Genomic DNA, 57,322 nt, shown 5'->3' with positions numbered 1-57,322 from the left:
TGCTCAAACGCGTGCCTGGCGTGCAGGTGCAGGACTCCAATGGCACCGGCGGCAGTGATATTTCCCTCAACGTCGGCGTACGCGGTCTGACTTCGCGCCTGTCACCACGCTCGACCGTGCTGATCGACGGCGTACCTGCCGCGTTTGCTCCGTACGGCCAGCCGCAACTGTCGATGGCGCCGATTTCCTCGGGCAACCTCGACAGCATCGACGTCGTGCGTGGCGCCGGTTCCGTGCGCTACGGGCCGCAGAACGTCGGCGGCGTGATCAACTTCGTGACACGCGCGATCCCGGAGAAAACCACCGGCGAAATCGGCACCACCCTGGAAACGACGCAGTACGGCGGCTGGAAACACATCGACACCGCATTTATAGGTGGCACCGCCGACAACGGCATGGGCGTCGCGCTGCTGTACTCCGGCGTCAACGGCCACGGCTATCGCGAGCGCAACAACGGCAACGACATCGACGACGTGCTGCTCAAGACGCACTGGGCGCCTACCGATCAGGACGATTTCAGTCTCAATTTCCACTACTACGACGCCAGCGCCGACATGCCCGGCGGTCTGACCCAGCGTCAGTACGACGACAAACCGTACGAATCGGTGCGTGACTACGACCAGTTCACAGGCCGACGCAAGGACGTGTCGTTCAAGTGGATTCGCCAGATCGACGAGCGCACCCAGGCAGAAATTCTCACCTATTACACCGACAGCTTTCGCGGCAGTACCATCGCCGCGCGCGATCAGCGCACCCTCAGCTCATACCCGCGTTCCTACTACACCCTCGGCATCGAGCCGCGCGTGTCGCGGGTGTTCGATGTCGGCCCGACCACCCAGGAAGTCAGCGTCGGTTATCGCTATCTGAAAGAGGCGATGCACGAAGAGTCGAGTCGTCTGGCGCTGGTCAACAATCAGCCGGTGGTCACGCCGACCTCCGACGGCCATGTGTTCCAGGATCGCACCGGTGGCACCGAGGCCAATTCGGTGTATGTCGACAACAAGATCGACGTCGGCAACTGGACCATCACCCCGGGCATTCGCTTCGAACACATCAGCACCGATTGGCATGATCGCGCTGTCCTCGACACCGCTGGCCGCCCGGTACCGGAGAAAAACCGCAGCATCGAAAGCAACGAACCGCTGCCGGCGCTGAGCGTGATGTATCACCTGTCCGATGCCTGGAAGCTGTTCGCCAATTACGAAACCTCGTTCGGCAGCCTGCAATATTTCCAGCTCGGCCAGGGCGGTTCGGGTGACAGCACCGCCAACGGTCTGGAGCCGGAAAAGGCCAAGACCTACGAGATCGGCACGCGCTACAACGATGATGTCTGGGGCGGCGAGGTGACGCTGTTCTACATCGACTTCGATGACGAACTGCAATACATCAGCAACGACGTCGGCTGGACCAATCTCGGCGCGACCAAGCACCAGGGCATCGAAGCCTCGGCGCACTACGACATGGCCGCCCTCGATCCACGCCTCGATGGTTTGACTGCCAACGCCGGTTTCACCTACACCCGCGCCACCTATGAAGGCGAGATCCCCGGCTTCAAGGGCCGCGATCTGCCGTTCTATTCGCGGCAGGTGGCCACGGTCGGTTTGCGGTACGAGATCAACCGCTGGACGTACAACATCGATGGCTTCGCCCAATCGAAACAGCGTTCGCCGGGCACCGGTGTGAATGCGGATGGCAGCTTCAATGGCAACTACATCACTGAAGGCACGGCGGACGGGCAGTACGGCGACATCCCGGGTTACGTGACCTGGAACGTGCGCGGCGGCTACGACTTCGGTCCGCAGGTGTCGAACCTCAAGCTCGGTGCCGGGGTGAAGAACGTCTTCGACAAGCAATACTTCACCCGCTCCAGCGACAACAACTCGGGGATGTATGTCGGCGCACCGCGCACGTTCTTCGTGCAGGCCAGCGTCGGCTTCTAAGGCGCTGTTGTGGCTGAACCGGTTTCACACGGCTCAGCCACAACAGGCCTGAAGCTATTGAGGAATCAGAAAGTCGATGGTCGGTCCGGGATTCCCAGCCAGGTCTGCGCCTTTGAGGCAGACGTTCTGCCGGCCATTGGCAACGGAAACATGGAACACGCCCGTGGAGGGCGGTACGCGCTGGAATCCCTGCCCGTCATTGCAGTTGACGCTCCCGGGCTGCCCGGACTTGTATTGAAATTGAAAGGGATCCAGATCCGGTGAGACCGGAAAAACCCTGACATCGTAGTCATCGTCACCCACCCATTCGATTTTATAGGCCGGCGCCAACGGCGCTGGTGCTTCCAGCAACCACCGCCAATAGATGCTGGGGGTTTTTCCATCCGATTGTTTTGGCACGTCCGTAGGCCGCTGTTGGCCAATCAGGCAGAGAAAATATAGCCCCGCACCTTCTTTGAGTTCATGGCTCAACTGATTCTCGGAACCAGGGCGAGCGGTTTGTACCTGGCTATACCCAGCAAGCGACTGGCATTCGTCCAGCGTGCGCGTATAGCGATAGCGGTAGTAGGGAGCGCTCAATGTGAAGGTTTGCAGCCAATGCCATGGCACGACTTGTCCGTGCTCGTCACGCTCGACTCTGATGTAATCGCTGTTTTGCGATGATGTTGGAAAAGACCATGCCGCTCCCAGCGGGCAGTCACCCGGACGCGGGTCGAAACGTCCCTTGGTGAAGCAAGCATCCAGACCTTCGGTTGTGGAGGCGTAGTTGGTGGCAGTTCGCTTGTTGACCTGCCCGGCAATGACTTCGCAGGGGGCGCCCTTGTCACATCGATTACGGTCACTTCCGCGCGTGGTAGTGCCCAACACACCCACGACTTCATTGGTATAACGCGCAAGCAATGGTGAGCCGGATAATCCACTGACAACATCGAGGCAACGGTTGCTCGATTGTCCTACCCATCGCCAAGGGCCTTCGATGACCGCTGCCGAATGTTCCTGTTTGCATGCCATTCGCTGAATGAAGCCGTTCACGGGCGCGCCGGTGATCAAAATGTTTTCTTCAGCGGGCAAGGGGGCATGCGCCAGTTTCAGAGGCTCGATACCGTCGCTGATCAACTGTTCCAGAGAGGTGGCAAGTTCAACGATAGAGATGTCTTGGCCACGTAGCGTGCTCCAGCCAATCCGGCCTACCGCATATGAGCGACTGTGCGGTTGCGTGTCGAAAAAATAATTGAACGTCACCCGACCCTTTGCAGGCTGATTGACGATGACCTCGTTATTACCTATCTCCGGATGTGTGCAGTGTCCGGAGGTCAGTACATAAGCCGGATTCGACACAGTACCGGGTTCTCGTGTGTCAATGAGTGTACCGGAGCAGGTCATGCCGCCTTCAACTTCGACACGGCCAATGGCTTGCCAATGCGCATAACGTCCGTTGGCATTGGCCAGTCGCTCAGCGGGAGCAAAGTTGGCTGCGCCTTCGCCCCAGTCGTATCGATTGACGGAGGCGCATCCCTGGAGAAGAGCGATAAGTGCAACAGCCGATCCAATTCGAATGTTCATGACAGATTTCCATTTCCGCGGGGCTGGAAATCACCATGATTCAAAGGGTCAAAGCCTGTCTAGTGTCAAACCTGACAGGTGTCGCGCTAATCTTCATACTTTCAATGTCTTACCGCCGATGGCCACCGCGACCAACAGCACCGCCATCAGGCCAAAGGCAAAACTCAGGCTGCTGGCATGGGCGACAAAACCGATCACCGCCGGCCCGGCGAGAATCCCGGCATAACCCAGCGTGGTAATCGCCGGCACCGCGATGCTTTCCGGCATCACCGTCTGCTTGCCCACTGCCGTGTACAGCACCGGCACGATGTTCGAGCAACCGGCGCCGACCAGCGCATACCCGAGCAGTGCCGCTTGCCAGCTCGGCGCGAAGGTGGCGAGAAACAACCCCGCCGCCGCCAACAGCCCGCCGAACAGAATGATCCGCGTGGCACCCAGCTTGCGCACGATGCGGTCACCGAGCAGACGGCCGACGGTCATGGTCAGGGCAAACGCTGCGTAACCCAGGCCTGCGTATGCCGTGTCGATCCCGCGTTCCTGAGCGAGGAACACTGCGCTCCAGTCCAGCGCCGCGCCTTCGGTGAGGAACACGATGAAGCACATGCCGCCGATGAACAGCACGATGCCATGGGGAATGGCGAACGCCGGGCCGGAGCTTTCGCTGCCGTAGGGCAACATGTGCGGCACGCATTTGAGCAAAGCGCCGATCAGCAAAACCACTACCACCAGCATCGCCGCCAGCGGTGTCAGCCCGAGGCCGAGCAGGGCACTGACGCCCGCCGCACCGACAATGCCGCCGAGGCTAAACAGGCCGTGGAAACCCGACATCATGTGCTTGCCGCTGGCGCGCTCGACGATCACTGCTTGCAGGTTCACCGTCGAGTCCACCGTGCCGAGGCCGGCACCGAACATGAACAACGTGGCGATCAGCGCCGGGATCGACGACACCGTCGCCAGCAACGGCAGCGCCGCGCAGATCAGCAAGGTGCCGCCGGTGGCCACGCGTCGGCAACCAAAACGCGTGGCGAGAATCCCCGCCAGCGGCATCGCCAGAATCGAGCCGACACCCAGGCACAGCAGCAGTAATCCCAGCGTGCCCTCATCCAGCCCGGCCCGCGCCTTGGCATAAGGCACCAGCGGCGCCCACGCGGCGATGCCGAGGCCGGCAATGAAAAAGGCAACGCGCGTGGACATCTGTTCCAGGCGTCCGGGGACGAAGGTGTCTTGGGGGTTGAGGCTGGTCATATCGGTCCTTGGCAAAAAAACAACTGCATCCCGAGTGACATTCTGACGGCGTTGAGGTTCGATCTCAGGCCTTTCGGGGCATAACGGTGAACATCCTACCCTGTGGGAGCGAGCCTGCTCGCGAAAGCGGTGGGTCAAATATGGAATTGTCGACTGACGCACCGCCTTCGCGAGCAGGCTCGCTCCCACACTGGTTTGCGGTTTACAGTCGGATTTTCGCCAGCATGGAATACGGGAACAAGGCATGACGAAGTTCTACGACGCACGCGGCAATATCTACGGAGTGGTCTCGCCCCAAGCCTTGCGCGAAGCCGGAATCGCTTTGCCAGCGAGGGCCGCAGAGTGCGCCGTATCCAGGCAGCAATGGAGCGAGGCCGCCATCGCCTTGTTCTGTCACTGGCCCGAAGGCCAACGCCCGGCCAACAGCAAACCCCACCGCAGCGACGGCCTGCTGATCGGCCCGTTCCAGGCAGCTGCGCCGTTCGATGTACTCATCGTCAACACCGACGGCAGCCTAGCCGAGCGCAGCGGTAACGGCCTGACGATTTTTTCTCAGGCATTGACCGAGCAAGGCTTGATAGCGGAGCAGGGCGTCGTGTTGCGCGTTCATCATGACAAGGGCGAAGCGCTGGAAACCTCGGTAAAACCGGCCGAAATCGAAGGCGTGCGCGGTTTCTGGCTCGACCTCGGCCAGCCCACATTTGGCCCGGAGGCTGTGGGTGCGCAGACGGTTGAAAACGTTAAGTTCAACAATCGCGACGTCAGCCATGTCCAGCCCTTGGCGGAACTCGATCCTGACTGGAGCCACAGCCAATTCGTCCGTATCGGCAATCCGCACTGTGTAACGCTGCTCGGCGATGCGGCCGCTTTGCCGAGCAACGAACAGATGGGTGAACCCACCCTGAACCAACGGCTTACAGCGATCGCCTATGCGATGCCCAACGGTGCCGGCAATCCGTGCCCGGCGGGTGTCAATCTGCAATGGGCCGCGCTGGTGTCGCCGCAGCAAGTCCTCGCCCGGGTATTCGAACGTGGCGAAGGACCAACCGCGTCTTCCGGCACCAGCGCCAGTGCGGTCGCGTGTGCCGCGTGGCGGGTGGGTTGGGCCGAGGCGGGTGAAGTGCGGGTGGTCATGCCGGGTGGCACCGCACCGGTTTTGCTTGAGGTTTCGCAAGGGGAATTGCTGCGCGTCAGATTGTTTGGCACGGCGCGGTTGATCGCTTGATTCGGCCGACGCCATCGCTGGCAAGCCAGGCTCCCACAGGTTTTGCATGAGGGCCCAATCATGTGCTCAACACAAAACCTGTGGGAGCCTGGCTTGCCAGCGATGAGGCCATCAGCCCCAGCGCAATCTCAACTGAACTCCACCACCGGCATCTGCCGCTTCATCAACACCTTGCCGCCGCGAATCGAATACAGCGGCAGGCCTTGGCTGCGGATCACTTCGTAATCACTGTCTGCCGAGAGAATCAGCAGGTTCGCCGGGCGGCCCTGTTCCAGTCCGTAGCGCTCGCCCAGGTGCATGGCTTTGGCGCTGTTGTCGGTGACCAGATCCAGCGCACTTTGCAGGTTGCGATAACCGAGCATGTGGCAGATGTGCAGACCGGCTTCGAGCACGCGCAGGATGTTGCCGTTACCCAGCGGATACCACGGGTCGACGATCGAGTCCTGGCCGAAACACACGTTCATGCCGGCTTCGAGCAGTTCATTGACGCGGGTCACGCCCCGGCGTTTGGGGAAGTTGTCGAAGCGCCCTTGCAGATGAATGCTTTCGGTCGGGCAGGAAACAAAACTGATCCCGGAATGGCCGAGCAGGCGGAACAGTTTGGCGCAGTAGGCGTTGTCATAAGAGCCCATCGCCGTGGTGTGGCTGGCGGTGACGCGGGCGCCCATGTCGCGGCTGCGCGCTTCTTCGGCAAGCACTTCAAGGAAGCGTGAATGCGGATCGTCGGTCTCGTCGCAATGCACATCGACCAGGCAGCCGGTGCGCTCGGCCAGGTCCATCAGGAACTTCACCGAGCTGACGCCCTGATCGCGGGTGTATTCGAAATGCGGAATGCCGCCGACCACGTCGGCGCCCATGCGGATTGCTTCTTCCATCAACTCGCGCCCGTTGCGGAACGACTCGATGCCTTCCTGCGGGAACGCGACGATTTGCAGGTCAATCAGGTGACGGCTTTCCTCACGCACTTCGAGCATGGCCTTGAGCGCGGTGAGTTGCGGGTCGGTGACGTCAACGTGGGTGCGCACGTGCTGAATGCCGTGGGCGGCCAAGGCCTGAATGGTCTTCTTGGCGCGGGTCTTGGTGTCTTCTTCGGTGATGGTGACCTTGCGCTCGCCCCAGCATTCGATGCCCTCGAACAGCGTGCCGCTCATGTTCCAGCGCGGCTCGCCCGCAGTGAGGGTGGCGTCGAGGTGGATGTGCGGCTCGACGAAGGGCGGCACCACCAGATTGCCGCCGGCATCGAGGTCATCCGCGCCGAGGGTCGGCGCTTCGGTCTGACGGGCGATGCTGTGGATCAGGCCGTCTTCAAGGTGCAATTCGTGCAGGCCTTCCTGGTTGCGCAGGCGGGCGTTGATGATGTGCATCAAGCGAATCCTTTTTATAGGTCTTGTAGTGGTGCGCTGATGCGACGGGCGCCGAGCACACCGGTGACGATGACATACGTTAGCGCGGCAGCGGCAATGCCTACCAGCGGCGCGACCCAGGGCGAGCTGAACGCAGCGACGGTGCCCACCCCGTAGGCCCCGAGCCCCGGCCAGTTGAACGCCGGCAACCGTGCGTCGGCCAGGCGCGGATAGTGCCCGCGCCAGCGGTAGAAGAAGTCAGCCATGATCACCCCGCCAATCGGCGGAATAACCGTGCCGAGCAGGATCAGATACGGCACCAGCATGTCGTACATGCCCAGCAGGGCGAGCAGAGTGCCGATCACCGCGCCACCGAGGGTCACGGTCTTGCGCCGCCCGGTGCGCAGCAGGTTGCAGCCGGCGACGGCGAAGTTGTAGATGGTGTTGTCCTGAGTGCTCCAGATGTTCAGCAACAGCATGGCCATCGCGGCCATGGCGAAGCCCTGCAACAGCAGCACTTCAACCACATCCGGCTGTTGATAGACGATCGCGCCGTACGCGCCGATCAGCACCATCAGGCCGTTGCCGATGAAAAAACCGATCAGGCTGGCCAGCACTGCCACTTTTGCCGAGCGCGAAAATCGCGTCCAGTTGGTGGCTTGCGTTGCGCCGCTGACGAAGGTGCCGAACACCAGCGTGATCGCCGTCGACCAGTCCAGCGAACCGGTCGGCACCACGCTGAGCAAGCCTTCGAAACCGCCGACTTTCACGGTCGCTGCCCACATCGACAGCATCAGCAGCAACATCATCGCCGGCACCGCGATGTACGAGAGAATCTCCAGTCCGCGATAGCCGATGTACGCCGTAGCGCAGAAGCCCAGACCGAACAGCACCATCAGGACCAGCACGCTGGTTTCATCGAGATTGAAATACTTGCCGATCACCACCGCTGCCGTCGCTGTGCCCCAGGCGTACCAGCCAATCTGGGTGAAGCCGAGGATCAGGTCGCTGAGCTTGCTGCCAACTTCGCCAAAACAGAAGCGACCCATCAGCACTGAATTGAGGCCGCTCTTGAAGGCGATGTAACCCAGACCCGCTGCGTAGAGACCCAGCAACAGGTTGCCGACAATGATCACCGCCATCATCTCGGCAAAACCGAACGCGACCCCGAGCTTGCCGCCGGCAAACATGGTCGCGGTGAAAAACGTGAAGCCCAGTAACACCATCGCCGTCGAGGCCAGGCCTTTGCGCGCGTGCATGGGGACTTCACTGAGCGGGTAATCGTTGCCGGAGGCGTTCTGCGTCATGGGGCAGTCCTTGCTGGAAGGGGAAGACGCAGAAGGGTTGCAGCGGTCGTGCCAAGCGCGGTCGGGCCGGGTATGTATAGACGACACGGCGAAGTCAGGCGCGAAAACGGTGCACCCGAACACACCGAAGCCCAATGTAGGAGCTGCCGAAGGCTGCGATCTGATCGTTCCCACGCAGAGCGTCTGATCGTTCCCACGCTCTGCGTGGGAATGCAGCCCAGGACGCTCCGCGTCCCATTCCAAAGCCGAACGCGGAGCGTCCGTTGAGGCATTCCCACGCAGAGCGTGGGAACGATCGGTGTCAGGGGGAATAATGTTGGGTCAGAAGAAGCGCATGAGGGCAGCGGCGATGGCTTTGGCAGGAGATCTTTGTTGCTATTCGCCGCGATAGATGCAGCCGCTGGTGCACGTCTCATGAATGCGGATCGCGCTGAGTTCCGGCAGCAATGGCTTCATCTCGTTCCAGATGAATTTGGCCAGCACTTCGCTGGTCGGGTTTTCCAGGCCGGGAATGTCGTTCAGGTAGTTGTGGTCAAGACGCTCATACAGCGGCTTGAAAATCGCTTTGATCTCGGAGAAATCGCGAATCCAGCCAGTGTGCGGATCGAGGTCGCCGCTCAGGTGCAGCGCGACCTTGAATGAGTGACCGTGCAGGCGTCCGCACTTGTGGCCGTCCGGGACGTGCGGCAGGCGGTGGGCGGATTCGAAAGTAAACTCTTTGAAGATTTCCACGGTATTTTCGGCTCTGTTCAGATGGCGTTCGCCGCAGCGATTCGGGCAGGCGGCGAGTTTATCAGCTTGTCTTTGGCCGTGCTGACTAAAGGGTCAGCAAGCGCTCGGCGAGGCGACCGTTGGCCGTCAGTTCGAGAAATTCGTCGCCCAGTCGGCGGCTCTCGTCCATCGCCGTGTGCCAGTATTTCTGCCGGCTCGGCGCATCGCCCATAAAGCGTTTGAAGTCGTTACGGTCGGGCAGTTTGCCGTAGGGCAGGCGCGCCAGATATTCCTTCGACGGCGCGACCAGCAGCACATCTTGCAGACGCTGCACCGAAGCGCGGCGCCAGGGCAGGGTCTTGTCGAACCAGCCGGGAATCACTCGATCGGTGAAGTGCGGATAGAGCACGATACCGTCGCCGCTGTAGGGCAGGTCGAGATGGTAGTCGAGCAGGCCGCCGTCACGGAACGTACCCGCGCCGGCGCCGGGCAGGTCGCGCACGCCTTCCATCACCATCGGGATCGATCCGGAAGCGAGCAGGGCCTGGCGCAGGTTGCCGGTGTTGAGGGCAACGAAGCGTGAAGGGAAATCGGTCAAGGCATCAAGCGGCGGGGCCAGGCGCGGATCGTGGATGATCAGCCGCTCAAAGTGTCGCGACAGGCGTGCACGGCCGCGCAGGTTGTCGGCGATCACTGAACCCAGCGCCAGACCGAGGCGCCCGCGATGGTCCTCAGCGAGGCGGCCCTGGCTTTTCACCACCATGATGTTCAAGCGGTAATCGGCGTTCTCAAGGATGTTCGCATCGCGGCCGTCGAGCAGGTCATTGAGCATGCGCTGCGAGCTCTGGCTGATCTCGGCCATGCTCACGCCTTTGTTGAAATGCTGCTCGGCGTAGAGCTGGCCGAGGCGGCGAATGCCTTCGGCGGCGTCTGGCAGGCAAGCGCTGGCGAAGCGCCAGGAACCCACCGAGGCGCCGATCAGCGAACGCTCGCGCGGCGCACTCGGCAGCCACTCGCCGAACAACGCCAGATCGAGCCCCTGAATCCCCAATGCCTTCGGCCCACCGGCCGCACCGGGCAAGGTGCCGACGTCTGCGGCGTGCAATCCCTGCGCACGAATCCGCGCCATGGCCCGTGGGCCGGCCTTGAGGGTGAGGGCGGGAAACTTGATGTGGATGGCGGTCATACCGGTCTCGATCGTTAGCAAGCTGGCGATTATAAGCACACCGCATAACCCTGTGGGAGCGGGCTTGCCCGCGATAGCGTCCTTTCAGACACAGAGATGCAAGCTGTGCCGCCGCCTTCGCGGGCAAGCCCGCTCCCACAGGGTTATCCATCAGTCTGTGGTCCAGCGGAAAGGGCACAATGATGGCCATTCAGTTTCAGTTAAGTTGATCCCGCTATGGTGCCCACCGTAAGCAACATATAAGAATTCGGAGACACCCATGAAAACCCTGACTGCCCTGACCACTGCCTCGATCCTCGGCCTTGGCGCCCACACTGCGCTGGCGCGCGATCTCGGACCCGATGAGGCGCTTCGTTTGCGCGACGCTGGTACTATCGTCTCCTTCGAGAAGCTCAACGCCATCGCCCTGGAAAAACACCCCGGTTCGGAAATCACCGAAACCGAGCTGGAGGAAGAGTACGGCAAGTTCATTTACCAGATCGAACTGCGCGACCCGAAAGGGCTGAAGTGGGATCTGGAGTTGAACGCCGTCGATGGTGAAGTGCTCAGGGATCATCAGGATACGTAATGAAGCTGAATAGTCGCGCCACCCGCCTGACGGCGCTGGCGCTGGTGTTGTTGTGCAGCACGGCCATGGCTCGCGACCTCGATCAGGACGAGGCGCTGGCCCTGCGTCGCGATGGCGTGATCCTGCCGCTGGAGCAAGTCCTGCAGCAGGCCATGGATCGCTACCCCGGCGCCAAACTGCTGGAAGTCGAGCTGGAAGAAAAACACGACGTGTACATTTACGAAGTCGAATTGCTGACGGTCGAAGGCGTGGCGCGCGAGCTGCACCTGAAGGCCGATACCGGCGAGTTAGTCAAAGACAAGGAAGATTGATCAATGCGTTTGCTTCTGGTGGAAGACCACGTACCGCTGGCCGACGAATTGCTCGCCGGCCTGCAACGCCAAGGCTACGCGGTGGATTGGCTGGCCGATGGTCGTGACGCGGTGTATCAGGGCAGCAGCGAGCCCTATGACCTGATCATCCTCGACCTCGGCCTGCCCGGCGTGCCGGGGCTGGACGTGTTGGCGCAGTGGCGCGCCGCCGGCCTGGCGATTCCGGTGCTGATCCTCACCGCGCGTGATTCCTGGGCCGAGCGCATCGAAGGGCTGAAGGCCGGCGCTGACGATTACCTGACCAAACCGTTCCATCCGGAAGAGCTGTACCTGCGCATTCAGTCACTGTTGCGCCGCTCCAAGGGCCAGGCCAACCAGCCGACTTTGCAAGCCGCCGGCCTGCATCTGGACGAAGGTCGCCAGTGCGTGGTTCGCGACGGCGCCGACATTCAGCTGACCGCCGCTGAATTCCGTCTGCTGCGCTATTTCATGCTGCACCCCGAACAGATCCTCTCGAAAAGCCACCTCGCCGAACACCTCTACGACGGTGAGACCGAGCGTGATTCCAATGTCCTCGAAGTCCACGTCAATCACCTGCGGCGCAAGCTCGGCAAAAGCGTGATCGAAACCCGTCGCGGTCAGGGTTACCTGTTCGGCGGGCAAGCTTCATGAGATCAATCCAGCGCCGTTTGAGCCTGGGTTTGATCAGTGTGATGGTGATCGTCGGTCTGGTACTGGCGCAAACCAGCCTGTGGTTGTTCGAAGTCGGTTTGCAGCGCTACCTCGAAGCCGGCCTGCGCAACGACAGCGAAAGCCTGCTGGTGGCGCTGGTGCGCGGCCCGCAAGGTTTGCAATTGGATGAGCGGCATCTCTCGCCGGCCTATCAGCGGCCGTTTTCCGGGCATTACTTTCGCATCGATTTTTCCGACAGCCACTGGCGTTCGCGCTCGCTGTGGGATCAGGAACTGCCGCTGCTGCAACACCCGGGGCTGCACAGCAACCTGCAACTGGGCCCGGGCGGGCAACGCTTGCTGATACTGCGCTCGGACTATCGGCGCCTGGGTCAGTCGATCTCGATCAGCGTCGCCCAGGATTACACGCCGGTCAGCGACAGCTTCCAGCGCATGCGCCAGATCGGCCTCGGCCTGGGGCTGGCGGCGTTGCTGCTGATCCTGTTCCTGCAACGCCTGACCGTGCGCCGCGCGCTGAAACCGCTGGAACGCGCGCGCGAGCAGATCGCTCAGTTGCAACAGGGCCAGCGCTCGCAACTCGACGATCAGGTGCCGGTGGAACTGGAGCCGCTGGTGGCGCAGATCAACCACTTGCTCGCCCACACCGAAGACAGCCTCAAGCGCTCGCGCAATGCCTTGGGCAACCTCGGCCACGCGCTGAAAACCCCGTTGGCGGTGCTGCTCAGCCTGGCCTCCAGCGACAAGCTCGATGACCATCCCGAGCTGCGCAAAATTCTCAAGGAACAACTGGAACAGGTGCAGCAGCGCCTCAATCGCGAACTCAATCGCGCGCGGTTATCCGGGGATGCGCTGCCCGGCGCGTTGTTCGATTGCGATGCCGAGTTGCCGGGGTTGCTGGCGACGCTGAACATGATTCACGGCGAGCATCTGGCCTTGAGTTACGTCGCACCGCCGGGCTTGCAACTGCCGTGGGACCGCGAGGATTTGCTGGAACTGCTCGGCAACCTGCTCGACAACGCCTGCAAATGGGCCGATGCCGAGGTGCGCTTGAGTGTGATCGAAAGGTCTGACGGCTTTGCCCTGAGCGTGGAAGATGACGGCCCGGGGATTCCCGAAGAGCAGCGCACTCAGGTGTTCAGCCGTGGCACGCGGCTGGATGAGCAGACCCACGGGCATGGGCTCGGCCTTGGGATTGTGCGGGATATCGTCGATACGTGGGGTGGCTTGCTGGTGCTGGGCGAAAGCGAGTGGGGCGGGTTGAAAGTGGTGATTGAACTGCCTAAGCGGTGAGCCCTTGAAAAGCCCCTCACCCTAACCCTCTCCCAGAGGGAGAGGGGACTGATTGTGTTGTTCTTGAGAGATGCACCCACTTGAAATCCGAGTCGAACTCAGGACTTGAATGGCATGAAGATCGGCTCCCTTTCCCCCTCGCCCCCCTTGGGGGGAGAGGGCTGGGGTGAGGGGGGATTGGAACTGACACCCCGCACTTGTGCATCAAACGCGAAACTGATCCATCAACCGCTGCTGCTGATTCGCCAGGCTGTTGAGTGACTGACTGACCCGCGCCGATTCATTCGCCTGTCCGGACAGCGATTCGGTCACATCGCGAATCGTCGCCACGTTGTTATTGATCTCCTCAGCCACCGCGCTCTGCTCTTCGGCAGCACTGGCGATTTGCAGGTTCATGTCGCTGATCACCGTCACCGCATCGCCGATCTGCCGCAGCGCCGTCACGGCCTGGCCCACCTGCTCAACGCTGCCCTGGGCCTGACGATGGCTGTTGCCCATCGAGCCGACCACTTCCTGCGTGCCGTTCTGCAATTGCTCGATGACCTGGCGGGTTTCTTCCACCGACTCCTGAGTGCGGCGCGCAAGGTTGCGCACCTCATCCGCGACCACGGCAAAACCGCGTCCGGCCTCACCGGCGCGGGCGGCTTCGATGGCGGCGTTGAGAGCGAGCAGGTTGGTCTGCTCGGCGATGGCGCGGATGGTTTCCAGCACCGTGCCGATCTTCTCGCTGTTCGCAGCCAGCCCTTCGACCTGAACCATCGCTGCGCTCATGTCGGCGGCGAGGGTGTCGATGCTTGCGGTGGTGCGGTCGATCACGGTCAGACCCTGACGGGTGGCGCGGTCGGCGTCCTTGGCAGCTTCGGCGGCCTGCGCGGCGCTGCGTGCAACGTCCTGGGCAGTGGCGCTCATTTCGTGGGAAGCGGTGGCGACCTGATCGACCTGACGGTATTGCTGCTCCATGCCGGCGCTGGTCTGGGTGGCAATGGCCGAGGACTGGTCAGCGGTGTTGCGCGCATCCTGCACCGAGCGCTTCACCTCGGCGATGATCGGCTGCAACTTGTCGAGGAACTTGTTGAACCAACCGGCCAACTGGCCGAGCTCGTCCTGCTTGTCGTAGGCCAGACGCCGGGTCAGGTCGCCTTCGCCGCTGGCGATGTCTTCAAGCATGTGCGCCACGCCGAGAATCGGTTTGGTTACGCTGCGCGCCATCAGCCACACCAGCAGCAGACCGATCAGCGCGGCGAGCAGGCCCAGGCTCAGTTCGATCAGCGTGCCTGAGGTATTGCTCGCATCCAGTTGCTGCTTGAGCGCTTCGGCGCGGCTGACCAGGACTTTCTCCGGCACATCGAGCAACACACCCCATGCCGGGCCGTCGGGAATCGGCTGGAACGGCGACAGCACTTTCAACTGGCCGGTGCTGTGCAGGCTGCTCACGCCAGTGCTCGCGGCGAGCAAGCGCAGCAACTCGCTGCCGCTGGCCTGATCCACCGCATCCAGGCGCTGGCTGAGTTTGCCGGCATCCGGGCTGTAACCGGCGAGCAGGCCGGCGGGGCTGACAATACTCACGGCGGTCTGCCCGTCGTAAAGCTTGCGGCTGGCGTTCTGGCTGATCGCTTGCAGGCTGTTGAGATTGATGTCGACCGACAGCGAGGCGATGACTTTGCCGTTGACCTGCAGCGGGAAGACGATGCTGGTCATCAGCACTTTGTGGCCGTCGATGACATAGAAGTACGGCTCGATCACACACGGTTTGAGCGTGGTGCGCGGGCAGGTGAACCAGGCGTTGGCGGCCTGACCGCTGGGGCCGGTGCTGGTGTCGCTCATGTCGCTTTCCGGTAGCGCCATCGAGGTGACTTTGCCCGGGGTCGGCTGCGACCAGTACAGGGCGAAACGGCCCTTGTCGTTGCTGCCCAGTTCAGCCTGATCGGCGAACAGTTCGTCCTTGCCGTCCAGTGCATTGGCTTCGAACACCAGCGACAGGCCGAGCAGGTCCGGGTTGGCTTGCAGCGCGGATTTGACCTGACGGGTCATGTCCTCGCGCAGATCGAAGGCATCGAGAAAACGCTTCTCGGCCTGCTCACGCAAAAACAGTACCTGCCGCGAGAAACCGTGGCCGTACTGATAGGCGTCCATGAATTGCTGACGAATGCCGGCGGCCTGCACTTCACCTTGCGACTCGATCCGCGCCTGCGCCGACTCGGTGAGCATCTCCATGCTCGAGGCCTTGACCAGCGCCGAGCTGTGTTCCATGCGATACAGCGAAAGACCGACCAACAGGGTCACGATACCGGCCAGGCAGAGGCCAGCGAGCAGGGTGATTTTCCATTGGATGGAAAGTTGTCTGAGCGACATGGAAAACATCCTTATCCGATAAATATCTGAGACTTTGCACTGTAGCGGCCGCGTTTCGGCTTTCTTTATGTCGTGAGCGCAATATGACCGATTGCCGCATGCGGGGCCTGTAGTCCTGTAGTCCTGTGGTCCTGTGGTCCTGTGGCGAGGGGATTTATCCCCGTTCGGCTGCGAAGCAGACGTGACATTTGCGTGTAGGGTTATGATCGTTCCCACGCGCAGCAAAGGAATGCCTCAACGGACGCTCCGCGTTCGGCTCTGGAAGGGACGCGGAGCGTCCCGGGCTGCATTCCCACGCAGAGCGTGGGAACGATCAATCCCCTCGCCACGGGGCTTTGACAGCGCCGCCACTCTGCGGCACAGTGCGCGCCCTCTAACAAGACCCTCTGTACACCTCCGCCGGCCAACCCCGGGCGGACTCATCCTGTCTGGCGGTGTGTTTTCACCCGCAGTGTTTTTTGAGGTAGTGAAATGAATGCAGTCATAGCAGCCGTCGGCGTCATGCTGATCCTCAGCCTGTCGCGCGTGCATGTGGTGATCGCGCTGATCGTCGGGGCGCTGGTCGGTGGCCTGACCGGCGGTCTGGGCATCGACGCAACACTCAAGGCGTTCAACAGCGGTCTGGGCGGCGGCGCGACCGTGGCGCTGTCCTACGCCTTGCTCGGCGCTTTCGCCGTGGCGATTGCCAAGTCGGGCCTGGCCCATGCGCTGGCCGACAAGGCCCTGGCCATGGTGGATCGGCAGCATGCAACCGGCGGCGGTAACGTCAAATGGCTGCTGATCGGCCTGCTGTGGGTGGTGGCGATTGCCTCGCAGAACATTCTGCCGATTCACATTGCATTCATCCCGCTGCTGGTGCCGCCACTTCTATATGTACTGACCAAGCTGCAACTCGATCGCCGTCTGATCGCCTGTGTCATGACCTTCGGCCTGATCACCCCGTACATGTTTCTGCCGGTGGGCTTCGGCAACATCTTCCTCAACGAAATCCTGCTGGCCAACGTCGCCCGCAGCGGCGTCGACATCAGCGGCATCAATGTCACCCACGCCATGGGCATTCCGGCACTGGGCATGGTTTTCGGCCTGGCAATCGCGTTCATCAGCTATCGCAAGAAGCGCGTGTATGACCTGGCGAAGATCGAACAGGTCGAGCAGACGGCGGTGCACTACAACCCGCTGAGCCTGATGATCGCCGGTGTGGCCATTGCTTCGGCATTCGTGGTGCAGTTGCTGCTGGACTCGATGATTATCGGCGCTCTGGTCGGGTTTCTGATTTTCTCGGTGTCGGGCATCGTCAAGTGGCGCGAGACCGATGACCTGTTCACCGAAGGCATGAAAATGATGGCGATGATCGGCTTCATCATGATCGCCGCCTCAGGCTTTGCCGAAGTGATGAAGGCCACCGGGCAGGTGCAGACGCTGGTCGAATCGTCGGCGGCCTGGATCAATCACAGCAAAGGCGTCGGGGCTTTGTTGATGCTGCTGGTGGGCTTGCTGGTAACCATGGGCATCGGCTCGTCGTTCTCCACCGTGCCGATTCTGGCGGCGATTTTCGTGCCGTTGTGCGTGCAACTGGGCTTCAGCCCGATCGCCATCGTCTGCATCGTTGGCACTGCCGGTGCGCTGGGCGATGCCGGTTCGCCGGCCTCGGACTCGACCCTCGGCCCGACCTCGGGTCTGAACATCGACGGCCAGCATCACCACATCTGGGACACCGTCGTACCGACCTTCCTGCACTACAACCTGCCGCTGCTGGTGTTTGGCTGGGTGGCGGCGATGGTTCTGTAAGAATCCACAACTGCCCCATGTGGGAGCGAGCCTGCTCGCGAAGGCGTCGTGTCAGTCGACACACAGGTTGCTGAGCCAACGCTTTCGCGAGCAGGCTCGCTCCCACAGGGGGGGCGGCGATGTTTCAAGACTCAACTTTTGCTCCGGCGTGCCGTTAAAGCCTTTAACCACGCCAACAAAATCAAAAGAGTGAGTCCCCCGATGCGCCTGAGTCTCAAGGCTAAAGTCCTGTCCCTTGCCGTTCTACCGGTGCTGCTCTTTGCGCTGGTCATCAGCGTGACCACGCTGTTCATCCTCCAGGAACAGGCGCGCAAGGAGGTCGAACAGACCCGCGAGCGGCTGCTCAGCGACGCCAAGGCCACCCTGCAAAGTTACGTCGCCGTGGCCATGACCACGATCAAACCGCTTTACGACGCCGCCGCACCGGGCGACGACGCGGCGCGGGCGCAGGCGATCAAATTGCTCTCGGGCATCCGCTACGGCAAGGATGGCTACTTCTTCGGCTACGACTCCGAGACCGTGCGTCTGTTCAAGGCCAACGACCCCGACGGCGTGGGCAAAAGCTTCAAGGACAACCGCGATCCGAACGGCGTCTACGTCAACCTCGGCCTGGTCAAAGTGGCCAAGGACGGCACTCACTATCTGCAATACAGCTCGCCGCTGCCGGGCAACGCCAAGGTGCTGGTGCCGAAACTCGGCTACACCGAATACCTGCCGAAGTGGGACATGGCGGTCGGTACTTCGGTCAACCTCGACGGCATCGAAGCGCAAGTGGCGCAGGTCGAGGCGCAAGTGCAGGAGCGCGTGCAAGGCGTGGTGCTGAGCATTGTCGGCGTTGCGGTGCTGGTGCTGTTGGTGATCGCGGCGGCGGGCATGCTGCTGGCCAACACCATTCTGCGCCCGCTGACCCTGATGAAAGCCAACCTCGACGACATCGCGGCAGGCGAGGGCGACCTGACCCGGCGCCTGAACATCACCAGCCAGGACGAACTCGGCGAACTGGCCGGCTCGTTCAACCGCTTCGTCGACAAGATCCACGGCCTGGTTCGGCAGATCACCGAGATGACCACGCAACTGACCGGGCTGGTTACTCAGGTCTCGGAACAGGCGCAGCGTTCCGATCAGGCGATGGAGCGTCAACGCCACGAAACCGATCAGGTCGCCACGGCGATCAACGAAATGTCCGCCGCCGCCCAGGAAGTGGCGAAGAGCGCGCAAAACGCCGCCGTCGCCGCGCAGCAGACCGACGAAGAAGGCCAGAGCGCCAAGCGCGTGGTGGCGGGCAGCATCAAGCAGATTCATGCGCTGGTCGACGATATCCGCAACAGCGGCGTATCGCTGGACAGCCTGCAGCAGGACGTCAGTTCGATTGTCGGCGTGCTTGGGGTGATCCGTTCGATTGCCGAGCAGACCAACTTGCTGGCGCTCAACGCCGCGATCGAAGCGGCGCGCGCCGGTGAGGCCGGTCGTGGCTTTGCGGTGGTCGCCGACGAAGTACGCGCACTGGCCAGCCGCACGCAGATCAGCACCCAGGAAATCCAGGGCATGATCGACCGCTTGCAGGCCGGCACGCAGCAGGCGGTCGAGGCCATGCGCCGTTCCAGCGAGGCCGGCGACGGTACTTCGCAGCAAGCCAATCAGGCTGGCGCATCGCTGGACGCGATGGCGCAGTTGATCGCCACAATCAACTCGATGAACGCGCAGATCGCCAGCGCAGCGGAAGAGCAGACGGCGGTGGCCGAAGAGATCAACCGCAGCGTGCATCAGATTGCCGTGGCGGTGGACAGCGTCGCCGATGAAACGCAACTGGGCGCGCAAACGTCGCGCAGTCTGGCGGAGCTGGGGCAGCGGTTGGGCAAGCTGGTCGGGCAGTTCCGTATCTGACGCAATTCTGGAGCCCTGCATAAACCCTGTGGGAGCGAGCCTGCTCGCGAAAGCTGTGTATCAGACGCTGCTCTGATATCAGACGGACCGTATTCGCGAGCAGGCTCGCTCCCACAATTGGATTTGTGTGGGGCTTAAGGTCTGTCCCAATAGGGCACTTCGCCAAAGCACTCGACAAAAAAATCAATCACCGTCCTCACCTTCACCGACAGCCGTCGACTCCCCGGCCACAGCACGGCGATCTGCTGCGGTTCCAGGCTGTTCGACACCTGATATTCCCCCAGCACCGGCACCAGTGTGCCCTCGCGCACCGCTTCGCCAATCAGCCACGACGGAAACATCACCAGCCCGAGGCCTTGCTGAGCGGCCTGGGTCAGGGTGTCAGCGTGGTTGCCAGTGATCGAGCCTCTGACCGTGTACGGCGTCCAGTCCTCGCCATCACGGCGGAGAAACCAGCGCTGCTGACCGGCCGCGCCTTTGTAGGCCAGGCACTGATGTTGCGCGAGTTGGTCGGGATGCTGCGGCGTGCCGTGGCGTTTGAGATAGGCCGGGCTGGCGGCGACCTGAAAACGGTGCGGCGCCAGAATGCGTGCCTGCATGCTTGAATCGTGCAGCGCGCCGATGCGAAACAGCAGGTCGGCGCCTTCCTGTAGCGGGTCGACGTAATGGTCGGTTTGCTGGATATCCAGTTGCAGCTTCGGATAGCGCGCGCAGAGCTCGCCCAGCCAGGGCGTCAGATGGCGCTGGCCGAACACCACTGGCGCGTTGATGCGCACCAGTCCGGTGGGTTCGCTTTGCTGTTCCTGCAACGCCTGTTCGGCTTCTTCCAATTGCACCAGCAGTAACCGCGCATGGTGCCCGAGCGTGCGCCCGGCTTCAGTCGGGGTGACGGCGCGGGTGTGGCGGTAGAGCAATTGCTGGTTGAGCGCCTGTTCCATCAATTGGATCTGCCGCGAAATGGAGGAGGGCGCGACCCCTTCGCGGCGGGCGACTTCGGAAAAACTGCCGTGGTCGAGGACCGCTACAAACAGCCTTAACGCTTTGAATCCGAGTTCGTTGAGCCCGTGCATGCCATGTCTCGCTGTGCGTGTTGCGCAAAAGTGTTGTCCGGATGCTCCCATTTATCGCACAGCGATGCCAGTCGATAATTCGCGCCATTGTTTATGAGCCTGGAAGATTGTGTATGCAGACGTTGGATGAAGGGGTAGTTGCGGCACCGGTGAAAAGCTCGGTGCTGCGTCTGCTGTTGCTGCCGCTGGTGATTCTCGCTGGCATGGGCTTGTCGGTGGAGGCCGGATTGCTGGGGCCGCTGGGTGAGCAGGTCGGGCATTTGTGGGCGACTTTGAGCATCTTCGGCGTGGGTTCGGCGATCCTGTTGTTGCTGCTGCTGTTTGCCGGCCCACAGAAAGGTCCGGCGCTGACCGAACTGCCGCGCTGGCAGTTGATCGGCGGTTTTCTCGGGCCGATCTACGTGGTGGTGCTGACGCTGGCGACGCCGCATATCGGCATTGCCATGACGATGATTGCGATTTTGTCCGGTCAGGTCGGCAAGAGTGTGCTGATCGACCATTTCGGCTGGTTCGGCGCGACGCGCAAGAAGGTCAACGGCGAGCGCTGGCTGGCGTTGGGCTTGATTGTGGTGGCTTTGGTTCTGATTGCGCGGGGGTGAGTGATGGGGCTGGTGATTTTGTTGGTGGTGGTGGTATTGGCCGGTGCGGTGTTGAGTGTGCAGGCCGCGATCAATGGGCGTCTGGGTGAAACGGTGGGGGTGCTGCGTAGCAGTCTGCTGACCTTTGCGGTGGGCGCGGTGGTGACCGGGTTGTTGATTCTGTTTTTCGAGCCGGCGCAGGCGGTGAGTCTGCTTGAGGTGCCGAAGTGGCAGTTGACCGGGGCGCTGTTCGGCGTGGTGTACATGATGGTGATGGTGGGTGCGGTGCCGGTGGTCGGGACGGCTGTGGCGACGGTGGCGGTGATTGTCGGGCAGTTGGGGATGGGGATGTTGATCGACAATTTTGGCTGGTTGGGGAATCCGGCGATCGGCTTGTCTCCGAGCCGGATGCTGGCGATGGTGTGTCTGGCGGTGGCTTTGGTGTTTATGTATCGGAGTTCGCGGCAGGCGCAGTGATTTTATTTGTATGACTGTGTACATATCCGTTGCTGCGGGTGTTGCTTCTGGCGGTTGCGCTGTGTACGACTGCGTCGTTCGGTCGCTGCGCTCGCACGTCCGGATCAATCCCTCCACTCAGCCTGCCGACGGGCTCTGAGATCAAGATCAAAAGCGGTACTCGAGCTTGCGCTCATTGTTTTGAGTGGTTAGGAGCGGGTGGTGTCTGGCTTTGGTTTTGTGCTGGGATTCGCCCCTCACCCCAGCCCTCTCCCGGGGGAGAGGGCGCCGATTTTCGGGCTTTTCAAAATTTGCGTTCGACTCGGTATTCCACGTCGGCGGGTTTCTCGCAATCATCTCGGTCAGTTCCCTCTCCCTCCGGGAGAGGGCTAGGGTGAGGGGCTTTTGATGTCTGCGCAGGTCTGTGCTGCGCGCAGTTGTTCTGTGGGAGCGAGCCTGCTCGCGAAAGCCATCTCTGCGTCGCCCAATCTCTCAACAGTTGGCCAGCCTGCAACACCACCTTCTACACTGTCCCATATGGCTTGCTCGCAAGCCTCAGACAACCACCACGCAAGGAGTCTGTCCCATGTCCGATAAAAAATGCGACTGCCCGGGCTGCAACTGCACGATCAAAGAAGGCGAACATTCCTACGCTGTACACGGTAAACACTATTGCTGCGAGGCTTGCGCTCATCACCACAAACACGGTGAAGAGTGTGCGATGAAGGGTTGCGGTTGCGCTCATCCGAAATAAGCGCGAAAAAAAAGTGGAGCCTAATCAGGCTCCACTTCCATTTTCAGACTGTCGTCTTCCTGTCGCTCAAAATGCCTCACCGTGCCTTGCAAGGTTCGCCCTTCGACTTTGACCACCACAATCTTCGCTTGGTCGAGGTCTTCCGGTACCGGTGCCTGGACGCACAGGGTGAAGCGATAAGGGTCATCCGCGACCGTTTCCAGTGCGACTGCGCAATTCACCGTTTTGGTGATCTGGCCGAAGAAGGTGGTCAGGCCGTAGTCCAGTCGGGCCGGGTGATAAGTGTCGGTCATCGGTCGATTCCCCCTGTCGATTGCCAAGCCTGCGGTGAGGGCGGTGGGGTCAGTTGGTCTGGCGCCAGGTGACGTTTTCCAGACCGAATTTTTCTGCCATCGGTTTGCTGGTCTTTTGCACTTTCTCGCGGCCGAAGCGCGGGATGCGACCCACGCCCGCGTCGCAGCTTGCCCAATGCCAGGCTTCGGCGTTGTCCATTTTGTCCGAGCGGATGATGAACGACTTGGGGGTGCCATGCAGTGTGTAGTCGATGACGTAAAGTTTTGCGTTGTTCATAAAGCCCGAATTCCTCCCTGTGGTATTAAACGGATCGCGCTGTGCCGGGAAAATTCATTCGGATTGTCCGACGGTAGCTATCGTTGGCGAGGGCGCGGCGTGCTGGTTACCATGGCGGCTTCGCCAACCCCCTGTGAACGCTCGCCATGGCCCTCGCCGCGCCCCCTGATCTGACCGACACCGATGTGCCCGTGCAACCGCTGGCGCGAACCTATCCGCGTGGTTTGTTCATCGAGCCGCACGAGCATGTCTGGGGGCAGTTGCTGTATGCGATGAGCGGGGTGATGTGGGTCGAAACCCCGCACGAAGCGCTGGTGGTGCCGCCGCAGCGGGCGGTGTGGTTGCCGCCGGGAGTGCCGCACGGGATTCGTGTGGTGTCGGATTTGCAGATGCGCAATATCTACCTGCGCCCGGCGCTGGCGGCGACCCTGGATGCGACGGTTCAGGTGATCGAAGTCGGCGGGTTGCTGCGCGAGTTGATCGTCGGGCTGGTGGCGCAGGGCGATGCCGGCGAGGCCGAGTATTACGAGGCACTGGTCGGGCTGGCGTTGCTGGAACTGCGCCGGGCCAGGCGTTCTCAACTGAAGATTCCGCTGCCGGATGAGTCCGACCGGCGTCTGATGAATCTGTGTCAGGCCGTGATGGCCGCGCCGTCGCTGGAGATCCCGTTCGAGCAGCATGCGCAGAACGCCGGGGCCAGCGTGCGTACGCTGGCGCGGCTGTTCAAGGACAGCCTCGGCATGGGCTTCGCCGAATGGCGGCGCCAGGTGCAGCTGGCGACGGCGGCGGCAGCGTTGATTCAGGGCGTGGCGGTGAGCGTCATTGCTCGCGACCTGGGTTATTCGCCGAGCAGCTTCAGCGACATGTTTCGCCGGGAGCTGGGGGTGGCGCCTTCGCAATTCTCGGCAACTTGAACAGATCCCGGTGGGAGCGAGCCTGCTCGCGAAAGCTTTGCACCAGGCAATGAAGTTTTGACTGGAAGACCGCATTCGCGAGCAGGCTCGCTCCCACACGGTTCTATGGCGGCTGCAGAAGGTTTGTCCGAAATTCAGAAGTCCTTGGCCGATACCGCTCCGCCCGTTTCCCTAGACTCTGCCCATCACTTATCGCGGCGGAGTTCCCCCATGAACTACCTCATTTCTCTGGCCATCGGCCTGGGCGTCGGCCTGCTCTATGGCGCGCTCGACTTCCGTTCTCCCGCACCACCGGCGATCGCGCTGGTCGGTCTGCTCGGCATGTTGGCCGGTGAGCAGTTGTGGCCGCTGGGCCGGCAACTGGTCGCTGGCTGGGTGTCCTGAATTTCCTTTTTTCTTTTCGGTGGATGTGCCCATGAAAGCGTTGCAATTCGATCAGACCGGCGACCTGTCTTCCCTGCGTTTCGTCGACGTTCCGACCCCGGTGCCCGGCGCCGATGAAGTGCTGGTGCAGATCAAGGCTGCCGGCCTCAATCCCAGCGATGTGAAAAACGTCCTCGGGCGTTTTCCTTACACCACGCTGCCACGGGTTCCGGGGCGGGATTTTGCCGGGGTGGTGGTCGAGGGGCCGCAAGCACTGATCGGTCAGGAAGTCTGGGGTACCGGGCGCGAGCTGGGCTTCTTCGCCGACGGCGCCCATGCGCAATTCGTCAAATTGCCGGCCAGCGGCGTGGCGCACAAACCGGCGCATTTGAGTTTTGCTCAGGCGGCCAGCCTTGGCGTGCCGTACACCACGGCGTGGGATGCGCTGGAACGCAGCCTGGTCAGCGCCGATACGCGCTTGCTGGTGATCGGCGGCGGGGCAGTGGCCACGGCGGCTTTGGCACTGGCGAAAGTACGCGGCGCGCAATTGCTGGCGGCGGCGCGCCGGCCCGAGCAGGTCGCCGATCTGCAGCAGCAGGGCTATCAGACGATTCAACTGGATAAGCCAGAAAACCTCGGTGCGCAGGTCAACGCGGTGTATCGCGGCGGCGCCGATGTGATCTTCGACACCACCGGTTTCTGGCTGCCCGCCTCGGTCGCGGCACTGGCGACCTTCGGCCGCATCGCCATCATCGCCGCGCCGGTCGACGGCCACGTGCAATTGCCGGCGCTGGCGCTCTATCGAAAAGGCGGCTCGGTGGTCGGGATCAACTCTTTGTTGTACGGCGTTGAGGCGTGCGCGGCGATGCTCGAGCAGTTCGGGCGGTTCTTCGATGAGGATCGCTTGCCGCTGCCGCAGGGCTTGGTGGAGGTGCCGCTGGCTGAAGGGCTGGCGCGCTATGAAGAGGTCAATCAGGGCGGTGGCGACAAGATCATCTTGCTGCCCTGACCACAGGGGAAAGGCATAGGATCTGGGATCATTTCCGTAGGATCCCGGCCGTTTCTCTGTGAGCCATGTCCTTTTCGCTCGCAGGCCGGCAAAACAGGGAAAGGTCTGACTTCACCCATTGCAGTGCACCGTTGCACAGTCCCGTCTTTCACTCAGACACAGGGACAGGTGGATGCGCATCGCTGGCAGGCCCGTTGTTTTCACTCTCGAGATAGAAGGCGTTTCCCACGATCTTCAAGTGTTCGGTTTTCGCACCCGGGAAGTGCTCAACCAGACCTACGAACTGGATCTCGAGCTGGTCAGCGAGCGCCCCGATCTGGATCTCGAAGGCTTACTGCATCGGCCGGCCTTTCTCTGTTTCGGTGCCGACGGTAGCGGCATGCACGGGCTGGTCTATCGGGTCGGCCAGGGTGATTGCGGTGTTCGGCTGAGCCGTTACCAGATCACCTTGGCGCCACACCTTGCCTACCTCGCGTATCGGCGCAATCAGCGGATTTTCCAGAACCTGAGCGTGCCGCAGATCATCGCCAATGTGCTGGGCGATCACGGTATGCAGGCCGATGCCTGGCATTTTCAGCTCAGCGCCGAGTACCCGGCGCGGGTGTATTGCGTGCAATACCAGGAATCCGATCTGCACTTCATTCAGAGGCTGTGCGAAGAGGAGGGCCTGCACTTTCACTTCCGCCACCGCCGTGAGGCGCACCTGTTGGTGTTCGGCGACGATCAAACGGCGTTCCTCAAACACGACGTGACGACGCGCTATGTGCAGGGCAACGGCCTGGTTGCCGATGCGCCGGTTATCGACCAGTTCACTGTGCGCCTGGAGCCACGCTCCAACCTCGTCGAGCGCCGCGACTATCACTTCGAAAAGCCCGCAGTGCAATTGGACGCCAAGGCCAGTGCAGCGCGCGTTCCGCTGCTGGAAGATTATGAGTTTCCCGGGCAGTTCACCCATCGCGAGCACGGCAAGCACCTCAGCCAGCGTGCGCTGGAACGCCATGGTGCCGACTATCGTCTGGCTAACGGGCGCAGCAATCAGGCGCTGATGCGCGGCGGCAGTTTCATGACCATGGCGGATTACTCGCGCGCCGATTGCAACGATTTATGGTTGCTGACCGAGGTCGAGCACATCGGCAAACAGCCGCAAGTGCTCGAAGAAGCGTTCACCGAGCAGGTCGACGCTGATGGTTTCAGTCAGGGCTATCGCAACCATTTCGTCGCGACGCCGTGGGACGTGGTGTTTCGCCCGCAGCTCAAGCATGTCAAACCGCGCGTCAGCGGCAGTCAGTTGGCGGTGGTGACCGGCCCGCCCGGCGAAGAAATCTACAGCGATGCCTACGGCCGCGTGAAAGTGCAAATGCTCTGGGATCGCGACGGCCAGCGTGATGAACAGTCAAGTTGCTGGCTGCGCGTGGCCACTGCCTGGGCGCATGACCGCTACGGCAGCGTGCAGATTCCTCGCGTCGGTATGGAAGTGCTGGTGGGGTTCACCGATGGCGATCCGGACAAACCGCATGTGCTCGCCTGCCTGCCCAACGCCGAAACGCCGGTGCCACTGGACCTGCCGGCGCAACAGACGCGCAGTATCTGGCGCAGCCAGAGCAGCCCCGGCGGCGGTGGTTACAACGAACTGCGCATCGAGGACCGGCAAGGCGCGGAAGAAATCTCCATCAGGGCGCAGCGCGACTTGGTGCAGCACGTGCTCAATGACTTGCGTGTGCAGATCGACAACCTGCATAGCCAAGTGATTGGCGGCGTCTCCAGCCTTGAGTTGCGCGACGAGGAACATCATCTGACCCATGGCAATCGCCTGACTGAACTCAAGCAGGACGATCATCTGTGGGTGCAGGGCGAGCAGCATGTGCGGGTCGCCAGCCAGCGCGTCAGTGCGGCGCAGCAGCTGCATTTCGGCGCGGGCGAGCAGGTGGTTTTCAACAGCGGCCTGCAGATCACTCTGGCTGCTGGCGGGCATTGGCTGACGGTCGGCGCGGCCGGCATTTTCAGCAGTGTGCCGGTGGTGCAGGGCGGGGCGCCGACGGTGTGTCTGCCAGCGGAACCGTTGCTACCGGGGGCTGCGCCGTTGCTCAAGGCGACGTTCGATGCCGTGCAGCAACGGCATGCGCTGCTGACCACGCGGACCTCGCGTTGCCTGATTTGCGAGGCGGCCCAGGCATGAGCCTTTTGACGGATTGGCCTGAAGGTTTGCCGTGGGCTGAACAGCAGGCGTTTGTGCTGCTCGACGGTGCGACGATCGCCGATTTGCCGGCGCAACTGCGAAGGCTCGACCCCGCCGCCAACGCTTTTGCGCTGTACGACCAGCCACCGTTTTCGGCCCTGCGTGACGTCTCGCCGCTGCTGGTGGCGCTCGCTGACGCTGACGATCCGGTGTCGCGCTTTTATCGCCAGCACGCCCAACAGGAATGGGGCGTGCTGTTGTTCAGCGCCGCGCCGGCGCATGAAATAGTCGCGCACTTGCGTCAGTTGCTGATCGTCGAGTTGCCGGTCGGCTCGCCGGTGTTGTTGCGGCTGGCGGATGCCGCCGTAGCGCAGGCGCTGTTTGCCAGCGGCGATGCGAGTCTGTTCGGGCCGCTGGGGTGCGTGGTCACGGCGGATGGTGCTCGGGGAGTCTGGCACTGTCAGCGACCTCGTCACGGGCAGGGTGGGGCGCTGGTGGCGCCGTATCGGTTGAGTGCGGAGCAGGATGCCGCGTTGGATCGGGTGGATCGGCGGCGGGTTTTGCTACAAGTCGATGCGTATTTGCTTGAATATTTTCCCCGGTTTCATACCGGGGAAACCATCGCTGAACGTTGGATGCTTCTGGAACAAATCGAGGCAAAAGCCAGCGCGCTCGGCCTGAGCAGCCAATCGGAATGGCTTTACTTCGCCAACCTTGTCGCGTCTCTCAATGGTGCTGATCCGGATCAGCATCCGCAGATCCAGCACTTGCTACACGAGCCCTCCCTGCAACCGATCGGTGAGCGCTTGACGCTGGCCGTTTCAATGGCCCGCCAATGGGCGTCTGAAAGAGTCCGACCATGAACCATCCCGCCGACCTTGCGGCAGCCGCCGCGTCCAAAGCCCCGATCATCGGTCCCGCCGCCTGCCCCTTGCGCAACACCCACGTGCAACTGCTGCCCCTTGCGTACGGCCTGGTGGAAAAACCCTTCGACCCCAGCACCGAAATCACGCTGCCTTACATCCTGACCACGCGTCCCATGGGCATCCGCCGCCTGCGCGACGGTTGGCTGTACATCGTCGACAGCCTCAGCGGCGAGCTCTTTGAATACCGCGTGCTGGAAGGTGTCATCAGCGCATTGCTGCATCGCGGCAAAAGCGTCAGCGAGGATCAGCGCAGCGCCATCGAGGAACGTCCGGCTTTGATCTTCTCGCGCAAAAGCACCCTCTACGTGACCTTCGCCGACGTGCAGTTGAGCGCGGCGAAGTGCCGACAGGTGCTGGACAGCGCGGAGGAGCGCGAGCACTTCATGCAGGCGGTCGATCTCGGCCCGGTGCATTGTCTGATCGGCGGCGAGCATCTGCTCACCGTGGCCCAGGCCAAACAGTGGCTGGCGGAAGTGGCCTGCACAGCGAAACCGCTGGCCGAGGCAGACGCCACGCGGATGCCGACGGTGCAGGTCAGCGATGCGCCGGAGCATGAGCGAGAACCTTATTTGTGGGAAAATCCGCGACGTTTTCGCGAGGCGCATATCGGCGAATTTCTTGGCCGGGTGCGCGGGCCTTATCAGGACGACACGCTGTTTCTGCTGGTCAACGACGACCTTGGGGTGATGCGCGATCTGGCCGATTATCAGGACCTGGTAGTCGGCTGGATCGAGCAGTGGAGCAACACCGACAACAACGAGCGCGACTATCTGTTGGCCAGTTACATCGAGTCGCTGAGCCAGCTCGGCGCTCAGGATTTCGACTCATTGGCCAAGGCCAGCGACGATCCACGCGCCCAGGCATTGTTTGCTGAACTGGAGCAATTGCCCGAGCCGGATCGGGAAAATACCCGGCAGGCGCTGCTCGAGTATTTGAACACGGGGGGTGAGGTTGTCCCGACCGATACCCAGGCTCGACCTGAACTGCAGCAACAGCGCGAAAAGGCTTTGGACGAGTCATTGGCGCTGAACCGTTTCGACGGCGTCGCCCCGGATTTCACCGCGCACGCTCGCGTCACCGCCGAGGCGGACCGACGCTTTTACACCCGTGAATATTTTCTCGAAGTGGCCCCGGCCGATTTCGTCGAGCGTCACCTGAGCACACTGGTCGAGCTCGGCAAGGATCAGAGTCGGCGCATGAAAGACGTGCTCGACGGCCCGCTGCTCAGCGGCAAACGCGGCATCAACGACCTGATCGACCGTCCGGCCATGGACGAGGTGCTGAACAGTCATCGCGACAACCTGGGACGCTGGAATCGCCTGCTCGAACGCATCACCGCCGACCGCGCGCAACTGCTGTGCGCCGGGCGTTTCCATCGCTCGGCGTGGTATTTCGACGGCCAACTGCAGATCGATCAGGCTTTCGCCAGCGAATACGCCTGCCTCAAGGACATCGGCCGCAGCGACGCGGCCAACGAACAAATGCTTGGTTACCTCGAGCAACACCCGCAACTGACCCGCCCGCTGTTCTACACCTTGCCGCTGCGCTTGCAGAGCGAACAGGCCGGGCAATATTCAACGCTGTTCAACGCCGGCATGGCGATGTTCAACAACCTGCCGGACTGGCTGGCCAAATTGCAGCGCATCGAGCAGCCACAGCTTCCTGCCCTCGACGATCTGCCGGCACACAGCCGCGTCCTCGCCGATGCCGTGCAAGACACCTACAGCCCGGCGCTGAACCTCGGCCTGAGCCGGGCGCTGGAAGGCTTCGATCTTGCCGGCGAGAAAATCCCCGACCTCGACGAGCTGTTCCAGCGCTTGCCCAAAGCCCTGCGCCTGCGCGTCTTCGACGCCGCGCGAACCAGCGGCGTGACCTTCACTGTGTCCACCCCGGCGGAGCAATCGGCGCTGCAAGCCACGATCAAGGAAGTGCTGCGCGAGCGCGACTACTTGAAAACCCTCAACCGCGAACGCAACCAGCTCACCCACAACAAAAACCGCCAGGGCCACAAAAGCGCCCGGGCGGTGGAATTGCAGCAGGAAATCGTCCGCGTGCGCACGCAACTGGCCGTGTTCGAAGGAAGACTGGCGGCAGCGTTAAGCCCGATTGATGAATTACCTGATCGCTCGGCACGACTGTATGGCGCCACACCGGCGAAAGCGGGCGTGACGGTGGTGTTTCCGCCGGCGCAGCACGGGGAATTGCGCGGGTTGCTGGAGAATATTCGCGCGGGGGTGGCGGGCGTTTCGAAGGCGAGTCTGGTGCGGACGGAGGGGATGGGGTTGTTGGTGGTGTTGGTGCAGGTGGTGAATTTGGTGGGGGCTTATCGAGAGGTGATGAAGCAGACGAGGGACAGGAAGAAACGGGCGGATTTTTTTGCGGCTCTTGCCGCTACAGGCGCTGCGGGATTTACCGCTGCGCAGGGGCTTGCTGATACAGCTTTGAAGGCTCGCAGCACGAGTCTAGTTGGGAGTTTGCAGCTTGAAGCGTTGCAACAGGTTCGTGTGCAAATGGGTAAGTTGCATGTGGGGTTGGGGGCGTTTACATATGTTCTGGGTTTCAGTACTTCAGTTACTAGCTTGGGCAAACAAAATCGAAGGCGGCAGGATGCGATTCGTAGTGGCACGCAATCTGAGCAGACAGCGGCTACGATGGCGGCGTTGGGCGCCGCCGGAATGGTTGCGATAAACGCTTATGGCGCGGGTAGTACTGCTTACGCTTCCTTTAAAGTGTTCCCTGCGCCGAATGGCTCGGCACGCACGGCAGCTTGGGCTGCCGCTGGTACACGTCTTTCTTTAGTGTTCTTTCGCTTCAATTTAGCCGGAGCGTTGTTCACCGTGCTGGAGTTCGTCGGTACTTGGCTGTTCAATCGTTACAACCTCTCTGCCCACGATAAGTGGTTGAAAATCACGCCCTGGAGCCGTGATGAAGAGATGCGCGGTGACCACTCCCTGGATGACTATCAAAATTATCTGGCGTTTTTGATACACGCTCCTTACGCCCAATCAGGACCTGATCCCAGTGACACCTGGCTGAAGACTTTATTATTTGGCGCCAAACCCAGTGATATTCATTTGGTTCTGCCGAGGCTGGCGCTAAACGATCTTCTGCCGCCGTTAAACGGTAAACCGAGTCAACGCTTGGGAATCGGTGCCCATCGACTTGTTGCACCGCTGCATGGTCGCGGTGTGCCGCTAGTGCGCAAGGAAGTCATCAGTGAGGAGATATTGAGCAGTCTGCGAATCGTGAAGTCATCGCCAGATGGTTTGGTGCTTTGTCTTCACTACCCCGTCCGTCCCGATTCTGAATACGCGCCTGCAAAGGAAACGCTAGAACTTGCCGTATGTATTCAGTCCGTCAATGGCAGAGGCGAGTCGGAAGCACGAACTCGTGTGATTCATATTGCCCCCCGGGATACCGGCCATTTCGCTGTAGTAGTTCCCGGCTCGGTCAAGGAAAACCCTCCGGTTTTATTGGTAGAAATTCAATATCTCGAATGGGCCGACCATGCTGAATAATCACAATGAGCCTCTTGTTGATGCGCAATTTGAGGTGATTAGAAGAGCGGGTGATGTAGAGCCGTTCCCAAGCGGAAAAATTACCTATGTCGCACCGTTGCCATTACCTACAGCAATGCCGCCTTATGGGCCTCACATTGGGGAGTTAAACGAAGCATACATGGACTTTGGGCCTGGACTCCCAGAGGTATTTTCGTGGCAGGTAATTCTCGGCGCGCCAACCGCAGGCGCCTTTATGATCATTGTTTTATTTCCTTTATTTACCGGCTTGCTAGGTATTATTTTTGGTTATGGGAACGGGGCGATTTGGGAATCAATGATTGGTGTATTCGAAGAGGCTTACAAGAACCAATTAATCTGCGGCCCCTCGATCCTTCTTATTGGTCTAGGCGTCTGGCACCACGTCCACAAAAAACGCCTCTCCCTCATCCCAACCCGCTTCAACCGCCAACGCCGCGAAGCCTGCTTCATGCCCGAAGGCGCCACCGAACCAGTCTTCATCCCATGGGAATCGCTTTCCGCGTGGATCATCGAAGCCAAGGGCGCCACCCAATTCGGCATCCACCGCCAATACGGCATGGGCATCGGTTTCTACCAAGGTGAAACCCTCATAAGCCAGGAATTTCAATGCGCTGGCCTGGAGCTCGCGATCAGCCATTGGGAAGCGATTCGCGGTTACATGGAGTACGAAGTCAACGACCTCAAATTGGTCCAGGACCTGCAAGACCTGCAAGGCCCGGACGACCCGCCCCACGAAGGCCTGCACACTTTCCGCAATGCCCGCGCGCGAATGCATCAGCAGATCCGTGAAGGCCGCCGCTCGCCGCTGTCGGGATTTTTTTGGTACCTGTATCACGTCATGACTTTATGGACGATTCCAAACCGTTTGGTCGAATGGGAAGTGCGCCGTCTGGAAAGAATCGGCAAGCAGGCGCTGCCGGAAGTCATGCGTGCATGGTCCGAGCCGCTGCCCGAAGAGCAATGGGCCAAGCCCAGTGAAGAGTTGTTGCGACTGAGTGAACAAGTGCGGCGGATGCACAAGCGCCAGCCGCATCGGCCGATTACGCAGATTTTCGCTGAGGTTTGCAGGCGGGGCTGACTGGACGGTGCAGGCAGGTTCGATTGCTTTCGCGAGCAGGCTAGCTCCCACAGGAGACCACCGTACGAATGTGGGAGCGAGCCTGCTCGCGAAGGGGGCCGCTCGGTCAGCACAAAAATCTGCGCGCTCGCGCTCTGCTAGAATCCGCCCCATTCATTGCCAGAGACTCTCCCATGAGCGAGCCGATTCGTCTGACCCAATACAGCCATGGCGCCGGTTGTGGCTGCAAGATTTCCCCACAGGTGCTGGAAGTGATCCTCGCCGGCAGCGGCGCACAGAACCTCGATCCGAAACTCTGGGTCGGCAACGCCTCGCGTGATGACGCGGCGGTGTATGAGATCGATGCCGAGCGTGGTGTGGTGTCGACCACCGATTTTTTCATGCCGATTGTCGATGACCCGTTCGACTTCGGCCGCATTGCCGCAACCAACGCGATCAGCGACATCTACGCGATGGGCGGCGATCCGTTGATGGCGATCGCGATCCTCGGCTGGCCGGTGAATGTGCTGGCGCCGGAAGTGGCGAGGGAAGTGATTCGTGGCGGTCGCTCGGTGTGTGACGCGGCGGGTATTCCACTGGCGGGCGGGCATTCGATCGATGCGCCGGAGCCGATCTTCGGCCTCGCCGTCACCGGGCTTGTGGAAAAGCGCCACATGAAACGCAACGACACCGCTACCGCTGGTTGCCTGTTGTACCTGACCAAACCGCTGGGCATCGGCATCCTCACCACCGCCGAAAAGAAGGGCAAGTTGCGCGCCGCCGACGTCGGTGTCGCCCGCGACTGGATGTGCACCCTGAACAAGCCTGGCAGCCGCTTCGGCAAACTCGCCGGCGTCACCGCGATGACCGACGTCACCGGTTTCGGCCTGCTCGGGCACTTGGTGGAAATGGCCGACGGCAGCCAGTTGACCGCGCGCATCGCCTACGACCGCGTGCCGCGTCTGGACAGCGTCGAGTACTACCTCGATCAGGGCTGCGTGCCGGGCGGTACGCTGCGCAACTTCGACAGCTATTCGAGCAAGGTTGGCCGCGTGCAGGAGTTGCACAAACGCGTGCTGTGCGATCCGCAGACCAGCGGCGGTCTGCTGATTGCGGTCACGCCTGAAGGCAATGACGAGTTCCTCGGTGTTGCCGCCGAACTGGGCCTGAACCTTGCGCCGATCGGCGAACTGGTTGAGCGACAGACGAACGCGGTCGAGGTGATTTGATGCTCCGCGACTGCACCGACTACCGCGATATTTTCCTCAACGACCGGCCAATGATGGATGCCCGCGCGCCGGTCGAGTTTCACAAAGGCGCGTTCCCCGGCGTGGTCAATCTGCCGCTGATGAATGATCTGGAACGGCAGAAGATCGGCACCTGCTACAAGCAGCATGGCCAACAGGCGGCGATCGAGCTGGGCCACCAACTGGTGTCCGGCTCGGTCAAGGCCGAGCGCATCCAGGCCTGGGCCGACTTCGCCCGGGCTCATCCCGATGGTTATCTGTACTGTTTTCGCGGTGGCTTGCGCTCGCAGATCACCCAGCAGTGGCTGCGCGACGAGGCCGGCATCGACTATCCGCGTGTCGGCGGCGGCTACAAGGCGATGCGCAGCTTTTTGATCGACACCCTTGAGCAAGCCATCGCGCAGTGTGATTTTGTTTTGCTCGGCGGCATGACCGGCACCGGCAAGACCGAAGTGCTGGTGCAGTTGCGCAACGGTGTGGATCTGGAAGGCCACGCCAACCATCGCGGCTCCAGTTTCGGCAAGCGTGCCACCGGGCAACCGTCGAACATCGATTTCGAGAATCGCCTGGCCATCGACTTCCTGAAGAAACGCGATGCCGGGATCGAGCAGTTTGTGCTCGAAGACGAGAGCCGTGTGGTCGGCAGTTGCGCCTTGCCGCTGCCGCTGTATCAGGGCATGCAGCAGCACCCGATGGTCTGGCTGGAAGATCGCTTCGAGGATCGCGTCGAACGGATCCTGCGTGATTACGTCATCGATCTGTCGGCGGAGTTCGCCTCGGTGCACGGTGAAAACGGTTTTGCCTTGTTCTCCGAACGTCTGCTGGAAAGCCTCAACAACGTACAGAAACGCCTCGGCGGTGAGCGCCATTCGCGGATGCTGGTGTTGATGGAGCAGGCGCTGGCCGAACAGGGCCGCAGCGGTGCGGTGGATCTGCATCGCGGCTGGATCGAGGGTTTGCTGCGCGAGTATTACGACCCGATGTATGTGTTCCAGCGCGAGAAGAAGGGCGGGCGGATCGAGTTTGCCGGAGAGCGGGGGGCGGTGATCGAGTATTTGCGTGCGAGGGTGAGCCAGAAGGCTTGAGGTGCAAGCAACTGGCCTCTTCGCGAGCAGGCTCGCTCCCACAGTTGAAATGCGGTTCCCTGTGGGAGCGAGCCTGCTCGCGAAGACGCAAGGTCAGGCGCTACAAAAATCAGGTCGGGCAAGTGTCCTTGCCGTTATCCAGCCCCTGTTTGTAGACATGGCTCTGCAAACTGGCCTTGCCGTTGTGCCACTTCAGGGTCAGTACATACAGCGAGTCGAAGTCATCGCCGGCCCAGTCATCGGTGATCTTCTGCCGCTCGCCCACTGCGTTGCCAGCGACCTTATTGATCAGATCCGGCAGATAACCGTGGGACCAGGCGGTGTAGATCGTCGAGTTGTGGTACTTCTCGTCCAGCAGCTCGCGGGCCAGATCGCTGGTGTCGTTGGCGGAGAACTCGATGTTCACCGGCAGGCCGAGCTTGATCGCGGCCGGGCTGATGGTCATCAGCGGACGAATGTAGCTGTAGGAATTGTCCAGCTCGCCTTCCTCGACGTTGCGCGTCGGGTTGGCGGCGAACACGTAGTCGGCCTTGCCGAATTTTTCCGGCAGCAGCGTCGACAGGTCGATGGCGCGGTTCAGGCCCTGGCAGTTGAGCTGGCCGAGGCCGCCTTCGGGCTTTTCCGCGTGGCGCAGGAACACCAGCGTCTGCGTGCCGTCCGCTGGTTGTGCGCGGCTTTCGCTGGATTCGAGGGACAGAAACAGCGCGCTGACTGCCAGCAGGGAGGGCAGGGCCACGTACGCGCGATGTTTGAAGCGTTTGGCGAAACTCATCAGATTCGTCATCAATTTGAAGGTTCTTCAGCAAATCGGTTAAGGCTGACAAACCTTGGCACCGCGGGCTCCCAGCACCGGGTGTTTCCCTGTCATGAACAGCTTCCTCTGCGAGAAAGGCATAACTCAGAGTCCTGTAACGCCGTTTGGTTCGTTCCAGGCCAGTGCGCAGCACTCTAGCGGCAACCTTTGCGGGCATGCAGGCAGGTTAGCGACAGGATGTTACGGTTCGTGTAGGCGCAGCGGCAGGCCTACTTTATGATCGGTTTTCAATTTGTGACTGGATGCTTCCAATGACCGATCTGTCTGCATTCCCGATTACTCAGAAATGGCCGGCGCAGTACCCGGACTGGATTCAGCTCTACTCCCTGCCGACTCCCAACGGCGTCAAAGTGTCGATCATGCTCGAAGAGATCGGCCTGCCGTACGAGCCGCACCGCGTCGGTTTCGACACCAACGACCAGACCTCGGCGGAATTTCTCTCGCTGAACCCGAACAACAAGATCCCGGCGATCCTCGACCCGCATGGCCCGGAAGATAAACCGCTGCCGCTGTTCGAATCCGGCGCGATCCTGATTTATCTGGCCGACAAGAGTGGTCAGTTGCTCGCTCAAGAAGGCGCGCTGCGCTACGAGACCATCCAATGGCTGATGTGGCAGATGGGCGGCATTGGCCCGATGTTCGGCCAGCTCGGTTTCTTCAACAAATTTGCCGGCAAGGATTACGAGGACAAGCGTCCACGCGATCGGTATGTCGAGGAGAGCAAACGCCTGCTGAATGTGCTCAACACTCGCCTCGAAGGCCGCGACTGGATCATGGGCGAGCGTTACACCATCGCTGACATCGCCACGTTCCCGTGGGTGCGCAATCTGCTTGGCTTCTATGAGGCTGGGGATCTGGTCGGGATTGAGAATTTCCCCAATGTCACACGGGTGCTGGAGCGGTTTCTCGCGCGCCCGGCGGTCATTCGTGGCCTGACCATCCCGTCCTGACCCAACACAGTCGCCACTGTGGGAGCGAGCCTGCTCGCGAAAGCGTCGTATCAGACAACATTTCTATGTCTGACCCGGCGCATTCGCGAGCAGGCTCGCTCCCACAGGGGGAAATGCGCGATCAGCAGCAGGATTATTACAAGCCCGGTAACGCTCTCTTGATTGATCCACGTTTGTCCCGCACCCGCCGCAAGGCATAAGCTTCGCCCCCTACGACTTTCGTCTCATCCGCTGTTTTCAGGAAAGGCCCCATGTCCAGTCAGTTCCCCGAAGCACGTCCCCGCCGTCTGCGCCGCAATGCGAGCCTGCGCAGTCTGTTCCAGGAAACCGAGTTCAGCCTGAACGATCTGGTCCTGCCGATCTTCGTCGAGGAAGACATCGACGACTTCGTGCCGATCACCAGCATGCCCGGCGTACGGCGCATTCCCGAGCGCAAACTGGCCAGCGAAATCGAGCGCTATGCCCGTGCCGGCATCAAGTCGGTGATGACTTTTGGCGTGTCCCATCATCTCGATGCCAACGGTAGTGACACCTGGCGCGAAGACGGCCTGGTCTCGCGCATGTCGCGCATTGCCAAGGACGCCGTGCCGGAAATGATCGTGATGTCCGACACCTGCTTCTGCGAGTACACCGATCACGGCCATTGCGGTGTGATGCACAACCACGAAGTCGACAACGACCAGACTCTGATCAATCTCGGCAAGCAAGCCGTGGCCGCCGCCCGCGCCGGGGCTGACGTAATCGCACCGTCGGCAGCAATGGACGGCCAAGTGCGCGCGATTCGCCAGGCGCTCGACGCCGCCGGCTTCACGCAGATTCCGATCATGGCCTACTCGACCAAATTCGCTTCGGCACTGTACGGCCCGTTCCGCGAGGCCGGTGGCAGCGCGCTCAAGGGCGACCGCAAAAGCTATCAGATGAACCCGATGAACCGCCGCGAAGCCCTGCGCGAATCGCTGCTCGATGAGCAGGAAGGTGCCGATGCGCTGATGGTCAAACCGGCCGGCGCCTACCTCGACATCATCCGCGACATTCGCCAGGCCTCGAACCTGCCACTGGCGGCGTATCAGGTCAGCGGCGAGTACGCGATGATCAAGTTCGGCGCCCAGGCCGGTGCGATCGACGAAGAGCGCGTGGTGCGCGAAAGTCTTGGCGCAATCAAGCGTGCCGGGGCGGATCTGATCTTCACCTACTTTGCGATGGATCTGGCGTTGGCGGGGATCTGAGAAAGGAATCGCAACTTGCAGCATTGCCTGTATGGAATGGTTGCTCCTTGTAGGCAGAGGCGTCAGGTTGCGATCGTCTCCATGACTCGATTTTTATCAGAAAAGAGCTTTGCTGAGTTTGACACCTAGCGACGCAGTGACATGCAGCGTTGGAGCACCAATTTTGTGTTCGATTGGATCGAAATCAGCTTTGATTTTTCCACTGAAACGAGTTTTATTTTCAGAAATCGTTAGATGCAAGATTGATTGATTGGGCGATGCGTACGTCCAACCTGCATGATTTGCAAAGTACACTGCGGCGTACTGGTAGTAGGTCGAATGTATTTCATATGTTCCATCTTCCAGATCTCTGAAAATTTGAAATATAAAAGACCTGTCGTTGGCCTCCGTTCTCCCTCGAAACTCATATTTTACCCGCTGGGTTGAACGCAACTCGATCAAAGCAGCATTTAAAGGTTGGTGGTCGGCGACTTCGAACAGTGCGTTTAATGTTCCAGTGACCTCTATGTCTTGCACTTGGTCTGCGGTGGACAGTTCCATCTTGATTGCTCCTTGAAAACGGTGAGCAATGATTAGAGGTGGCGCTGCGCAATGCGTCTACTGTCAGAGTTGACAGGTGTTCAGGTCTTTCCGACGAATGGCTGGCCAACGAGGTGTGAAGGTCACTGAAAAGGCCGGATACCGTGATCGCGGAAGTAGCGTTCGATCACCTTCGGATCGGCACTGTTGTCGGCAATCGCCACATAGGTATCCGGCCGCAACAGATAAAATCCGTTGCGCCCCAATCCCGCCGTTTCAAACGCCGGGCGCCAGTCGAAGACGTGCAGCGGCAAGTGGTGTTCGGCGCACCAGGCGATCATCTCGTCGCTGGTGTCGCCGTACACATGCACCTGCCAGCACGGCTGCCGTAGCGGCTCGAAATTATCTCCTTCGCCATCATGCGCCCACGGCAAGCGGTCGCCGCCGTGCACGTGGCCGGCTTCACCCTGGCTCAGTGGCATGCCGCGATAGTTGAGGGTGACTTGCGAGACCGTGCGAAACAGGAATTCGCGGCTGGCTTCGAACCCGGCCATTTTCGGCAGCAGAAACGGCGCCACACGCATCCGTAGCAGATCGGCCATACGACCCTGCGCGGTGACGAAACTGAAGACCTTGTCGGTGGTGGAGACCAGTCGGCGAGCGAAGGCGATGCGCTCGGATTCGTAGGTGTCGAGCAGCCTCGGCTCGGCGCCACCACTGAGCACGGCAGTGAGTTTCCACGCCAGATTGATTGCATCGCCAATGCCCGTGTTCATGCCCTGGCCACCGGCCGGACTGTGTACATGGGCGGCATCGCCGAGCAGAAACGTCCGGCCGTTGCGAAAGTGCTCGGCCACGCGGTGATGCACGCGGTAAGTGGAGAACCAGTGTACGTCTTCGATGTGCACTTTCAGCTGCTCGATGGCGCGGCTGCTGACGTCGGCAAATTGCAGGGTTTCGGCACGCTCGGCGCGTTCGTCACGCACCGTGCCGATCAGTCGCGCGCGGCCTTCGCCGGCCAGTGGAAACACCGCGAGAAAATCCGCTTGGTCCAGGTCCAGATGCAACTCGCCATTCAGCGCCGGGCCGCTGGCCGTGATATCGGCGACGTAGAAAATCTGCTGATAGGTGCCGCCGGGGAAGTCGGTGTCGAGGGCTTTGCGCACCACCGAACGGGCGCCGTCGCAACCGGCCAGATAGCAGGCCTGACAGACTTCCTGCCGGCCATCGGGCAGGCGCAGGTGGGCGGTGAGGGTGTCGCCGGTTTCCTCGAAGCTGTCCAGTGCGGTATTGCGCTCGACACTGACGCCGTAGTCTTCGAGGCGCTCGAGCAACAGCCGTTCGTGCTCGTCCTGCGGGAAAATCTCGACGAACGCGTAGGGCGTCAAGCCTTCGCCGATGCGCTTGAGCGGCAAGTGCGCGACCGGTTTGCCGTTGACCCAGAAATTCGCCGCCGCGACCTGATGGCCGCGACGCACAATGGTGTCGGCCAGATCGAGTTGGCGATACAGCTCGAGGGTGCGTGCCTGCACGGCCAGAGCGCGGGAAGTGGAGCCTGGCGCCGAGGTCTTGTCGATGATGCGCACGCGCACGCCGAGTTTGCTCAGCCACAGCGCCAGGACCAGACCGGTCGGGCCGGCACCGATGATCAGCACGTCGCTGCGGTTCATGGGGCTGTCCTCCTGTGGCTGTGCAGCAAGTATGGATCAGCGGGAGAGGGTGGCCAGTGTGGTCGGCCAGACGGAGTAAGGCTGCGTGGTAGTCAGGCGAGTGGGGCTGTTCGGTGTTCGGCTGAAGATGTTCGGTGTTGCCCGAATCGATCCCCCTCACCCCAGCCCTCTCCCCCAAGGGGGCGAGGGGGAAAGGGAGCCGATCTTCAAGCTTTTCAAGATTTGAGTTCGACTCGGAATATCAGGTCGGCTTCAATTGTCGAAGCAACCCGATCAGTCCCCTCTCCCTCTGGGAGAGGGTTAGGGTGAGGGGCTTTTGATCTTTCCGGCGCTTAGAAGTCGATCGTCCCCGACAACTTCGCCACTCGCGGTTCGCCCTGGGTCAGGTAGCCGCCCTGAGCCGATTCCCAGTACTTCTTGTTCGCCACGTTCTCGACGCCGAACCGCACGGTCACGTCCTTCTCCGACACCTTGAACGCATAGCGCGCGCCGGCATCGAAGCGGTTCCAGGTTGGCAGGCTGAGGTTGTTCGCCGCGTCGGCGTATTGCCCGCCGGTGCGCAGCATCCGCGCATTCAGCGCAACGCCTTGCAGGCCCGGCACGTCCCAATCCACGCCAGCGTTGAACTGGAAGGTCGGTACGCCGATGGCGTGGTTACCGTCGTTGGCGCCGTTGAGGGTGTTTTTCAGTTCGGTATCCATCAGGGTCAGGCCGCTGATCAGGCGCAGGCCGTCAATCGGCTCGCCGAAGACGTTCATCTCCACGCCTTTGTTGATCTGCTCGCCTTCGCGGACGTAGGTGCAAGTGGTGGCGCTGTTGATTTCGCAGTAGCCGTCGCTCGGCTGTTCGATGCGATAAACGCCCAGGCTCGCGCCGTAGGTGCCCATGTCGACCTTAACGCCCAGTTCGGTCTGCTTGGAGCGTTTCGGTGCGTAGACTTCGTTGCCGTTGGTCACGCGGAAACCGCCGGAGCTGGTCGGCGAAGTCGGCCCTTGGGCCAGGCCTTCGATATGGTTGGCGTAGAACGACACATGCTCCCACGGCTTGAACACGATGCCGTACACCGGCGTGGTGATCGACTCGTCGTAGCTCGACGAGCGCGGGCCGCTGCCGTAGCTGGCGTAGCTGTAACCCTGCACCACCAGTTGCTGACGACGCAGACCGGCGGTGACCAGCAGGCGATCATCGAAGAACCCGAGGGTGTCGGAAATCGCCACACTGCGGTTGAAGGTCTTGCCAACGATGCCTGGATCGTTGAGATCGCCACCGGCGAAGTTGCCGACCGGCGCTGGGGTAGTGATCGGGTGATAGATGTTGTTCGAGTAGCGGGTCAGGTCGAAGTCATAGGCACTGCGCTGCTCGGCCCAGATCCCGGTCAGGCCGAAATTCAGCTTGTGGCTGACCGGGCCGGTGTTGAATTTGCCGTTGAGGCCGGCCATGACGCTGGTGTTGTCCTCGTCATGGGGCACGAACGAGCCGGTGGTGAACGATGCGCCGTTGTTGCCGACCAGCGTGGTCGAGTTGTAGCGGCCGACTTCACGGGTGTGCTTGGCGCCACCGGCGGCGTAGGCGGTCCAGTTGTCATTGAGGTCGTATTCGGCGCGGAGCATGCCGAAGGTGTCTTCGATGTCGGTGTAGCCCCATTTCGGCGCGTAGTTGGTGTCCGCCGATGGCGCGTCCGGGATGTGCGTGGCGGTGCCGAGGTTGACCGAGCTGCGGCCGCCGTTGACGCGTTCCTTCTGATAGGCAAAGTCGCCGGACACCCGCAGCGCATCGCCGCGATAATCCAGGCCGATGGCGAACAGTTTCGAGCGCTGGTTCTCGTGATCGATGCCGGTGTCGCCTTCGCGCTGCGACAGGTTGACCCGCGCGCCGAAGCGGTTGTCTTCACCGAAACGCTGGCCGATATCGAAGTGATGACCGATGCGGCCTTCGCTGTTGATGTCGGTGGTGTAACGGCGCAGCGGCACGTCGCCGGCGCGCTTGGGTTGCAGGTTGACGCCGCCGCCGATGCCGGAACCGGTCGGGGTCACGCCGTTGATGAAAGCGTTGGGGCCTTTGAACACTTCCACGCGCTCCAGCGCATCGGTGGAAATGATCTGCCGGGGCAATACGCCGTACAGGCCGTTATAGGAAATATCATCGCCATTGAGCGGCAGGCCGCGAATCATGAAGACCTGCGCCTGGTTGGAGAAGCCCGAGGCCTGCCGCACCGAGGAATCGTTGAGCAGCACATCGGCGACGTTTTCCGCCTGCTGATCCTGGATCAATTGCTCGGTGTAGGACGCTGCGGTGAAGGGCACGTCCATCATGTCCTGATTGCCGAGCACGCCCAACTGGCCGCCGCGCGCAACCTGACCGCCAGCGTAGACCGGGGGCAGGGCGTTGGGTGTCGGGGCCTGGGCATTGACGTTGACGTCGTCGAGCACCAGCGCTTTGCTGTTGTCTTCAGCGGCGTGGGCGGTAACGGTCAGGGAGCACAGCAGGGCAAGCAAAGTCGGGCGAAATGGAGCGCCGAGTCGAGCTGAAGCGGGCATGTCGGATACCTGGAGGCGAACGGCCAATGAAAAAATAAGGGCGGCGCGGAACTCCTTGCGCTAATGCGACTTCAGGCGCGAATGATAGGGTTTCGCAGTAACGTTTTGCAATCAGTTTGTCATCAGCGCGTAGGAGCTGCCGAAGGCTGCGATCTTTTGATCTTGATCTGATCTGCAAAAAGCAAGATCAAAAGATCGCAGCCTTCGGCAGCTCCTACGGGGGTTGTGTATGGTGTTGTGGCTAATTTGATTGGATGGAGCAACATGCGATTACTCATTACTCTCGGCGCCGTGCTGCTGCTCGCCGGTTGCGCCAGCCAGCGCAGCAACGAACCGGCGCCGCGTCCGCCGGCCGAAGTGAAGGCGGAAATCGTTCGGCTGTTGCCGGCGAAAACTGCCGACCGTCAGGGCTGGGCCACGGACATCTACGCCGCGTTCGCCGCACAGGGCATCAACACCACCACGCAAAATCTGTGTTCGGTACTGGCCGTGGCCGAGCAGGAATCGACTTTCCAGGCCGACCCGACGGTGCCCGGCCTGGGCAAGATCGCCCGCGACGAAATCGATCGCCGCGCCGCCAAGGTGCACATCCCCAGCCTGCTGGTCAGCGGCGCTCTGCAAGTGCGCTCGCCCAACGGCAAGAGCTACAGCGAACGCCTGAATGCGGCGCGCAGTGAGAAAGAGCTGAGCGCGATTTTCGACGACTTCATCGGCATGGTGCCGATGGGCCGCACGCTGTTCGGCGGCTTCAACCCGGTTCACACCGGCGGGCCGATGCAGGTCAGCATCGAATTCGCCGAGGAGCACGCCAAGGATTACCCGTACCCGGTGGACGGCACGATTCGCCGTGAAGTGTTCAGCCGGCGCGGCGGCATGTATTTCGGCATCGCCCATTTGCTCGGCTATCCGGTGAGTTACCGTGAGCCGTTGTATCGTTTCGCCGATTTCAACGCCGGCTGGTACGCCAGTCGCAATGCCGCGTTTCAGAATGCGGTCAGCCGCGCTTCCGGCATCCCGCTGACCCTGGACGGCGACCTGATTCGCTACGACTCGATCATGCCCGGCAGTACCGAACTGGCGGTGCGCACCCTCGGCAAGTCGCTGGGCATGCGCAACCCGACGATTCGCGATCAATTGGAGAAAGGCAAAACCCTGGAATTCGAAGAGACCAAACTCTATCAGCGCGTGTTCGAACTGGCGGAGCGGGCCGAAGGCAAGGCGTTACCGCGCGCGGTATTGCCGGGGATTGTGCTGCAGAGTCCGAAGATCACCCGCAAACTCACCACAGCCTGGTTCGCCAAGCGCGTGGACGAGCGTTACAAGCGCTGCATGGCCAAGGCCGGATAAAACACGCAGACATAAAAAACCCGGCTGCGGGAGCCGGGTTTCTCTGCGGTGTTGCGCTTGCAGTCATGCATCAGGCAACACGGCGTTCGATCAGGCGATCCGAACCACCTTCGGCAACGCGGCGTTCGATCAGACGATCCGAACCACCTTCGGCAACGCGGCGTTCGATCAGACGATCCGAGCCACCTTCAGCAACACGGCGTTCGATCAGACGATCCGAGCCACCTTCGGCAACACGGCGTTCGATCAGCCGATCCGAACCACCTTCAGCAACACGGCGCTCGATCAGACGATCCGAGCCACCTTCAGCAACGCGGCGTTCGATCAGACGATCCGAGCCACCTTCAGCTAGACGGCTTTCGATCAGCTTGTCCGAACCGCCTTCGGCGATCATGGTGTGCGCCGGGGTGGCGGCGAAAGCGTTAACTGCGAAAACCGAGAAAGCGATGCTGAGAAGAGTCTGGCGTTTCATGATGGTGTGCTCCGGGGTGTTGTTGGTTGGTATGGAGCTGATGTTACGCCCGGAATTTTTTATGAGAACTTCATTGCCGTGATGGTGAACATCGACGTCGATGATGGTTGCGGACAACCGCGTAGCAGAGCCTCAGAGCACCTTCACCGCACGCCCGATCGCCTGAATCGGCCCGGTCGGTTTGCCAATCGGCGAGCCATTGGCGCCTTCCAGCGTCAGCTCAAACAGCTGGTTCGGCTGCAACGGCGGCAGTTTGTCCAGCGGCACCGACAAAGCCTGCCCGGGTTTGACCAAGCCCAATGACACCGGCCCCGACCAGCCGTCAGCCTTGGTCCAGAACTCCAGCGCCTTGTCCGCCGGCACCTCGACCACCCCTAACGGAATCAACTGGATCTCCCGCGCATTGCTCGCCTGAATCACCCAGCCCGGCGCCTTGTCCTGCGGCGCCACCAGCACCACCAGATAACTCGGTTTCGGCGCAGTCTGCGTCAGCACCATCGTACCCAGAATCAGCGTTGCAGCCAGGCCCGCCGCACTCAAACCGCGCCACAGTGGCAGCAGATTCCACCACGAGCTCAGCGGTTTCTTCACCGTCAGCCGTTCGAGACTGCGCTCGATGCGCGGCCATAACTGCGCCGAGGGTTGCTGAGGTTCGGCCAGATCGGTCAGCTCCAGCAGACGCCGCTCCCAGGCATCCACCGCTGCACGCAATTCTGGATCGTTCGGCAGGCGCCGTTGTACCTCGATGCGCTGCTCGAACGACAAGGTCCCGAGTACGTATTCGCCGGCCAGTTCATCCCGTTCCTGCGCTGATTCGCCGGTCATCCCATGCACTCCCGCAAAGCATTGAGGCTGCGCTTGATCCACGCTTTGACCGTGCCCAGCGGCGTGTCGAGGCGCGCGGAAATCTGCGCGTGGCTGTAACCGTCGACGTAGGCGTGGAGGATGCAGCTGCGCCGCTGCGGTTCCAGTTGCTCGAGGCAGCGATGAATGCGTGCCGAGTGAACATCGACCGCCTCATCAGGCGCCGCTGCCTCATGTTCTTCACTGAACGGCGTTTCCCGACTTTGCTTGCGCAGCTGATTCAAGGCCAGATGCCGGGTCACGCTGAACATCCAGCCCCGCGCCGAACCGCGCGCCGGGTCGAACCCGGCGGCGCCATTCCAGATCTTGATGAACGCCTCATGCACGATATCCTCCGCCAGCGCCGTATCGCGCACCAGCCGCTTGGCCACGCCGAGCAGGCGCGGGCCTTCCTGCACATACAAATCGCGCAAAGCCGCGCGCTCGCCCCGGGCACAGGCGGCGAGGCGGGCTTCGTAATCGAAAACGGATTCGGCTAAAGGCATAGGGGTGCAATCTAGCTCACATTTCCCAAACATCCAGAGGCATTGTTCCCTGTGGGAGCGAGCCTGCTCGCGAATGCGGTGGGTCAGAAAGTAATAAGGCGACTGACACTCCTTCTTCGCGAGCAGGCTCGCTCCCACAGGATTGTGCACTGCTTCTGAATATCAGTTCGCCGCCCAGAAAATATAATCCGCCTGATACTTCACCACTTCCTGCTTGCCCTTGTTCGCCATGGTGCACTCACTGCCCGGCGCGACGCCGCCCTTGAGCGCGACACGCTGGATATAGCTGACCCCGGTCATCGCGCCTTTGCCCTCGGCCGGGTTGGCCTTGACCAGTTGATAGGGCAGGTTGCCCGGGCTCGACGGTGCCACGGCGAGTTGCGTGCCGGTGACTTTCGAACCGTCCTTGGCTTGCCAGGTCGCTGGTGGTCCGAAATAGGTGCCGACCTGTTTGCCGCTGCGATCATTGAGCACCGCTTTCGGGCCGACAAAGGTCCATTCGGTCTGCCCGGCCATATTGGGTTTGTCGCGGCATTCGTAGGTGATCTCGCCAACCCCGGTGGTCTCCAGGGCAATCTTGTGCCCGTCCGGCACCTTGATCGCGTCGGGATAACTGCTCTGGGCGAAGGTGGTCGCGGTGAAAGCGAGCAAACCGGTGAAGCCAATCAGCTGGGTGATGTTCATCCGATGATTCTCCGAAAAGGGTAGGGCGCTGACAGCACCAGAGTGGGCTGTTACAGGGACTACCCGTGGCGGAGGCGATTGGATGCAGTGCCGGAAAAATAAATTTCAAACACCACCGATCAAACCTGGGGGAGCGAGCCTGCTCCGGGCGGCGTTCCGACGAAAGCGTCGGGTCAGTCAGCACTTATGTGACTGACGCACCGCATTCGCGAGCAGGCTCGCTCCCACAAGGCTCTCTGTAAGGCTTGAGGCCCGAGGCTTTCAGTAACTCTTGGGTGTACGGATGTTTCGGCGCAGCGAAAATCTCCCGCGACGAGCCTTGTTCAACCACCTTGCCGTCCTTGATCACCATCAAGTCATGCGCCAGCGCATGCACCACTGCCAGATCATGGCTGATGAACAGGTACGTCAGCCCATGCCTGATCTGCAACTGGCGCAACAATTCCACCACTTGCTTCTGCACCGTGCGATCCAGCGCCGACGTCGGTTCGTCGAGCAGGATCAGCGCCGGTTCCAGCACCAGTGCGCGGGCGATGGAGATGCGCTGGCGCTGGCCGCCGGAAAACTCGTGAGGGTAACGATGGCGGCTCTGCGGATCGAGGCCGACTTCCTCGAGCACGCGAATTACCGCTGCCTCGCGCTCGGCCTCGCTGCCGATGCCGTGGGTCAGCAAGCCTTCGGCAATGATCTGCTGCACCGACATGCGTGGGCTGAGGCTGCCGAACGGGTCCTGAAACACCACCTGAATCTGCCGGCGCAACGGGCGCATCAGGCGCTGATTGAGCAGGCTCAACTGCTTGTTGCCGAAACGGATATTGCCCTCTGATTCGACCAGTCGCAGGATCGCCTGGCCCAGCGTCGACTTGCCCGAACCCGACTCGCCGACGATGCCCAACGTCTTGCCGCGTTGCAGGGTGAAACTGACCCCGTCCACCGCTTTGATGTAATCCTGCTGACGGCTGAAGATTTTTTTCGGCAGGGGAAACCACACCTTCAAATCATCCACTTCCAGCAGGTTGTGCTCGTACTCACTGGGCACTGGCGCGCCGCTCGGTTCAGCCTCGATCAACAAGCAGCTGTAAGGATGTTGCGGCGCCTGGAATAGCGTCTCGCAATCGGCCTGTTCAACGATCTCGCCTTGACGCATTACGCACACACGCTGAGCGATCCGGCGCACCAGATTGAGGTCGTGGCTGATCAGCAACAGCGACATGCCGAGGCGCTGCTGCAGTTCGATCAGCAGTTCAAGAATCTTCTGCTGTACGGTTACGTCCAGCGCCGTGGTCGGCTCATCGGCAATCAACAGTTCCGGCTCGTTGGCCAGCGCCATGGCGATCATCACCCGTTGCCGCTGACCACCGGAAAGCTGATGCGGATAGGCTTTCAAGCGCTGCAACGGCTGGCGAATACCCACCAGCTCGAGCAGCTCCAGGGTCCGCGCGCGGGCGGCGCGGCCCTTGAGGCCCTTGTGGATTTCCAGCACTTCGCTGATCTGTTTTTCCACCGTGTGCAGTGGGTTCAGCGAAGTCATCGGCTCCTGGAAAATCATCGCAATGCGATTGCCGCGCAAACCACGCATCTGTTGTTCGCTGGCGTGCAGCAAATCCACGCCGTTGTAGCGAATCGCGCCGCTGCTGCTGACGCTCTTGCCAGGCAGCAGGCGCAGGATTGAATGCGCCGTCACCGACTTGCCCGAGCCGGACTCGCCGACCAGCGCCAGACATTCGCCACGGCGAATATCGAGGTTCACACCGTGCACCACTTCTTGCCCTGCGAAGGCGACGCGCAGGTCGCGGATCTCGATTAAATGGTCTTGCATGTCAGCTCCTCGGATCAAAGGCATCTCGGCACGCTTCACCGATGAAAACCAACAAAGACAGGATCAGCGCCAAGGCAAAAAACGCCGTCAGCCCCAGCCACGGTGCCTGCAGATTGCGTTTGGCCTGGCCGATCAACTCGCCCAGCGACGCGGTGCCGGCGGGCATGCCGAAGCCGAGGAAATCCAGCGAGGTCAGGGTGGCGATGGCGCCAGTGAGAATGAACGGCAGGTAGGTGAGGGTGGAGGTCATGGCATTGGGCAGAATGTGCCGGCGCATCAGTTCGCTGTCGGTCAGGCCCAGCGCGCGCGCGGCTTTCACGTATTCGAGATTGCGCCCCCGCAGGAACTCGGCGCGCACCACGTCGACCAGCGCCAGCCAGGAAAACAGCGCCATGATCCCCAGCAGCCACCAGAAACTCGGCGAGACGAAGCCGGACAGAATGATCAGCAGATACAGCACCGGCAGCCCCGACCAGATTTCCAGTACACGCTGCCCGAGCAAGTCGACCCAGCCGCCGTAGTAGCCCTGCAAGGCCCCGGCGAGAATGCCGATCAACGCGCTGATCGCGGTGAGGATCAGCGCGAACAGAATCGAGATCCGCGTGCCGAAAATCACCCGCGCCAGTACATCGCGAGCCTGATCATCGGTGCCCAGCCAATTGCTCGATGACGGCGGGCTGGGCGCCGGTTCGGTGAGGTCGTAGTTGACCGTGTCGTAGCTGAACGGGATCGGCGGAAACAGCATCCAGCCGCCCTGATCCTCGATCAGTTTGTGCACATAACTGCTGGCGTAATCCGGTTGAAACGGCAGCTGGCCGCCGAAATCGGTTTCCAGGTAATCGCTGAGGATCGGAAAGTAAAAGACGTCGTGGTAGCGGATCACCAGCGGCTTGTCATTGGCGATCAGCTCGCCACCGAGGCAGATCAGGCACAGGCCGATAAACAGCCACAGTGACCAGCGCCCACGGCGGTTGGCCTTGAATTGCGCGACGCGGCGCTGGCTTAGAGGCGACAGTGTGAACATCAGGCAGTCCTCGCCGAGAAATCGATGCGCGGGTCGAGCAGGGTGTAGCAGAGGTCGCCAATCAGCTTGATCAGCAGGCCGAACAGGGTGAACAGAAACAGTGCGCCGAACACCACCGGATAGTCGCGCGACACCGCCGCTTCGTAGCTCATGCGCCCGAGGCCGTCGAGGTTGAAGATGGTTTCGATCAGCAGGGAGCCGGCGAAAAACACTTCGATCAGCGCCGACGGCACGCCGGCGACCACCAGCAGCATGGCGTTGCGAAACACGTGGCCGTAAAGCACGCGCCTCTCGGTCAGGCCCTTGGCTCGTGCGGTGATCACGTACTGCCGGCTGATCTCGTTGAGAAAGCTGTTTTTGGTCAGGATCGTCAGCGTGGCAAAGCCGCCGATCACCAGCGCCGTGACTGGCAGTACGAGGTGCCAGAGGTAGTCGCCGACCTTGCCCAATGTGCTGAGGCTGTCGAAGTTGTCCGACACCAGCCCCTGCACCGGAAACCAGTTGACGTAGCTGCCGCCGGCGAATACCACGATCAACAGAATCGCGAAGAGAAACGCTGGCATCGCATAACCGACGATGATCGCGGTGCTGCTCCAGACATCGAAGGCACTGCCGTTCTTGATTGCCTTGCGAATGCCCAGCGGGATTGAAATCAGGTAGGTAATCAGCGTCGCCCACAAACCCAGCGACAGCGACACTGGCAGCTTCTGCACGATCAGGTCGGTGACCTTGGCGCCGCGAAAGAAACTGTTGCCCAGATCCAGTTGTGCGTAGTTTTTCAGCAGCAGCCACAGGCGTTCGTGCAGCGGTTTGTCGAAGCCGTAATGGCGTTTGATTTCCTCGATCAGCGCCGGGTCCAGCCCACGGCTGCTGCGCCCGGCACCGCCGACCGCCGCGACTTCGCCGCCACCGCCCATGCTGTGCCCGCCAAAGCCTTGCAGGCGGGCGATGGCTTGTTCCACCGGGCCGCCGGGTGCGGCCTGCACGATAAGAAAATTCACCACCAGAATGCACAACAGCGTGGGGATGATCAGCAGCAAACGGCGACTCAGATAACGCAGCATGTCACTGGCCTCCCGCAAGCTGAGCGCTCATCTGCTGCGTCGTCAGCGGCCTGGCCGAGACTTCCCACCAGGTGTTGAGGCCTTCGTCATACGAAGGTTGCACGGCGGGCATGCCGAAGCGGTTCTGATACACCGTCGGCGTGCCTTTGGAGTAGTAGTTGGGAATCATGTAGTAACCCCATTGCAGCACCCGGTCGAGGGCGCGGGCGTAATGCACCATGGCTTCGCGGCTGTTGGCCTGGACCAGCCCGTCGAGCAATTGATCGACCGCTGGATCGGCCAGCACCATCGCGTTCGAGCTGCCGACTTGCGTGGCACTTTGCGAGCCATACAGGCTGTACAACTCGCGGCCCGGCGAGACGATCGGATCGCCACTGCGCGGGAAAGCGCAGACGATCATGTCGTAATCGCGAGCGTTGAGGCGGTTGATGTATTGCGCCGAATCGATCCGTCGCAGATTGAGTGTGATGCCGATCTGCGCGAGGGTGCGTTTGAACGGCAGCAGCATGCGATCGAAGCCGCCCTGACCATCGAGAAAGGTGAATTCCAGCGGCTCGCCGGCGGCGTTGACCAGACGATTGTTTTTCGCCGTCCAACCGGCTTCGCCGAGCAGCTTCAGCGCTTGCAATTGCTTGTCGCGGATGTAGCCGCTGCCATCGGTTTTCGGCGCTTCATAGACCGTGGTGAACACCTCGTCAGGAACCTTGCCGCGCAACGGTTCGAGGATCTTCAATTCCTCGGCATCGGGCAGGGTGCTGGCGGCCATTTCACTTTTGGGCCAGAAGCTGTTCTGACGCACGTAGAAGCCGCGCATCATCTGTTTGTTGGTCCACTCGAAATCCCAGAGCAGGCTGATCGCCTGACGCACGCGGCGATCCTTGAAGAACGGGTTTTGCAGGTTGAACACAAAACCTTGGGCGGCGGTGGGTTTGTGCGGCGCCAGAATGGCTTTTTGCAAGCGCCCGTCGCGCAGGGCCGGGCTGTCGTAGCCAACCACGTAACCCGAGGAAGAGAACTCGCGGTTGTAGTCGAACGCACCGGCCTGCAGCAGTTGGCGAGCGACGTCGGTGTCGCCGTAGAAATTCACCGTCAGGCTGTCGAAGTTGTACATGCCGCGACTGACCGGCAGGTCCTTGCCCCACCAGTCCGGGTCACGCTGGAAACTGATGCTGCGCCCGGCGTCGACCTTGCTCACCCGGTACGGCCCGCTGCCCAGCGGTGGCTCGAAGCCGCCGCCGTTGGCGAAGTCGCGGGTTTTCCACCAGTGCTCGGGCAGCACGCGCAGCGTCGCCAGATCCAGCGCGAGGGTGCGATTGAGGTTGTTCTTGAAGGTGAAACGGACCTGGCGTGGACCTTCGACCAGCACGTCCTGCACGTCGGCGTATTGCTGGCGGTAACTCAGGCTGCCCTTGGTCATCAGCAGGTTGAAGGTGTAGCGCACGTCTTCGGCGGTGATCGGCGTGCCGTCGGCAAAGCGTGCCTTGGAGTTGAGGGTGAAGCGCACCCACAAACCTTCGGGATCGCGCTCGATCTGCTGCGCAACCAGAGCGTAAACCGTGTAGGGCTCATCCAGCGAACGGAACGCCAGCGGCGCGTATACCCAGTCATTGACCTGCACCACCGAAATGCCCTGATCGGCATACGGCGTGATGTAGTTGTACTGACCGATCTCCATCGACGCACGGCTGAGCGAACCGCCCTTGGGCGCGTCGGGGTTAACAAAATCGAAATGCTTGAAGCCGGCCGGATACTTCGGCGCCTCGCCGTACACCGTCAACGCGTGACTGCCGGCGGCCAGTGCCGAAGTGCCAGTGCACAGCAGCGCACTGCCGAGCAGCAGGCCTGCCATGTTGCGCAAAAAACTCATGAAGTCACCCTTGAAATCCCTGAAGGAACCCGGACCCCCGGTGGGAGCGAGCCCTTGTGGCGAAGGGATTTATCCGCGATCGGCTGCGCAGCAGTCGCAAGATCAATGCATGCGGTACTTCTGATGCTCCGCGTCGGCAGGTCTTGGGGGCGCTTCGCACCCCATCGGGGATAAATCCCCTCACCACAAAGGCTCGCTCCCACAGAGGGGTGCGTTTTATTTGGGGTTAGAAGTGGTAAGTCATGCGCGCAAACAATGTCCGGCCCAGCGGGTCGGTGTAGCGCGGGTCATAGCCGCTCTGGAAGTTGTAGGCCTGGTTGGAGAACGGCGGGTTGCGATCGAACACGTTCTTCATCCCGGCATCAACGTCGAGCACTTTGTTGAAGGTGTAGCCGGCCGACAGATCCCACACCGAATACGAGGCCACGCGCGAATGGGTGTCGCGGTCATAGTCGTTGTAACCGGTGGTGAAGCGGTTGGTCAGCGCTGCCCGCGCCGCACCCAGGCTCCAGCTGCCGGTGAGGTTGTGCTTCCAGCGCGAGATCACGCCGTCACCCTGAAAGTCGCCGACCTTGTCGGTGAACGGGCCTTTGATGGTGCTCTGGAAGTCGTACTCGTCGACATAGGTGCCTTGCAGGCCGAGACCAAACTGACCGTACGGCGTGTTCGGGAAGCGATAGTCGAGCGACACGTCGACACCATTGGTCTCGACGATGCCGAGGTTGGCGTTGCCGGTGACGATGTAGTTGAGCGTGCCGTCGGCGTTGCGCACGAAGCGGTCCGGGTAGGAGTCGGCCTGATCGAACACGGTGGATTCCGGGAACGGCTGGATCTGGTTGGAGATGTGAATCCACCAGAAATCCAGACCCACCGACAGATTGCTGATCGGTTGGTAGACGAAGCCCAACGTCACGTTGCGCGCCTTCTCCGGGGCCAGATCCTCGTTGCCGCCAATCTGGTTGAGGAATTGCTGACCGCAATCACGCCCGCCGTTACCGCCCGGTTGCACCACGCCGCCGGTACACAGCACGGGATCGTTGTAGAAACCCTGGGTGAAGGTGATGCTGCGCGGCGAATACAGTTCATACAGCGACGGCGCGCGGAAACCTTCGCTGTAGGCGCCACGCACCACCAGCTCTTTCAACGGCTGATAACGGAACGAGTATTTCGGGTTGGTGGTGCTGCCGAAGTCGCTGTATTTGTCGTGGCGCACAGCGGCGGACAATTCAAGGCTGTCGAGCACCGGCACGTTGAGTTCGGCATAGGCGGCCTTGACGCTGCGGTCGCCCTCGACGCTGCCGGCCGGGTCGATGCCGAGGCTCTGGATGTCGCCGGCGAACGACTCGAAATCCTGATGGAATTTCTCCTTGCGGTACTCGCCGCCCAGCGCCAGACCGGACGGACCTGCGCCGAACCAGTCGCCGATTTCACGGCTGACGCGGCCATCGAAACCGGCGACGCGGCCCACGGCTGTGGAGTAGGCGCCGTGGTACGCGGCGGCATCGATGTACTGCTGGCCGGCAGCGGTCTGCGGACCGAACGGGTTGAGCAGACCGCTGGCCAGGCCGTCAATCATCGCCTGATCGCTGACATAGCCACTGGTGACGCTGGAGACGATTTTGTTCTGGTTGTACGAGGCGCCGACGTTGTAATCCCAGCCGCCAACCAGACCATCGAAGCTCAGCAGAAAGCGCTGGCTGGTGTTCTGGTCTTTCGATTCACGCGGGCCGGCAGCGGTTTCACGCCAGTTGACATCGACTGGCTGCGTCGGGTCGAGGGCGAAATCGGTCGGCGCCGGGGTGATGCCGTTGCCGGGGTAGTACGGCGACGAGGAATCCAGGCTCAGACCGGTCAGTGGCGCCGGGCCGACGGCGACGGCGTTGTTGTTGCGCGACCAGAAATATTCGAGGTTGGCGTTGTGATCATCGCCGAGCTTGGCAGTGGTCTTGCCGAAGAACGAGGTCTTCTCGGTCTGTGGCACCAGGTCGATGAATTCACGGGTGCTGAAGCGGCACAAGCCGTCGCGGGCGATCAGGTTGGGGCCGTTGCAGTTGCTGTTGGCCAACGGGTTGGTGGCGTTGCCGTTCTGGCTGTAGTTGCCGGGGAACGCGGTGCCGGAGGTCTGATCGAGACCGCGACCGGGCGCGTAGTCGGTGGCGAAGGAGCGGTCGTTGGCGTCGAGGTTCTGCTGCTTGTTGTAGTTGAACACGCCGAGGACGTTGAAGCGGTCTTCTTCCAGATCGCCGTAGCCCCAACTGGCGCTCATGTCCTTGGTCGCGCCGCCACCGCTGTGGGTCGGCGTTTCGCCACCGAGGGTCAACGCGCCGTCGGTAAGGGATTTCTTGGTGATGAAGTTGATCACACCGCCGATGGCGTCGGTGCCGTACAGGGCCGAGGCGCCGTCGCGCAGCACTTCCACGCGCTCGATGGCGGCGAACGGGATCATGTTCAGGTCCACCGCGCCGCCGGCCGAGTTGGTCCCCGACAGGGCGTTGTTGGCCAGGCGTCGACCATTGAGCAGCACCAGCGTCTTGTTCGCGCCGATGCCGCGCATGTCGGCAAACGACGCACCGCCCGTTGCCGCGCCCACGGAGCCGGCGCTGTTGTTGATCGACTGACTGCCGGTGATGCGCTGCACCAGTTCGGCGGTGGTGGTCACGCCCTGTTTGCGCAGCTCTTCAGCCTTGAGAACGGTGATCGGCACCGCCGTTTCCGCATCGACCCGGCGAATCGCCGAACCGGTCACTTCGACCCGTTGCAGTTGCGTGGTCGGCGCCGCCACCACAGCGGCTGCCGGCGTGGCGCTGTTGTCGTCCTCGGCCGCTTGCACGGTCCCGGCGCCCATCCCCATGGCCACCAGATACAGCGGAACGAAACGGTGGCGAGACATGGTTGCCACCAAAGGTTTGAGCGTGAAGCGTGGAGTGTTCATCAGCATGGTTGTTTCCGATTTTCAGACGTTATCGAATTGGCCTTGTGAGCCGCTCATTGCTCCGCTTCCGGTGATACCGCGCGCGGAAAACCACTTTCTTCAAGCAAGCCGATCCCCTCCGAAGACGCGTAGCGTTGTTTCGGTCGGCCGGGTGCGACGGGATTTCTTTTTTCAGCGGTGCCGGGCGGGTGTTTCATCACCCATCCGGCACCGCACTCAGTGGGTGGTCATCACCGAAATCTTGCTGATGCCGGAGCGTTCGATCGATGCCATCGCCTTGGCCACCTGGCCGTAATTGACGGCGGCATCGGCCTGCAACTGCACGCGCACGTCGGCGTCCTTGGCCTTGACCTCCTTGAGACTGGCCTCTAGGGATTCCGGGGCCAGTTCGGTCTTGGCCAGATAGAACTTGCCGTCCTGATCGACGCTGACCACCACCGGGTCTTTCTTTTCGGCAGGGGCGACGGCGTCGGTCTTCGGCAGGTTGACCTTGATCGCGTTGGTCATCAGCGGCGCGGTGACAATGAACACCACCAGCAGCACCAGCATCACGTCGACCAGCGGCGTGACGTTCATTTCGCTGAGCACTTCATCGCTGTCTTGAGTGGAGAAGGACATCAGATGGCCTCCCGCACGGCGGTGGTGCTTTTGCTGGCGATGGCCTGGCGGCTGATGGAAAACGCACTGCGCGAGGCGAGGGCGTCGAAGTCGTGGGCGAAGTCGTCCATGTCCGCCGAGGCGAGTTTCAGCCGACGCAGGAAGAAGTTGTAGATCAGCACCGCCGGCACGGCGACGGCGATGCCCACGCCAGTGGCGATCAGCGCGTGGCCGATAGGCCCGGCGACCGCTTCAAGGCTGGCCGAGCCGGTTTCGCCAATGCTTTGCAGGGCTTCCATGATTCCCCACACGGTGCCGAACAGGCCAATGAACGGCGCGGTGCTGCCGATACTGGCGAGGATCGCCTGGCCGTTTTCCAGCGAGCGACGTTCTTTCTGGATCTGCTGGCGCAGGTTGCGTTCCAGGCGGTCGGAGCGGTTGATGGTGTGCGCCAGTTGTTGCGTGGTGCGCGGCGACTCTTCCACCAGCAGGGCTTCGAAACCGCTGCTGGCGATGCGCGCCAGCGAGCCTGGATACTGGCTGGCGTGTTCGGCGGCGGTGAGCAGGTCTGGCGCGCTCCAGAAGGCTTTGGCGAACTGTTTGTTCTGCGCTTTCTGGCGCAGGTATTGGGCCGACTTGACCAGCAGGATCGCCCAACTGACCACGGAAAACAGCACCAGGCCCCAGAGCACACCGGGGACAATCATCGAAGACAGTGAATCGTTCATGGCTACACCTCGCTTGCGTTAATCAGTAATGAGTCGGTTGCGCCGTCATTGCGGCAATTTGAAATCGATGGTCTGGGTGGCGAAGCCGTCGATCGGCGTGTCACCGCGCTTGGCCGGAATGAACTTCCAGTTCTTCACCGCCGCGACGGCCGCCTCATCCAGTTGCGGCTTACCGCTGGACTTGGTCACCGTCACGCTGCCGGCACGGCCGCTGGCCAGCACCTGAATGCGCAGCACCACGCTGCCTTCCCAATTGCGCCGCAGCGCCAGCGACGGGTATTCCGGCGGCGGGTTGCCAAGGCTGGCCAGGCCGGAAATCGCCGCCGACTCCTTGACCGGAGCGGGCGCAGCAGGTGGTGCCGGTGGTGCGCTCGGTGTCGTAGGCGCCGCAGGTGCGGCAGGTTGCGCCGGGGCTGGCGGCGCTTTTGGTGGCTCGACTTTCTTCACCGGTTTGGGTTTCTCGACCGGTTTTGGTTTTTCGATCGGCTTGGGCTTCTCCACCGGTTTGGGCGGCGGCTTGACCGCGTCCTCGTCTTCCACCGGCTGCTCGGGTTCCGGCGGCGGTGGAGGCGGG

At 61.5% G+C, this 57,322-nt stretch carries 49 protein-coding genes (1 of these 49 cut by a window edge); 23 read left to right on the top strand and 26 right to left on the bottom strand.

Translation table 11 applies throughout. The features are described from left to right. Positions 1 to 1,940: the 3' portion of a TonB-dependent receptor gene (locus D8U61_RS09830; RefSeq protein ID WP_130926838.1), read on the top strand. The gene continues 487 nt to the left of window position 1, outside the view; only the last 1,940 of its 2,427 coding nucleotides appear in the window; its start codon lies beyond the left edge, outside the window; the stop codon is at positions 1,938 to 1,940. 54 nt (positions 1,941 to 1,994) lie between these two features. Here the strand turns inward: D8U61_RS09830 and D8U61_RS09825 are convergent, their stop codons facing one another. Together D8U61_RS09825 and D8U61_RS09820 are read right to left on the bottom strand one after the other, a co-directional pair. Further along, positions 1,995 to 3,503: a trypsin-like peptidase domain-containing protein gene (locus tag D8U61_RS09825; protein WP_130926837.1), complete on the bottom strand. Its 1,509-nt coding sequence runs from the start codon at positions 3,501 to 3,503 to the stop codon at positions 1,995 to 1,997. Between the two features lie 93 nt (positions 3,504 to 3,596). Continuing rightward, positions 3,597 to 4,748 (bottom strand): MFS transporter, encoded by a 1,152-nt coding sequence (locus D8U61_RS09820; protein WP_130900557.1) that lies wholly within the window; start codon positions 4,746 to 4,748, stop codon positions 3,597 to 3,599. A gap of 244 nt (positions 4,749 to 4,992) precedes the next feature. On the opposite strand from D8U61_RS09820, the gene D8U61_RS09815 reads away from it, so the two are divergent. Continuing rightward, complete coding sequence (locus D8U61_RS09815) at positions 4,993 to 5,973, top strand: diaminopimelate epimerase (protein ID WP_130926836.1); 981 nt, start codon at positions 4,993 to 4,995, stop codon at positions 5,971 to 5,973. A gap of 128 nt (positions 5,974 to 6,101) precedes the next feature. Here D8U61_RS09815 and codA read toward each other — a convergent pair whose 3' ends face one another. The 4 genes from codA to D8U61_RS09795 form a co-directional block, all read right to left on the bottom strand. Further along, positions 6,102 to 7,337 carry a cytosine deaminase gene (gene codA, locus D8U61_RS09810; RefSeq protein ID WP_039763460.1) on the bottom strand — a complete coding sequence of 412 codons (1,236 nt, stop codon included), beginning with the start codon at positions 7,335 to 7,337 and terminating at the stop codon, positions 6,102 to 6,104. Positions 7,338 to 7,351: 14 nt separating this feature from the next. Beyond that, complete coding sequence (codB, locus tag D8U61_RS09805; protein ID WP_130926835.1) at positions 7,352 to 8,623, bottom strand: cytosine permease; 1,272 nt, start codon at positions 8,621 to 8,623, stop codon at positions 7,352 to 7,354. A 375-nt stretch (positions 8,624 to 8,998) separates the two neighbouring features. Further along, a complete protein-coding gene (gene queD / locus D8U61_RS09800; RefSeq protein WP_007915588.1) occupies positions 8,999 to 9,355 on the bottom strand; it encodes a 6-carboxytetrahydropterin synthase QueD in 357 nt (118 codons plus the stop codon). Between the two features lie 85 nt (positions 9,356 to 9,440). Next, entirely contained in the window at positions 9,441 to 10,520 is a 1,080-nt protein-coding gene (locus D8U61_RS09795) for a patatin-like phospholipase family protein (RefSeq protein ID WP_130926834.1), read from the bottom strand. Positions 10,521 to 10,779: 259 nt separating this feature from the next. On the opposite strand from D8U61_RS09795, the gene D8U61_RS09790 reads away from it, so the two are divergent. Genes D8U61_RS09790 through D8U61_RS09775 form a run of 4 tightly spaced genes read left to right on the top strand, consistent with a single transcriptional unit; the run spans position 10,780 to position 13,381 of the window. Further along, on the top strand, positions 10,780 to 11,088 hold the full coding sequence (locus D8U61_RS09790; protein ID WP_110603822.1) for a PepSY domain-containing protein: 309 nt from the start codon (positions 10,780 to 10,782) through the stop codon (positions 11,086 to 11,088). Beyond that, the gene (locus D8U61_RS09785; protein ID WP_016775413.1) at positions 11,088 to 11,399 is read left to right on the top strand and encodes a PepSY domain-containing protein; all 312 of its coding nucleotides are present in this window, start codon (positions 11,088 to 11,090) and stop codon (positions 11,397 to 11,399) included. Before D8U61_RS09790 ends, D8U61_RS09785 begins: the two co-directional genes overlap by 1 nt. 3 nt (positions 11,400 to 11,402) lie before the next feature. Next, positions 11,403 to 12,071, top strand: a complete 669-nt coding sequence (locus tag D8U61_RS09780; RefSeq protein WP_016775412.1) for a response regulator transcription factor — start codon at positions 11,403 to 11,405, stop codon at positions 12,069 to 12,071. After that, complete coding sequence (locus D8U61_RS09775; RefSeq protein WP_130926833.1) at positions 12,068 to 13,381, top strand: sensor histidine kinase; 1,314 nt, start codon at positions 12,068 to 12,070, stop codon at positions 13,379 to 13,381. The genes D8U61_RS09780 and D8U61_RS09775 overlap by 4 nt, the downstream gene beginning before the upstream one ends. A 204-nt stretch (positions 13,382 to 13,585) precedes the next feature. On the opposite strand, the gene D8U61_RS09770 is transcribed toward D8U61_RS09775, so the two are convergent. Beyond that, positions 13,586 to 15,733 (bottom strand): methyl-accepting chemotaxis protein, encoded by a 2,148-nt coding sequence (locus tag D8U61_RS09770; protein ID WP_130926832.1) that lies wholly within the window; start codon positions 15,731 to 15,733, stop codon positions 13,586 to 13,588. 471 nt (positions 15,734 to 16,204) lie between these two features. Here D8U61_RS09770 and D8U61_RS09760 point away from each other — a divergent pair, with 471 nt between their 5' ends. Continuing rightward, positions 16,205 to 17,521 (top strand): Na+/H+ antiporter NhaC family protein, encoded by a 1,317-nt coding sequence (locus tag D8U61_RS09760; protein WP_056791374.1) that lies wholly within the window; start codon positions 16,205 to 16,207, stop codon positions 17,519 to 17,521. A gap of 201 nt (positions 17,522 to 17,722) precedes the next feature. Then, on the top strand, positions 17,723 to 19,405 hold the full coding sequence (locus tag D8U61_RS09755; RefSeq protein WP_016775408.1) for a methyl-accepting chemotaxis protein: 1,683 nt from the start codon (positions 17,723 to 17,725) through the stop codon (positions 19,403 to 19,405). 134 nt (positions 19,406 to 19,539) lie between these two features. Here the strand turns inward: D8U61_RS09755 and D8U61_RS09750 are convergent, their stop codons facing one another. Further along, positions 19,540 to 20,475, bottom strand: coding sequence for a LysR family transcriptional regulator (locus tag D8U61_RS09750; RefSeq protein ID WP_130926831.1), 936 nt, complete (start codon positions 20,473 to 20,475; stop codon positions 19,540 to 19,542). Between the two features lie 113 nt (positions 20,476 to 20,588). On the opposite strand from D8U61_RS09750, the gene D8U61_RS09745 reads away from it, so the two are divergent. The 3 genes from D8U61_RS09745 (at position 20,589) to D8U61_RS09735 (ending at position 22,263) form a co-directional block, all read left to right on the top strand. Beyond that, positions 20,589 to 21,074 (top strand): DMT family transporter, encoded by a 486-nt coding sequence (locus D8U61_RS09745; RefSeq protein WP_130926830.1) that lies wholly within the window; start codon positions 20,589 to 20,591, stop codon positions 21,072 to 21,074. A gap of 3 nt (positions 21,075 to 21,077) precedes the next feature. After that, a complete protein-coding gene (locus D8U61_RS09740) occupies positions 21,078 to 21,530 on the top strand; it encodes a DMT family transporter (RefSeq protein WP_041477232.1) in 453 nt (150 codons plus the stop codon). Positions 21,531 to 22,095: 565 nt separating this feature from the next. Then, the gene (locus D8U61_RS09735; RefSeq protein WP_016775405.1) at positions 22,096 to 22,263 is read left to right on the top strand and encodes a metallothionein; all 168 of its coding nucleotides are present in this window, start codon (positions 22,096 to 22,098) and stop codon (positions 22,261 to 22,263) included. Positions 22,264 to 22,283: 20 nt separating this feature from the next. Here the strand turns inward: D8U61_RS09735 and D8U61_RS09730 are convergent, their stop codons facing one another. Beyond that, positions 22,284 to 22,556, bottom strand: coding sequence for a hypothetical protein (locus tag D8U61_RS09730; protein ID WP_110646947.1), 273 nt, complete (start codon positions 22,554 to 22,556; stop codon positions 22,284 to 22,286). Between the two features lie 49 nt (positions 22,557 to 22,605). Beyond that, entirely contained in the window at positions 22,606 to 22,833 is a 228-nt protein-coding gene (locus tag D8U61_RS09725) for a DUF6555 family protein (protein WP_016775403.1), read from the bottom strand. 146 nt (positions 22,834 to 22,979) lie between these two features. Here D8U61_RS09725 and D8U61_RS09720 point away from each other — a divergent pair, with 146 nt between their 5' ends. From D8U61_RS09720 to mnmH, 9 genes are all read left to right on the top strand, one after another. Continuing rightward, entirely contained in the window at positions 22,980 to 23,747 is a 768-nt protein-coding gene (locus D8U61_RS09720; protein WP_130903136.1) for a helix-turn-helix transcriptional regulator, read from the top strand. A 210-nt stretch (positions 23,748 to 23,957) separates the two neighbouring features. Further along, the gene (locus D8U61_RS09715; RefSeq protein WP_081932387.1) at positions 23,958 to 24,131 is read left to right on the top strand and encodes a DUF1427 family protein; all 174 of its coding nucleotides are present in this window, start codon (positions 23,958 to 23,960) and stop codon (positions 24,129 to 24,131) included. A gap of 31 nt (positions 24,132 to 24,162) precedes the next feature. After that, positions 24,163 to 25,119: a zinc-binding alcohol dehydrogenase family protein gene (locus D8U61_RS09710; protein ID WP_130926829.1), complete on the top strand. Its 957-nt coding sequence runs from the start codon at positions 24,163 to 24,165 to the stop codon at positions 25,117 to 25,119. Positions 25,120 to 25,291: 172 nt separating this feature from the next. Continuing rightward, on the top strand, positions 25,292 to 27,295 hold the full coding sequence (tssI, locus tag D8U61_RS09705; protein ID WP_130926828.1) for a type VI secretion system tip protein TssI/VgrG: 2,004 nt from the start codon (positions 25,292 to 25,294) through the stop codon (positions 27,293 to 27,295). Continuing rightward, a complete protein-coding gene (locus D8U61_RS09700) occupies positions 27,292 to 28,158 on the top strand; it encodes a DUF4123 domain-containing protein (RefSeq protein ID WP_130926827.1) in 867 nt (288 codons plus the stop codon). Before tssI ends, D8U61_RS09700 begins: the two co-directional genes overlap by 4 nt. Further along, complete coding sequence (locus D8U61_RS09695; RefSeq protein ID WP_130926826.1) at positions 28,155 to 31,739, top strand: toxin VasX; 3,585 nt, start codon at positions 28,155 to 28,157, stop codon at positions 31,737 to 31,739. The genes D8U61_RS09700 and D8U61_RS09695 overlap by 4 nt, the downstream gene beginning before the upstream one ends. After that, positions 31,729 to 32,838, top strand: coding sequence for a hypothetical protein (locus D8U61_RS09690; protein ID WP_177433322.1), 1,110 nt, complete (start codon positions 31,729 to 31,731; stop codon positions 32,836 to 32,838). The genes D8U61_RS09695 and D8U61_RS09690 overlap by 11 nt, the downstream gene beginning before the upstream one ends. Positions 32,839 to 33,011: 173 nt before the next feature. Then, complete coding sequence (selD, locus tag D8U61_RS09685) at positions 33,012 to 34,046, top strand: selenide, water dikinase SelD (protein WP_039763432.1); 1,035 nt, start codon at positions 33,012 to 33,014, stop codon at positions 34,044 to 34,046. Then, positions 34,046 to 35,149 (top strand): tRNA 2-selenouridine(34) synthase MnmH, encoded by a 1,104-nt coding sequence (gene mnmH, locus D8U61_RS09680; RefSeq protein WP_130903140.1) that lies wholly within the window; start codon positions 34,046 to 34,048, stop codon positions 35,147 to 35,149. Before selD ends, mnmH begins: the two co-directional genes overlap by 1 nt. Positions 35,150 to 35,258: 109 nt before the next feature. Here the strand turns inward: mnmH and D8U61_RS09675 are convergent, their stop codons facing one another. Then, complete coding sequence (locus D8U61_RS09675; protein ID WP_024013504.1) at positions 35,259 to 35,933, bottom strand: hypothetical protein; 675 nt, start codon at positions 35,931 to 35,933, stop codon at positions 35,259 to 35,261. A 281-nt stretch (positions 35,934 to 36,214) separates the two neighbouring features. Between D8U61_RS09675 and D8U61_RS09670 the strand changes: the two genes are divergently transcribed. Beyond that, positions 36,215 to 36,913 (top strand): glutathione binding-like protein, encoded by a 699-nt coding sequence (locus tag D8U61_RS09670; RefSeq protein ID WP_041477217.1) that lies wholly within the window; start codon positions 36,215 to 36,217, stop codon positions 36,911 to 36,913. A 251-nt stretch (positions 36,914 to 37,164) separates the two neighbouring features. Continuing rightward, positions 37,165 to 38,139 (top strand): porphobilinogen synthase, encoded by a 975-nt coding sequence (gene hemB / locus D8U61_RS09665; RefSeq protein WP_130903141.1) that lies wholly within the window; start codon positions 37,165 to 37,167, stop codon positions 38,137 to 38,139. 96 nt (positions 38,140 to 38,235) lie between these two features. Here hemB and D8U61_RS09660 read toward each other — a convergent pair whose 3' ends face one another. The 3 genes from D8U61_RS09660 to D8U61_RS09650 all read right to left on the bottom strand — a co-directional run bounded on the left by D8U61_RS09660 (position 38,236) and on the right by D8U61_RS09650 (position 42,865). Next, positions 38,236 to 38,679, bottom strand: coding sequence for a hypothetical protein (locus D8U61_RS09660; RefSeq protein ID WP_130903142.1), 444 nt, complete (start codon positions 38,677 to 38,679; stop codon positions 38,236 to 38,238). Positions 38,680 to 38,801: 122 nt separating this feature from the next. After that, positions 38,802 to 40,328, bottom strand: coding sequence for an FAD-dependent oxidoreductase (locus tag D8U61_RS09655; protein WP_024013500.1), 1,527 nt, complete (start codon positions 40,326 to 40,328; stop codon positions 38,802 to 38,804). Between the two features lie 332 nt (positions 40,329 to 40,660). Then, positions 40,661 to 42,865, bottom strand: coding sequence for a TonB-dependent siderophore receptor (locus D8U61_RS09650; RefSeq protein WP_130926825.1), 2,205 nt, complete (start codon positions 42,863 to 42,865; stop codon positions 40,661 to 40,663). A 264-nt stretch (positions 42,866 to 43,129) separates the two neighbouring features. Here D8U61_RS09650 and D8U61_RS09645 point away from each other — a divergent pair, with 264 nt between their 5' ends. Beyond that, complete coding sequence (locus tag D8U61_RS09645) at positions 43,130 to 44,212, top strand: DUF1615 domain-containing protein (RefSeq protein ID WP_110603796.1); 1,083 nt, start codon at positions 43,130 to 43,132, stop codon at positions 44,210 to 44,212. Positions 44,213 to 44,282: 70 nt separating this feature from the next. Here D8U61_RS09645 and D8U61_RS09640 read toward each other — a convergent pair whose 3' ends face one another. The 12 genes from D8U61_RS09640 to D8U61_RS09585 form a co-directional block, all read right to left on the bottom strand. Beyond that, entirely contained in the window at positions 44,283 to 44,684 is a 402-nt protein-coding gene (locus D8U61_RS09640) for a hypothetical protein (RefSeq protein ID WP_125918125.1), read from the bottom strand. A 132-nt stretch (positions 44,685 to 44,816) separates the two neighbouring features. Further along, the gene (locus tag D8U61_RS09635) at positions 44,817 to 45,509 is read right to left on the bottom strand and encodes an anti-sigma factor (protein WP_130926824.1); all 693 of its coding nucleotides are present in this window, start codon (positions 45,507 to 45,509) and stop codon (positions 44,817 to 44,819) included. Then, entirely contained in the window at positions 45,506 to 46,033 is a 528-nt protein-coding gene (locus D8U61_RS09630; protein WP_125927580.1) for a sigma-70 family RNA polymerase sigma factor, read from the bottom strand. Before D8U61_RS09630 ends, D8U61_RS09635 begins: the two co-directional genes overlap by 4 nt. Before the next feature lie 162 nt (positions 46,034 to 46,195). After that, positions 46,196 to 46,717, bottom strand: coding sequence for a DUF3455 domain-containing protein (locus D8U61_RS09625; protein ID WP_016775383.1), 522 nt, complete (start codon positions 46,715 to 46,717; stop codon positions 46,196 to 46,198). Between the two features lie 184 nt (positions 46,718 to 46,901). Further along, positions 46,902 to 48,536, bottom strand: a complete 1,635-nt coding sequence (locus D8U61_RS09620; protein WP_241663612.1) for an ABC transporter ATP-binding protein — start codon at positions 48,534 to 48,536, stop codon at positions 46,902 to 46,904. A 1-nt stretch (position 48,537) separates the two neighbouring features. Next, positions 48,538 to 49,560: an ABC transporter permease gene (locus D8U61_RS09615; protein WP_130926822.1), complete on the bottom strand. Its 1,023-nt coding sequence runs from the start codon at positions 49,558 to 49,560 to the stop codon at positions 48,538 to 48,540. Beyond that, positions 49,560 to 50,624 carry a microcin C ABC transporter permease YejB gene (gene yejB, locus D8U61_RS09610; protein WP_130901819.1) on the bottom strand — a complete coding sequence of 355 codons (1,065 nt, stop codon included), beginning with the start codon at positions 50,622 to 50,624 and terminating at the stop codon, positions 49,560 to 49,562. The genes D8U61_RS09615 and yejB overlap by 1 nt, the downstream gene beginning before the upstream one ends. A gap of 1 nt (position 50,625) precedes the next feature. Continuing rightward, positions 50,626 to 52,491 carry an extracellular solute-binding protein gene (locus D8U61_RS09605; RefSeq protein WP_130926821.1) on the bottom strand — a complete coding sequence of 622 codons (1,866 nt, stop codon included), beginning with the start codon at positions 52,489 to 52,491 and terminating at the stop codon, positions 50,626 to 50,628. 226 nt (positions 52,492 to 52,717) lie between these two features. Next, positions 52,718 to 55,429, bottom strand: a complete 2,712-nt coding sequence (locus D8U61_RS09600; RefSeq protein WP_177433321.1) for a TonB-dependent receptor — start codon at positions 55,427 to 55,429, stop codon at positions 52,718 to 52,720. 210 nt (positions 55,430 to 55,639) lie between these two features. Further along, a complete protein-coding gene (locus tag D8U61_RS09595) occupies positions 55,640 to 56,041 on the bottom strand; it encodes a biopolymer transporter ExbD (protein ID WP_041477201.1) in 402 nt (133 codons plus the stop codon). Continuing rightward, positions 56,041 to 56,748: a MotA/TolQ/ExbB proton channel family protein gene (locus D8U61_RS09590; protein ID WP_110603791.1), complete on the bottom strand. Its 708-nt coding sequence runs from the start codon at positions 56,746 to 56,748 to the stop codon at positions 56,041 to 56,043. Before D8U61_RS09590 ends, D8U61_RS09595 begins: the two co-directional genes overlap by 1 nt. Positions 56,749 to 56,793: 45 nt before the next feature. Continuing rightward, positions 56,794 to 57,322, bottom strand: a 529-nt coding sequence (locus D8U61_RS09585) for an energy transducer TonB (protein WP_130926820.1), incomplete at its 5' end; no start/stop codon positions are given.

The organism is Pseudomonas sp. Sample_14 (assembly GCF_004307515.1).
GTDB lineage: Bacteria > Pseudomonadota > Gammaproteobacteria > Pseudomonadales > Pseudomonadaceae > Aquipseudomonas > Aquipseudomonas atacamensis.
This window is presented reverse-complemented; position numbering and strand designations above follow the sequence as displayed.

Coding starts and splice junctions, on each gene's coding strand:
- D8U61_RS09675 (WP_024013504.1), bottom strand. CDS start 35,933: ATGACGAATCTGATGAGTTTCGCCAAACGCTTCAAACATCGCGCGTAC.
- D8U61_RS09615 (WP_130926822.1), bottom strand. CDS start 49,560: ATGTTCACACTGTCGCCTCTAAGCCAGCGCCGCGTCGCGCAATTCAAG.
- D8U61_RS09770 (WP_130926832.1), bottom strand. CDS start 15,733: ATGTCGCTCAGACAACTTTCCATCCAATGGAAAATCACCCTGCTCGCT.
- D8U61_RS09650 (WP_130926825.1), bottom strand. CDS start 42,865: ATGCCCGCTTCAGCTCGACTCGGCGCTCCATTTCGCCCGACTTTGCTT.
- D8U61_RS09720 (WP_130903136.1), top strand. CDS start 22,980: ATGGCCCTCGCCGCGCCCCCTGATCTGACCGACACCGATGTGCCCGTG.
- D8U61_RS09695 (WP_130926826.1), top strand. CDS start 28,155: ATGAACCATCCCGCCGACCTTGCGGCAGCCGCCGCGTCCAAAGCCCCG.
- D8U61_RS09740 (WP_041477232.1), top strand. CDS start 21,078: ATGGGGCTGGTGATTTTGTTGGTGGTGGTGGTATTGGCCGGTGCGGTG.
- D8U61_RS09625 (WP_016775383.1), bottom strand. CDS start 46,717: ATGAACATCACCCAGCTGATTGGCTTCACCGGTTTGCTCGCTTTCACC.
- D8U61_RS09745 (WP_130926830.1), top strand. CDS start 20,589: ATGCAGACGTTGGATGAAGGGGTAGTTGCGGCACCGGTGAAAAGCTCG.
- D8U61_RS09700 (WP_130926827.1), top strand. CDS start 27,292: ATGAGCCTTTTGACGGATTGGCCTGAAGGTTTGCCGTGGGCTGAACAG.
- D8U61_RS09730 (WP_110646947.1), bottom strand. CDS start 22,556: ATGACCGACACTTATCACCCGGCCCGACTGGACTACGGCCTGACCACC.
- D8U61_RS09715 (WP_081932387.1), top strand. CDS start 23,958: ATGAACTACCTCATTTCTCTGGCCATCGGCCTGGGCGTCGGCCTGCTC.
- D8U61_RS09825 (WP_130926837.1), bottom strand. CDS start 3,503: ATGAACATTCGAATTGGATCGGCTGTTGCACTTATCGCTCTTCTCCAG.
- D8U61_RS09595 (WP_041477201.1), bottom strand. CDS start 56,041: ATGTCCTTCTCCACTCAAGACAGCGATGAAGTGCTCAGCGAAATGAAC.
- D8U61_RS09670 (WP_041477217.1), top strand. CDS start 36,215: ATGACCGATCTGTCTGCATTCCCGATTACTCAGAAATGGCCGGCGCAG.
- D8U61_RS09660 (WP_130903142.1), bottom strand. CDS start 38,679: ATGGAACTGTCCACCGCAGACCAAGTGCAAGACATAGAGGTCACTGGA.
- D8U61_RS09640 (WP_125918125.1), bottom strand. CDS start 44,684: ATGAAACGCCAGACTCTTCTCAGCATCGCTTTCTCGGTTTTCGCAGTT.
- D8U61_RS09605 (WP_130926821.1), bottom strand. CDS start 52,491: ATGAGTTTTTTGCGCAACATGGCAGGCCTGCTGCTCGGCAGTGCGCTG.
- D8U61_RS09750 (WP_130926831.1), bottom strand. CDS start 20,475: ATGCACGGGCTCAACGAACTCGGATTCAAAGCGTTAAGGCTGTTTGTA.
- D8U61_RS09645 (WP_110603796.1), top strand. CDS start 43,130: ATGCGATTACTCATTACTCTCGGCGCCGTGCTGCTGCTCGCCGGTTGC.
- D8U61_RS09635 (WP_130926824.1), bottom strand. CDS start 45,509: ATGACCGGCGAATCAGCGCAGGAACGGGATGAACTGGCCGGCGAATAC.
- D8U61_RS09775 (WP_130926833.1), top strand. CDS start 12,068: ATGAGATCAATCCAGCGCCGTTTGAGCCTGGGTTTGATCAGTGTGATG.
- D8U61_RS09755 (WP_016775408.1), top strand. CDS start 17,723: ATGCGCCTGAGTCTCAAGGCTAAAGTCCTGTCCCTTGCCGTTCTACCG.
- D8U61_RS09795 (WP_130926834.1), bottom strand. CDS start 10,520: ATGACCGCCATCCACATCAAGTTTCCCGCCCTCACCCTCAAGGCCGGC.
- selD (WP_039763432.1), top strand. CDS start 33,012: ATGAGCGAGCCGATTCGTCTGACCCAATACAGCCATGGCGCCGGTTGT.
- D8U61_RS09735 (WP_016775405.1), top strand. CDS start 22,096: ATGTCCGATAAAAAATGCGACTGCCCGGGCTGCAACTGCACGATCAAA.
- D8U61_RS09790 (WP_110603822.1), top strand. CDS start 10,780: ATGAAAACCCTGACTGCCCTGACCACTGCCTCGATCCTCGGCCTTGGC.
- D8U61_RS09820 (WP_130900557.1), bottom strand. CDS start 4,748: ATGACCAGCCTCAACCCCCAAGACACCTTCGTCCCCGGACGCCTGGAA.
- mnmH (WP_130903140.1), top strand. CDS start 34,046: ATGCTCCGCGACTGCACCGACTACCGCGATATTTTCCTCAACGACCGG.
- D8U61_RS09725 (WP_016775403.1), bottom strand. CDS start 22,833: ATGAACAACGCAAAACTTTACGTCATCGACTACACACTGCATGGCACC.
- D8U61_RS09780 (WP_016775412.1), top strand. CDS start 11,403: ATGCGTTTGCTTCTGGTGGAAGACCACGTACCGCTGGCCGACGAATTG.
- hemB (WP_130903141.1), top strand. CDS start 37,165: ATGTCCAGTCAGTTCCCCGAAGCACGTCCCCGCCGTCTGCGCCGCAAT.
- D8U61_RS09655 (WP_024013500.1), bottom strand. CDS start 40,328: ATGAACCGCAGCGACGTGCTGATCATCGGTGCCGGCCCGACCGGTCTG.
- D8U61_RS09690 (WP_177433322.1), top strand. CDS start 31,729: ATGCTGAATAATCACAATGAGCCTCTTGTTGATGCGCAATTTGAGGTG.
- D8U61_RS09630 (WP_125927580.1), bottom strand. CDS start 46,033: ATGCCTTTAGCCGAATCCGTTTTCGATTACGAAGCCCGCCTCGCCGCC.
- D8U61_RS09600 (WP_177433321.1), bottom strand. CDS start 55,429: ATGCTGATGAACACTCCACGCTTCACGCTCAAACCTTTGGTGGCAACC.
- tssI (WP_130926828.1), top strand. CDS start 25,292: ATGCGCATCGCTGGCAGGCCCGTTGTTTTCACTCTCGAGATAGAAGGC.
- yejB (WP_130901819.1), bottom strand. CDS start 50,624: ATGCTGCGTTATCTGAGTCGCCGTTTGCTGCTGATCATCCCCACGCTG.
- D8U61_RS09785 (WP_016775413.1), top strand. CDS start 11,088: ATGAAGCTGAATAGTCGCGCCACCCGCCTGACGGCGCTGGCGCTGGTG.
- codA (WP_039763460.1), bottom strand. CDS start 7,337: ATGCACATCATCAACGCCCGCCTGCGCAACCAGGAAGGCCTGCACGAA.
- D8U61_RS09590 (WP_110603791.1), bottom strand. CDS start 56,748: ATGAACGATTCACTGTCTTCGATGATTGTCCCCGGTGTGCTCTGGGGC.
- D8U61_RS09760 (WP_056791374.1), top strand. CDS start 16,205: ATGAATGCAGTCATAGCAGCCGTCGGCGTCATGCTGATCCTCAGCCTG.
- D8U61_RS09710 (WP_130926829.1), top strand. CDS start 24,163: ATGAAAGCGTTGCAATTCGATCAGACCGGCGACCTGTCTTCCCTGCGT.
- D8U61_RS09620 (WP_241663612.1), bottom strand. CDS start 48,536: ATGCAAGACCATTTAATCGAGATCCGCGACCTGCGCGTCGCCTTCGCA.
- codB (WP_130926835.1), bottom strand. CDS start 8,623: ATGACGCAGAACGCCTCCGGCAACGATTACCCGCTCAGTGAAGTCCCC.
- D8U61_RS09815 (WP_130926836.1), top strand. CDS start 4,993: ATGACGAAGTTCTACGACGCACGCGGCAATATCTACGGAGTGGTCTCG.